The sequence below is a fragment of the Pseudomonas grimontii genome (assembly GCF_007858185.1).
GTDB classification, from domain to species: domain Bacteria; phylum Pseudomonadota; class Gammaproteobacteria; order Pseudomonadales; family Pseudomonadaceae; genus Aquipseudomonas; species Aquipseudomonas grimontii.
The window spans coordinates 1-55,851 of sequence record NZ_VFES01000016.1; the positions used below are offsets into that span (position 1 = coordinate 1).

Annotated in this window: 56 protein-coding genes and 1 pseudogene (1 of these 57 only partly in view); 25 read left to right on the forward strand and 32 right to left on the reverse strand. The window is 61.9% G+C overall.

The features are described 5' to 3' along the window. Window positions 1-125: 125 nt before the first annotated feature. Together FIV39_RS22830 and FIV39_RS22835 are read left to right on the forward strand one after the other, a co-directional pair. Window positions 126-659: pseudogene (locus FIV39_RS22830) on the forward strand (histone deacetylase family protein); the annotation flags it as partial. 171 nt (window positions 660-830) lie between these two features. Beyond that, on the forward strand, window positions 831-2,057 hold the full coding sequence (locus tag FIV39_RS22835) for a TIGR03862 family flavoprotein (RefSeq protein ID WP_090401969.1): 1,227 nt from the start codon (window positions 831-833) through the stop codon (window positions 2,055-2,057). Between the two features lie 122 nt (window positions 2,058-2,179). On the opposite strand, the gene FIV39_RS22840 is transcribed toward FIV39_RS22835, so the two are convergent. Both FIV39_RS22840 and yedA read right to left on the reverse strand, forming a co-directional pair. Continuing rightward, on the reverse strand, window positions 2,180-3,511 hold the full coding sequence (locus FIV39_RS22840; protein WP_090401968.1) for a DEAD/DEAH box helicase: 1,332 nt from the start codon (window positions 3,509-3,511) through the stop codon (window positions 2,180-2,182). 48 nt (window positions 3,512-3,559) lie between these two features. Continuing rightward, window positions 3,560-4,456 carry a drug/metabolite exporter YedA gene (yedA, locus tag FIV39_RS22845; protein ID WP_090401966.1) on the reverse strand — a complete coding sequence of 299 codons (897 nt, stop codon included), beginning with the start codon at window positions 4,454-4,456 and terminating at the stop codon, window positions 3,560-3,562. 161 nt (window positions 4,457-4,617) lie between these two features. On the opposite strand from yedA, the gene FIV39_RS22850 reads away from it, so the two are divergent. Beyond that, the gene (locus FIV39_RS22850; protein ID WP_090401964.1) at window positions 4,618-5,079 is read left to right on the forward strand and encodes an Lrp/AsnC family transcriptional regulator; all 462 of its coding nucleotides are present in this window, start codon (window positions 4,618-4,620) and stop codon (window positions 5,077-5,079) included. An 86-nt stretch (window positions 5,080-5,165) separates the two neighbouring features. Here FIV39_RS22850 and FIV39_RS33100 read toward each other — a convergent pair whose 3' ends face one another. The 4 genes from FIV39_RS33100 to FIV39_RS22870 all read right to left on the reverse strand — a co-directional run bounded on the left by FIV39_RS33100 (window position 5,166) and on the right by FIV39_RS22870 (window position 7,632). Beyond that, a complete protein-coding gene (locus FIV39_RS33100; RefSeq protein ID WP_167361104.1) occupies window positions 5,166-5,324 on the reverse strand; it encodes a hypothetical protein in 159 nt (52 codons plus the stop codon). Between the two features lie 313 nt (window positions 5,325-5,637). Next, window positions 5,638-6,249 (reverse strand): 3'-5' exonuclease, encoded by a 612-nt coding sequence (locus tag FIV39_RS22860; protein ID WP_090401963.1) that lies wholly within the window; start codon window positions 6,247-6,249, stop codon window positions 5,638-5,640. 46 nt (window positions 6,250-6,295) lie between these two features. Continuing rightward, entirely contained in the window at window positions 6,296-6,772 is a 477-nt protein-coding gene (locus FIV39_RS22865; protein WP_090401961.1) for an NYN domain-containing protein, read from the reverse strand. A gap of 116 nt (window positions 6,773-6,888) precedes the next feature. Beyond that, window positions 6,889-7,632 carry a DUF2076 domain-containing protein gene (locus tag FIV39_RS22870; protein WP_090401959.1) on the reverse strand — a complete coding sequence of 248 codons (744 nt, stop codon included), beginning with the start codon at window positions 7,630-7,632 and terminating at the stop codon, window positions 6,889-6,891. Between the two features lie 180 nt (window positions 7,633-7,812). Between FIV39_RS22870 and FIV39_RS22875 the strand changes: the two genes are divergently transcribed. Together FIV39_RS22875 and FIV39_RS22880 are read left to right on the forward strand one after the other, a co-directional pair. Beyond that, complete coding sequence (locus FIV39_RS22875; RefSeq protein ID WP_090409866.1) at window positions 7,813-8,472, forward strand: YciC family protein; 660 nt, start codon at window positions 7,813-7,815, stop codon at window positions 8,470-8,472. Between the two features lie 40 nt (window positions 8,473-8,512). Further along, the gene (locus tag FIV39_RS22880) at window positions 8,513-9,601 is read left to right on the forward strand and encodes an endonuclease/exonuclease/phosphatase family protein (RefSeq protein WP_090401957.1); all 1,089 of its coding nucleotides are present in this window, start codon (window positions 8,513-8,515) and stop codon (window positions 9,599-9,601) included. A gap of 40 nt (window positions 9,602-9,641) precedes the next feature. Here the strand turns inward: FIV39_RS22880 and hrpB are convergent, their stop codons facing one another. Next, window positions 9,642-12,152, reverse strand: a complete 2,511-nt coding sequence (hrpB, locus tag FIV39_RS22885; protein WP_090401955.1) for an ATP-dependent helicase HrpB — start codon at window positions 12,150-12,152, stop codon at window positions 9,642-9,644. Between the two features lie 110 nt (window positions 12,153-12,262). Here hrpB and FIV39_RS22890 point away from each other — a divergent pair, with 110 nt between their 5' ends. Then, window positions 12,263-12,682, forward strand: coding sequence for a polyribonucleotide nucleotidyltransferase (locus FIV39_RS22890; protein ID WP_090401953.1), 420 nt, complete (start codon window positions 12,263-12,265; stop codon window positions 12,680-12,682). A 9-nt stretch (window positions 12,683-12,691) separates the two neighbouring features. Next, a complete protein-coding gene (locus FIV39_RS22895; RefSeq protein ID WP_090401951.1) occupies window positions 12,692-13,597 on the forward strand; it encodes a cation diffusion facilitator family transporter in 906 nt (301 codons plus the stop codon). A 43-nt stretch (window positions 13,598-13,640) separates the two neighbouring features. Here the strand turns inward: FIV39_RS22895 and FIV39_RS22900 are convergent, their stop codons facing one another. Continuing rightward, complete coding sequence (locus tag FIV39_RS22900; RefSeq protein ID WP_090401949.1) at window positions 13,641-14,558, reverse strand: DUF6515 family protein; 918 nt, start codon at window positions 14,556-14,558, stop codon at window positions 13,641-13,643. A 431-nt stretch (window positions 14,559-14,989) separates the two neighbouring features. Between FIV39_RS22900 and FIV39_RS22905 the strand changes: the two genes are divergently transcribed. Next, the gene (locus FIV39_RS22905) at window positions 14,990-15,469 is read left to right on the forward strand and encodes an Lrp/AsnC family transcriptional regulator (protein WP_003194418.1); all 480 of its coding nucleotides are present in this window, start codon (window positions 14,990-14,992) and stop codon (window positions 15,467-15,469) included. Window positions 15,470-15,665: 196 nt separating this feature from the next. Continuing rightward, the gene (locus FIV39_RS22910; protein WP_025999909.1) at window positions 15,666-15,875 is read left to right on the forward strand and encodes a DUF2788 domain-containing protein; all 210 of its coding nucleotides are present in this window, start codon (window positions 15,666-15,668) and stop codon (window positions 15,873-15,875) included. Here the strand turns inward: FIV39_RS22910 and FIV39_RS22915 are convergent. The 5 genes from FIV39_RS22915 to FIV39_RS33105 form a co-directional block, all read right to left on the reverse strand. Beyond that, a complete protein-coding gene (locus FIV39_RS22915) occupies window positions 15,870-16,505 on the reverse strand; it encodes a pseudouridine synthase (protein ID WP_090401947.1) in 636 nt (211 codons plus the stop codon). The two genes, FIV39_RS22910 and FIV39_RS22915, sit on opposite strands and share 6 nt — an antisense overlap. A 71-nt stretch (window positions 16,506-16,576) precedes the next feature. After that, window positions 16,577-18,049, reverse strand: a complete 1,473-nt coding sequence (amn, locus tag FIV39_RS22920; protein WP_167361103.1) for an AMP nucleosidase — start codon at window positions 18,047-18,049, stop codon at window positions 16,577-16,579. A gap of 195 nt (window positions 18,050-18,244) precedes the next feature. Beyond that, a complete protein-coding gene (locus FIV39_RS22925) occupies window positions 18,245-19,900 on the reverse strand; it encodes an acyl-CoA dehydrogenase family protein (protein WP_090401943.1) in 1,656 nt (551 codons plus the stop codon). A gap of 100 nt (window positions 19,901-20,000) precedes the next feature. Continuing rightward, entirely contained in the window at window positions 20,001-22,391 is a 2,391-nt protein-coding gene (locus FIV39_RS22930) for a hybrid sensor histidine kinase/response regulator (protein ID WP_090401941.1), read from the reverse strand. Next, window positions 22,333-22,668, reverse strand: coding sequence for a hypothetical protein (locus FIV39_RS33105; protein ID WP_143513856.1), 336 nt, complete (start codon window positions 22,666-22,668; stop codon window positions 22,333-22,335). The genes FIV39_RS22930 and FIV39_RS33105 overlap by 59 nt, the downstream gene beginning before the upstream one ends. Here FIV39_RS33105 and FIV39_RS22935 point away from each other — a divergent pair. The 4 genes from FIV39_RS22935 to FIV39_RS22950 all read left to right on the forward strand — a co-directional run bounded on the left by FIV39_RS22935 (window position 22,667) and on the right by FIV39_RS22950 (window position 26,202). Then, on the forward strand, window positions 22,667-23,464 hold the full coding sequence (locus tag FIV39_RS22935) for a hydroxymethylpyrimidine/phosphomethylpyrimidine kinase (protein WP_090401939.1): 798 nt from the start codon (window positions 22,667-22,669) through the stop codon (window positions 23,462-23,464). The genes FIV39_RS33105 and FIV39_RS22935 overlap by 2 nt on opposite strands. Before the next feature lie 32 nt (window positions 23,465-23,496). Then, entirely contained in the window at window positions 23,497-24,126 is a 630-nt protein-coding gene (gene thiE / locus FIV39_RS22940) for a thiamine phosphate synthase (protein ID WP_090401937.1), read from the forward strand. An 11-nt stretch (window positions 24,127-24,137) separates the two neighbouring features. Next, complete coding sequence (gene hemL, locus FIV39_RS22945) at window positions 24,138-25,421, forward strand: glutamate-1-semialdehyde 2,1-aminomutase (RefSeq protein ID WP_090401934.1); 1,284 nt, start codon at window positions 24,138-24,140, stop codon at window positions 25,419-25,421. Between the two features lie 226 nt (window positions 25,422-25,647). Next, entirely contained in the window at window positions 25,648-26,202 is a 555-nt protein-coding gene (locus FIV39_RS22950) for a tetratricopeptide repeat protein (protein ID WP_090401932.1), read from the forward strand. Window positions 26,203-26,210: 8 nt separating this feature from the next. Here FIV39_RS22950 and FIV39_RS22955 read toward each other — a convergent pair whose 3' ends face one another. Continuing rightward, a complete protein-coding gene (locus FIV39_RS22955; protein WP_003215457.1) occupies window positions 26,211-26,537 on the reverse strand; it encodes a DUF1820 family protein in 327 nt (108 codons plus the stop codon). Between the two features lie 131 nt (window positions 26,538-26,668). Here FIV39_RS22955 and miaB point away from each other — a divergent pair, with 131 nt between their 5' ends. The 5 genes from miaB to lnt all read left to right on the forward strand — a co-directional run bounded on the left by miaB (window position 26,669) and on the right by lnt (window position 32,060). Continuing rightward, window positions 26,669-27,997 carry a tRNA (N6-isopentenyl adenosine(37)-C2)-methylthiotransferase MiaB gene (gene miaB / locus FIV39_RS22960; protein ID WP_027605252.1) on the forward strand — a complete coding sequence of 443 codons (1,329 nt, stop codon included), beginning with the start codon at window positions 26,669-26,671 and terminating at the stop codon, window positions 27,995-27,997. A gap of 193 nt (window positions 27,998-28,190) precedes the next feature. Next, window positions 28,191-29,195: a PhoH family protein gene (locus FIV39_RS22965; RefSeq protein WP_053138073.1), complete on the forward strand. Its 1,005-nt coding sequence runs from the start codon at window positions 28,191-28,193 to the stop codon at window positions 29,193-29,195. Then, window positions 29,188-29,646 carry an rRNA maturation RNase YbeY gene (ybeY, locus tag FIV39_RS22970; RefSeq protein ID WP_053138075.1) on the forward strand — a complete coding sequence of 153 codons (459 nt, stop codon included), beginning with the start codon at window positions 29,188-29,190 and terminating at the stop codon, window positions 29,644-29,646. Before FIV39_RS22965 ends, ybeY begins: the two co-directional genes overlap by 8 nt. A 42-nt stretch (window positions 29,647-29,688) precedes the next feature. Then, complete coding sequence (locus FIV39_RS22975) at window positions 29,689-30,528, forward strand: HlyC/CorC family transporter (protein ID WP_005791724.1); 840 nt, start codon at window positions 29,689-29,691, stop codon at window positions 30,526-30,528. 8 nt (window positions 30,529-30,536) lie between these two features. Beyond that, on the forward strand, window positions 30,537-32,060 hold the full coding sequence (gene lnt, locus FIV39_RS22980) for an apolipoprotein N-acyltransferase (RefSeq protein ID WP_090401930.1): 1,524 nt from the start codon (window positions 30,537-30,539) through the stop codon (window positions 32,058-32,060). Between the two features lie 74 nt (window positions 32,061-32,134). Here the strand turns inward: lnt and FIV39_RS22985 are convergent, their stop codons facing one another. Both FIV39_RS22985 and FIV39_RS22990 read right to left on the reverse strand, forming a co-directional pair. Beyond that, complete coding sequence (locus FIV39_RS22985) at window positions 32,135-32,896, reverse strand: YdcF family protein (protein WP_090401928.1); 762 nt, start codon at window positions 32,894-32,896, stop codon at window positions 32,135-32,137. 97 nt (window positions 32,897-32,993) lie between these two features. Next, on the reverse strand, window positions 32,994-33,311 hold the full coding sequence (locus FIV39_RS22990; protein WP_090401926.1) for a hypothetical protein: 318 nt from the start codon (window positions 33,309-33,311) through the stop codon (window positions 32,994-32,996). Between the two features lie 261 nt (window positions 33,312-33,572). Here FIV39_RS22990 and leuS point away from each other — a divergent pair, with 261 nt between their 5' ends. The 5 genes from leuS to FIV39_RS23015 all read left to right on the forward strand — a co-directional run bounded on the left by leuS (window position 33,573) and on the right by FIV39_RS23015 (window position 39,629). Beyond that, window positions 33,573-36,179: a leucine--tRNA ligase gene (gene leuS, locus FIV39_RS22995; RefSeq protein WP_090401924.1), complete on the forward strand. Its 2,607-nt coding sequence runs from the start codon at window positions 33,573-33,575 to the stop codon at window positions 36,177-36,179. 88 nt (window positions 36,180-36,267) lie between these two features. After that, window positions 36,268-36,873 carry an LPS-assembly lipoprotein LptE gene (locus FIV39_RS23000; RefSeq protein WP_090401922.1) on the forward strand — a complete coding sequence of 202 codons (606 nt, stop codon included), beginning with the start codon at window positions 36,268-36,270 and terminating at the stop codon, window positions 36,871-36,873. Between the two features lie 39 nt (window positions 36,874-36,912). Beyond that, complete coding sequence (holA, locus tag FIV39_RS23005; protein WP_090401920.1) at window positions 36,913-37,950, forward strand: DNA polymerase III subunit delta; 1,038 nt, start codon at window positions 36,913-36,915, stop codon at window positions 37,948-37,950. A 127-nt stretch (window positions 37,951-38,077) separates the two neighbouring features. Next, on the forward strand, window positions 38,078-38,242 hold the full coding sequence (gene arfA / locus FIV39_RS23010; protein ID WP_003176285.1) for an alternative ribosome rescue factor ArfA: 165 nt from the start codon (window positions 38,078-38,080) through the stop codon (window positions 38,240-38,242). 61 nt (window positions 38,243-38,303) lie between these two features. Then, window positions 38,304-39,629 carry a lytic murein transglycosylase gene (locus tag FIV39_RS23015; protein ID WP_090401918.1) on the forward strand — a complete coding sequence of 442 codons (1,326 nt, stop codon included), beginning with the start codon at window positions 38,304-38,306 and terminating at the stop codon, window positions 39,627-39,629. A 115-nt stretch (window positions 39,630-39,744) separates the two neighbouring features. On the opposite strand, the gene FIV39_RS23020 is transcribed toward FIV39_RS23015, so the two are convergent. The 13 genes from FIV39_RS23020 to FIV39_RS23080 all read right to left on the reverse strand — a co-directional run bounded on the left by FIV39_RS23020 (window position 39,745) and on the right by FIV39_RS23080 (window position 52,216). After that, window positions 39,745-40,665, reverse strand: a complete 921-nt coding sequence (locus tag FIV39_RS23020) for a S66 peptidase family protein (RefSeq protein ID WP_090401917.1) — start codon at window positions 40,663-40,665, stop codon at window positions 39,745-39,747. A 162-nt stretch (window positions 40,666-40,827) separates the two neighbouring features. After that, window positions 40,828-41,847, reverse strand: coding sequence for a lipoyl synthase (lipA, locus tag FIV39_RS23025; protein WP_090401916.1), 1,020 nt, complete (start codon window positions 41,845-41,847; stop codon window positions 40,828-40,830). A gap of 2 nt (window positions 41,848-41,849) precedes the next feature. Next, entirely contained in the window at window positions 41,850-42,497 is a 648-nt protein-coding gene (lipB, locus tag FIV39_RS23030) for a lipoyl(octanoyl) transferase LipB (RefSeq protein ID WP_090401915.1), read from the reverse strand. Then, on the reverse strand, window positions 42,497-42,772 hold the full coding sequence (locus FIV39_RS23035; RefSeq protein WP_090401914.1) for a DUF493 domain-containing protein: 276 nt from the start codon (window positions 42,770-42,772) through the stop codon (window positions 42,497-42,499). The genes lipB and FIV39_RS23035 overlap by 1 nt, the downstream gene beginning before the upstream one ends. A gap of 84 nt (window positions 42,773-42,856) precedes the next feature. Then, window positions 42,857-44,014, reverse strand: a complete 1,158-nt coding sequence (locus tag FIV39_RS23040) for a D-alanyl-D-alanine carboxypeptidase family protein (protein ID WP_053138096.1) — start codon at window positions 44,012-44,014, stop codon at window positions 42,857-42,859. A 176-nt stretch (window positions 44,015-44,190) separates the two neighbouring features. After that, window positions 44,191-45,189, reverse strand: coding sequence for a septal ring lytic transglycosylase RlpA family protein (locus FIV39_RS23045; protein ID WP_090401913.1), 999 nt, complete (start codon window positions 45,187-45,189; stop codon window positions 44,191-44,193). Continuing rightward, window positions 45,189-46,199 (reverse strand): lytic murein transglycosylase B, encoded by a 1,011-nt coding sequence (gene mltB, locus FIV39_RS23050; protein ID WP_090401912.1) that lies wholly within the window; start codon window positions 46,197-46,199, stop codon window positions 45,189-45,191. Before mltB ends, FIV39_RS23045 begins: the two co-directional genes overlap by 1 nt. Window positions 46,200-46,216: 17 nt before the next feature. Beyond that, on the reverse strand, window positions 46,217-47,320 hold the full coding sequence (gene rodA / locus FIV39_RS23055; RefSeq protein ID WP_050442794.1) for a rod shape-determining protein RodA: 1,104 nt from the start codon (window positions 47,318-47,320) through the stop codon (window positions 46,217-46,219). 31 nt (window positions 47,321-47,351) lie between these two features. Further along, complete coding sequence (gene mrdA / locus FIV39_RS23060; RefSeq protein ID WP_090401911.1) at window positions 47,352-49,250, reverse strand: penicillin-binding protein 2; 1,899 nt, start codon at window positions 49,248-49,250, stop codon at window positions 47,352-47,354. 15 nt (window positions 49,251-49,265) lie between these two features. Beyond that, window positions 49,266-49,733, reverse strand: coding sequence for a 23S rRNA (pseudouridine(1915)-N(3))-methyltransferase RlmH (gene rlmH, locus FIV39_RS23065; protein WP_003176297.1), 468 nt, complete (start codon window positions 49,731-49,733; stop codon window positions 49,266-49,268). 9 nt (window positions 49,734-49,742) lie between these two features. Further along, a complete protein-coding gene (gene rsfS / locus FIV39_RS23070; RefSeq protein WP_003176298.1) occupies window positions 49,743-50,237 on the reverse strand; it encodes a ribosome silencing factor in 495 nt (164 codons plus the stop codon). A gap of 69 nt (window positions 50,238-50,306) precedes the next feature. After that, the gene (gene nadD / locus FIV39_RS23075) at window positions 50,307-50,951 is read right to left on the reverse strand and encodes a nicotinate-nucleotide adenylyltransferase (protein WP_065910068.1); all 645 of its coding nucleotides are present in this window, start codon (window positions 50,949-50,951) and stop codon (window positions 50,307-50,309) included. Then, window positions 50,951-52,216, reverse strand: a complete 1,266-nt coding sequence (locus FIV39_RS23080; protein WP_090401910.1) for a glutamate-5-semialdehyde dehydrogenase — start codon at window positions 52,214-52,216, stop codon at window positions 50,951-50,953. Before FIV39_RS23080 ends, nadD begins: the two co-directional genes overlap by 1 nt. Before the next feature lie 175 nt (window positions 52,217-52,391). Here FIV39_RS23080 and FIV39_RS23085 point away from each other — a divergent pair, with 175 nt between their 5' ends. After that, a complete protein-coding gene (locus FIV39_RS23085) occupies window positions 52,392-53,075 on the forward strand; it encodes a DNA-3-methyladenine glycosylase (RefSeq protein WP_090401909.1) in 684 nt (227 codons plus the stop codon). Between the two features lie 25 nt (window positions 53,076-53,100). Further along, window positions 53,101-54,417 (forward strand): bifunctional DedA family/phosphatase PAP2 family protein, encoded by a 1,317-nt coding sequence (locus FIV39_RS23090; protein WP_090401908.1) that lies wholly within the window; start codon window positions 53,101-53,103, stop codon window positions 54,415-54,417. Here the strand turns inward: FIV39_RS23090 and FIV39_RS23095 are convergent. The 3 genes in view from FIV39_RS23095 to FIV39_RS23105 are tightly spaced (at most 21 nt apart) and all read right to left on the reverse strand, a layout consistent with a single transcriptional unit that may run on beyond the window. Then, window positions 54,414-55,004 (reverse strand): LON peptidase substrate-binding domain-containing protein, encoded by a 591-nt coding sequence (locus FIV39_RS23095; protein ID WP_090401907.1) that lies wholly within the window; start codon window positions 55,002-55,004, stop codon window positions 54,414-54,416. The genes FIV39_RS23090 and FIV39_RS23095 overlap by 4 nt on opposite strands. 21 nt (window positions 55,005-55,025) lie before the next feature. Next, complete coding sequence (locus tag FIV39_RS23100) at window positions 55,026-55,742, reverse strand: LrgB family protein (protein WP_090401906.1); 717 nt, start codon at window positions 55,740-55,742, stop codon at window positions 55,026-55,028. Continuing rightward, window positions 55,739-55,851: the 3' portion of a CidA/LrgA family protein gene (locus tag FIV39_RS23105; RefSeq protein ID WP_090401905.1), read on the reverse strand. 241 nt of this gene lie beyond the right edge of the window; 113 of the gene's 354 nt are visible here — the last part of the coding sequence; its start codon lies beyond the right edge, outside the window; its stop codon occupies window positions 55,739-55,741. The genes FIV39_RS23100 and FIV39_RS23105 overlap by 4 nt, the downstream gene beginning before the upstream one ends.

Sequence of the window (55,851 nt, forward strand, 5' to 3'; positions counted from 1 at the left end):
ACACTCCTAAGGTAAACTATAATAAACCCTAGACTACAATCCTACTTTTCGCAAAAAAGTACGCTAATCCTCTGTTTTTATTATATTTCCCTCCTAAATATTTACGTTTTAATAGAAGTCGGCGCTATTGCATCTTCAATGACCTGGCGGTGATCAGCCAATACCTGCTGGCCAGCGGCCGGGTCAACCGCGTGCTGATATTCGACTGCGACGTGCACCAGGGCGACGGCACCGCGCGCATTCTCCACGACACACCGGATGCGATCACCGTGTCCCTGCACTGCGAAAAGAACTTCCCCGCCCGCAAGGCCCAGAGCGATTGGGACATCCCGCTGCCCATGGGCATGGGCGATGCCGACTACCTCACCGTGGTGGATGACGCGCTCAACTACCTGCTGCCGCTCTACCAACCGGACCTGGTGCTGTACGACGCCGGCGTCGATGTGCACAAGGATGACGCCCTCGGTTACCTCAAGCTGACAGACGCAGGCGTCGCCGCCCGCGATGAAAGCGTAATGCGCCATTGCCTGGGCCGCGACATCCCGGTGATGGGCGTGATTGGCGGCGGCTACAGCAAGGATCGCCCGGCCCTGGCCCGCCGCCACGGCATCCTGCACCACAGCGCGCAGCGGGTGTGGACGTCATCAGGGTGTCATTGAACTGTGGGCGTTACCCACAATGCCTGTGGAACGGCCTGTGGATAACTTGAGCGTAAGCGTCTGAGAGCCTGTATCCGTATACCCTGTAGGAAGCTGTACGTTTTTTGATCAGGCAGCGCCGCGCTCCTCGGGTAGAATGCTCGGCTTATTTCCGCGATCGTAGCCCTGCCCATGCCCGACATCTCCTCACGACACGTCACCATCATCGGCGGCGGCCCAGCCGGGCTGATGGCCGCCGAAGTCTTGAGCCTGGCCGGAGTGCATGTCGATCTGTACGACGGCATGCCGTCGGTGGGACGCAAATTCCTGCTGGCCGGCGTGGGCGGCATGAACATCACCCACTCAGAAGCGTACCCGGCGTTCGTGTCGCGCTACGCCGAGCGCGCACCGAACATCGCACCGTTGCTGCGGGCGTTTGGTGCCGAGGCGTTGTGCGAGTGGATTCATGGCCTGGGTATCCAGACCTTTATCGGCACCTCCGGCCGCGTGTTTCCTACGGATATGAAAGCCGCCCCACTGCTGCGCGCCTGGCTCAAGCGCCTGCGTGACCAAGGCGTGGTTATCCACACCCGGCACCGTTGGTTGGGCTGGAATGCCGACGGCGACCTACTTATCCACAGCCCGGAAGGCGAGAAAACCGTCCGCAGCGATGCAGTCCTCCTGGCTCTGGGCGGCGGCAGCTGGTCGCGGCTGGGTTCCGACGGCGCGTGGCTCAAGCTGCTGGAGGATAAAGGCGTGCCTTACGTGGCACTGCAACCCAGCAACTGCGGCTTCGAGGTGTCGGCCTGGAGTGAATTGATGGTCAGCAAATTCGCCGGCGCGCCGCTGAAAAACGTCGCCATCGGCCTGGGGGATGACAAGCCGCGACTCGGCGAATGCGTGATCACCGCCACCGGCATTGAGGGCAGCCTGATCTACGCGCTGTCGGCGCCGATTCGTGAGGCGATCAACCGTAATGGCTCAGCCACGGTGCATATCGATTTGCTGCCCAGCAAGCCGTTGGACAAGGTTCAGGCGGCGTTGGCCAAGTCACGCGGTTCACGCTCGATGAGCAAGCATTTGCACAGTCAATTGGGTTTGGATGGGGTCAAGGCGGCGCTGCTGCGCGAGTTGGCACCTGCTGAGCATTTCAACGACCCGGCGCAATTGGCAGTGGATATCAAGGCGCTGCCGTTGACGTTGGTGAAGACACGGCCGATGGATGAAGCCATCAGCACCGCAGGCGGCGTGCCGTTTGAGGCGCTGGATGAGCGCTTGATGCTCAAGCAATTGCCTGGAGTGTTTTGTGCGGGGGAGATGCTCGACTGGGAAGCGCCGACCGGGGGGTATTTGCTGACGGGGTGTTTTGCCAGTGGCAGAGCGGCTGGGCGGGGGATGTTGGAGTGGCTCAACCGCTGAGATCTGCGGTGAATTCAAAGCCGCCATCGGGGGCAAGCCCCCTCCCACATTTTGAATGTATTCACAAATCAAACTGTGGGAGGGGGCTTGCCCCCGATGAGGCCATCAGCCACCCCGCAAAATCACTTCTTCTTACGCGGCCCAGTATTGAACACCGGCACCTTACGCACCGGCTTGATCGAAGGCTCCGACGGCGCCACGTCACCACTGTCCACCCACTTGCCGAGGTTGCGCTTACCACCACCTGACGCCTTAGGCTTCTTCGGTTTTTTTGGCTTCTTCACCACTTGACCGCTGGCATCGGTATCCGGCACGCGGTGTTCCGGCTCGAAGTCCTGTTCCATCTGGCGGGTCAAGGTCTGGCGGGTCAGCATCTCAATGGCTGAGAGCATGTTGACTTCATCGGCGCACACCAGGGAAATCGCCTCACCGGTGTTGCCCGCGCGACCGGTACGGCCGATGCGGTGGATGTAGTCCTCGGCCACGATCGGCAGGTCGAAGTTGACCACCAGCGGCAAGTCTTCAATGTCCAGGCCGCGGGCGGCGACGTCGGTGGCGACCAGGATCTGCACTTCGCTCGATTTGAAACGGTCCAGCGCCCGCTGGCGCGTGGCTTGCGGCTTGTCGCCATGGATGCCGTCGGCGTTGATGCCCAGGCCCTGCAACTTATCCACCAGCGCATCCACACCATTACGGGTCTTGGCGAACACCAGCACTTGCTTCCAGCGGCCTTTGCGCATCAGGTGCACAAACAGCTCCGCCTTGCGCTTCTTGTCCACCGGCACCACCCATTGCTTCACGGTGTTGGCGGCGACGTTGCGCGGGCTGACTTCGATGGTCAGCGGGTCGTTGAGCATCTGCCCGGCCAGCAGGCGGATGTCATCGGAGAAGGTCGCGGAGAACAGCAAGGTCTGACGCTTTTTCGGCAGCATGCGGTAGATGTTCGCCAGTTCTTCGGAGAAGCCCAGGTCGAGCATGCGGTCGGCCTCATCCAGCACCAGGGTTTGCAGCTGGTTGAGTTTCAGCGCGTTCTGGCGGAACAGGTCGATCAGGCGGCCCGGCGTAGCGACCAGTATGTCGACGCCCTTGCGCAGCTTCATCATCTGCGGGTTGATGCTGACGCCGCCGTACACCGCGTAGGTGGTGAGCGGCAGGTTTTGGGCGTATTCGGCAACGCTGGCGTGAACCTGCTCGGCCAGCTCGCGAGTCGGGCACAGGATCAGCGCGCGCGCCGAGTTGGCGGCGACTTTAGGCCCTTCCACGGTCAGCAGTTGCAGCAGCGGCACGGCGAAACCGGCGGTCTTGCCGGTGCCGGTCTGGGCCGCGGCCATCAGGTCGCGACCGGCCAGCACCGCCGGAATGGCTTGCGCCTGCACCGGCGTCGGGGTCTGGTAGCCAAGCGTCTCAAGGGCGCGCAGCAAGGGTTCGATCAGGCCAAGTGTGGCGAAAGTCATGTGTTTACCGTAGGAAAAATTCAGCGCAAGGGCGTAATGCGCGGCAGTTTACCTTATTTCCGGCTTGGGCTTTCGCCACTGGGGCAGACTGATCAACAGCACGGCGCTGATAATCACCAGCATCGCCAAGGCCTCTTCCAAACCGATGGTCTCGCCGATGAACACAATCCCCAGCAACACTGCGACGGCCGGGTTGACGTAGGCATAGCTGGTCGCGGCCGCCGGGCGCACATGCTTGAGCAGGTACATATAGGCGTTGAAGGCGATGATCGAGCCGAACACGGTCAGGTAGGCCAACGCCAGCCAACCCTCCAATGGCGGCATGGCCTGCAGGTGCTCACCGGAAAGCGCGCTGCCGATCAACAATGTCACGCCCGCCACCAGCATCTCCGCTGCGCTGGCCATCGCGCCCTGGGGCAGCGACAACTGCCGACTCCACACTGACCCGAATGCCCACGATGCGGCCGCGAACAACAACAAGGCAGCACCCACCGGGCTTGATTGCAGGGTGCTGCCCATATTGAGCATGGCGATGCCGACAATTCCCAGGATCACCCCGGCCCATTCCAACCGCGTGTTGCGCGCCCCCCAGAAATACCCGCACAGCAAGGTGAACAGCGGCACGGTCGCCACCGCCAGGGCAGCCACGCCGGACGACACGCCCGCGTGTTCGGCCAACGTGACGCCGCCATTACCGAAGGTGAGCAGCAAAATGCCGATCATCCCGGCGGCCTTCCATTGTGGCCACGTCGGCGCCGGCACCCCGCGCCATCTGAGGTAGCCATACATCAGCGCACCCGCCGTGCAGAACCGAATCCCCGCCAGTAACAACGGCGGCCAGTATTCAACGCCGATGCGGATCACCAGGTAGGTAGACCCCCAGATGACATACAGCGCAAAAAAGGCGGCGATCAACGGTAAAGGAAAGCGACGTGGGCCAGGCATTGGGCAGCTCGAAGGCAGATATAAGAGATGCTTATTCTAAAAAGGCAGGTCTTTAAACATAAGTTACAAAACCTGTTTAAACCGCCCATACACTTTTCAAAGCATGGTTATGAAGGCTATAAACTATATTTTCGAAAGCCACCTGGCGCTGGAGCCTTTTCATGGACAAATACGACCGCATGCTCCTCAGCGCCCTGCTCGAAGACGGCCGCGCCTCCTACGCGCAACTGGCCCGCACGGTAAACCTCTCCGCCCCCGCCGTGGCCGAACGCGTGGCCAAGCTGGAAGCCAGTGGGGTGATCACCGGGTACCAGGCCAAGGTGGATATGTCGAAAGTGGGTTTGCCGATTCAGTGCGTGATTGAACTGCGGCTGACCAACCATGGCAGCCAGAAGGTGTATGACGCACTGGCCGAAATCCCCGAACTGACTGAATGCCACCGGGTGACGGGCGATCCGTGCGTGATCATGCAGGCGGCGGTGGGCTCGATGCCGGAGTTGGAGAGTTTGATCAATCGGCTGGCGAAGTTCGGGTTCAGCAAGACCTCGATTATTTTGTCGAGCGCGATAGAGCGGCGGGTGCCGTTGGGGCAGTTGGAAACCAATGGCAGAAATGGTGGCTGATCTACCGCCATCGGGAGCAAGCCCCCTCCCACAGTTTGATTTGTGAATACATTCAAAATGTGGGAGGGGGCTTGCTCCCGATGGCGTCAGTGGCCGCACTGCAAATTCGAGCGTTCAACAATCAAATCGACTATCTGCTTGAAGTCATGGATGAAGTCCGTTTGCTCCGTAATCTGGCTTCGGTCGATGAAACCGATGATATCGACGAATAGCTGAATCACCTTTTCGCTGATCTCAGTTCTCATTTAGTCAGCGTCCTTTTCTTCGCCCCGGAATAACTGAACAGATACCAGAGGGCGGTTTTTAATCGCCAGCAAATGCGGCGGATTTGCTGAGCTGCGCGGTGGGCACTGCGCACTCGTCGGGTGAGGCGATGGATGTGCAGCAGCGGGCGGTGAATCGGGCGTTGGAGTCTGTGCAGCCTCGATGAACGACAGATAACCAATGTGGGAGGGGGCTTGCTCCCGATAGCTGAGTGTCAGTCACCAGATGTACTGGCTGACACACTGCAATCGGGAGCAAGCCCCCTCCCACATTTTTTTGAACGGCGTTGTTCTGTCAGAACCCGCGATGCTTCTTCAGATGCTCATTGATCTTCGCCGCCGGCACTTTCTGCAGGGTGCACAGCAGGTCGTGGGACAGTTCGCGCAAGCCATGGGTACGCCGCAGTTCCTGGGCCAGGTGTGCCGTGAGGTTGGCGGCCATTTCCGCATCCGCCAGCGCTCGGTGAGCCTGGCCGGTGTGGGGCAGTTTCGCGTAGGCGTTGAGGGTGCCGAGCTTGTGGTTGGGCGCAGTCGGCATCAGGCGGCGGGCCAACAGCAGGGAGCAGGCGAATTTTTGCAGGCGGGTGCGGCGGATCAGGCCGAGTTCGAAGTCCCAGAACTTCTGGTCGAACGCGGCGTTGTGCGCCATCAGCGGCGTGGTGCCGACGAATTCGTTGACTTCGTTCATCACCCGCTCGGCCGGCGGGGCGCTGCGCAGCATGGCGTTGCTGATGCCGGTGAGTTGTTCGATAAAGCCCGGCACGCGCACGCCTGCGTTCATCAGGCTCTGGTAGCGGTCCACGATCTGGCCACGCTCGAGGATAACCACCGCGATTTCCGTGGCCCGGCAATGGCTGCTCGGGGTGATGCCGGTGGTTTCAAAGTCGATGACCGCTATACGTTCCAAACCTGTTCCAACTCCGTCTAACCATTTATGTATTGAGCCGCAGCGCTTATTTAAGCAACAGCGCGCCTTCGATTGGCACGTAGCGGCTGGCGGCACGTATCAGTGAGTTGGCCGTCAGCCCCGGTACGCCGTAGGCCACGGCTTCGACGCCGTGCTTGTGGATGATGCGGTCGAGCAGCATGTCGAAGTCGCCGTCACCCGAGGCCAGCACAATTTCGTCGACGTGGTCGGCGGCGTCCATGATGTCGATGGTGATGCCCACGTCCCAGTCGCCCTTGGCCGAACCGTCGCTGCGCTGGATATACGGCTTGAGTTTTACCGTAAAGCCCAGGTTGCGCAGGATCTGCTGGAACTGCTGCTGCTTGCTGTCACCGCGGTCGATGGCATACGCATAGGCCTCGACGATCTGCCCACGCGAGCCGATATCAGCCCACAGGGCGGCGTAGTTGAAATGGCAGCCATAGGCCTGGCGGACGGTGTAGTAGAGGTTTTGTACATCGGCGAACACTGCAATTTTCTTCACCGCACTTCCTCATGACAGCCAGGCGCCGGGCCCGGAAAGGGTGCCAGTATGCCAGCCGCGAGAACGTTACCGGGAAAAATCAGACCGGGGCGGCTCAGCGCCCCGGACCGGGAGGGTCAGACGAAGGAATCGTCGTCGCCGAAGGAGGAAGAATCGTCGGAATAGTCGCTATCGGCAAAGCTGTCCGAGGCATTGTCGTTGCCCCAGCTGTCATTGCCGGCGAACTTCTGGTCGTCGTTGCCCCAGTTGCCGTTGTCACTGGCGGGCGCCGGCTCTTCACGGATGATTTCTTCCACGACCTGCGGCTGTTGCGAGTTGTGGTTGAACAGGCTGCTGATACCTTCGGCCAGCAACACACCGCCGGCCACGCCCGCGGCGGTTTTCATCGCGCCACCGAGGAACCCGCTGCCAATGGGGGCGGCGGCCGGTTGTTGTGGCTGTTGATAGTTCTGTTGCGGCGCTGGCTGGCCAAAGGACGGCCGCGCCGGTTCACGCCAGCCACCGCCCGACGAGGCCGGAGCACTCTGGGCCGGTTGCGGGTCACGGGAACCGCCACCAAAGATGCTCGACAGGAAACCACCGCTGCTTGCCGGGGCCGGGGGCGCGGACTTGGCCCGCTGCAACTCATCCTGCAATTGCTGGATCTGCTGCGCCTGTTGCTTGTTCTGCGCGTCGAGACTCTTGAGCGCGTGTTCCTGCACCAGGATCGACTGGGTCATGTAGTACCCGGCGGCCGGTTGGCGAGTCATGTGCTCCTTGATCCGTGCTTCTGCTTGCGCATCGCGCGGGGCTGAGTCCGTTTCGGCTTGCTGCAACCGTGAAAACAGTCCATCGATCAGGGTTTGCTCTTCGCTGTTCATGGCGACCTCGTTAGATTGCCGGTAGAAATCGTGGTCCTGCCTGTGATCAGGCCAGGTGCGTCCTAGTTATGGGGGTGTTACCAGTTGTTTCAATGGTCTTTACTCAAGGTTTACGTTTGCTTACCGCTGGCCATGATCGGTTAAAGTGTTGCCCTTGCTTTTAGGCCTGCGATGAACCTGATGAATCCGTTAGACGTATTGCGCGACTCCTTCCGTTTTACCCGAGGCAACCTGGGTGCCATCGTCCAGCTGTGCCTGCCGCTGGTGATCCTCGAAGCCCTGCTGCAACAGGTGCTCGACCATGTGCTCGGCCCGGATGCCTTCCCCGGCTACAGCGTAGTGGTGGGGTTGCTGGTGTACCCGCTGTACACCGGCGCGTTGATCCTGTTCCTTGACGCCCGCACCCGTGGCGAGTCGCCGCGCACCAAGGACATCTGGGCCATGGCCCTGACCCTGTGGCCACGCTTCGCGCTGCTGACCGCCATGAGCACCCTTCTGATTTTGCTGGGCCTGTCGCTGTATTTTCTGCCGGGCCTGTGGCTGATGGTGGTGTTGGCCTTCGCCGAGTACCTGTTGGTGCTGCGCGGCATGCCGGCGCTGGAGGCGATGAAGGAAAGTTTGCGCCTGACCCGTGGGCATTTCTGGCGAATCCTGGTGTGCCTGTTGTGTGTGATGACGCCCCTGTGGCTGCTCAAAGGCGCCAGTGTGGCGGCATATCCCAATCCCGCGCCGCTGCTGGGGCTGCTGATGGACAGCGCCCACAGCTTCCTGCAACTGTTCACTAGCGTGGTGCTGTTCCGTTTATTCATGCTGATCGGTGGCGATGCCGACGCACGGTGATATGCTCCACGCCACTCCTGAAACGCCATAAGCCGAGCCGATGACCCGTTTATTGCGCATCACCCTGCTGGGCCTGCTGATCGTTGCGGGCCTGCTGACGGCCCTGATCTACAGCCTGACCTGGCGCCCCGCCGCCAAGGAAACCCTGCCCGTCAGCTGCGTCGCGCCCCGTGCGCCGACCCTGTTGCCGGGGCAGGCGCTCAAGGTCATGACCTGGAACGTGCAATACCTGGCCGGCAAGAACTACGTGTTCTGGTACGACACCGCCGACGGCAGCGGCCCGGACGAACGCCCCACCGTTGAAGACATGGCCGTCAGCCTCGACGAAGTGGCGCGGGTGATTCGTGACGAACAACCCGACATCCTGCTCTTGCAGGAACTCGACGAAAACGCCAAGCCTTCCCACTATCAGGACCAGCTAGCGCTTTTGCAGGAACGCCTGGTCGACCTCTACCCATGCAGCGCCCAAGCCTTCGACTGGAAAGCCGACTTCGTGCCCGACCGGCATATCTTCGGCAGCGTCGGCCGCAAGCTGGCGACCCTGAGCCGCTACCAGATCGAACACGCCGAACGCCTGCAATTGCCGGCACCCGAGGCCAATATCATCAGCCGCCAGTTCCAACCCAAACCGGCCATGCTGTTGACCTACCTGCCGCTGAGCGACGGCGGCCAACTGGCGGTGCTCAATACCCGCCTGGACGGTGACGCGCCTGGGCGCAGCGCGGTGCAGGAACAGGTACAAACCACGGTGAAGTTGCTGGACAAGTTCGAAGGCCGTGGCACGCCCTGGCTGATCGGCGGCGATTTCAACCTGCTGCCCCTGGGGCAATTCCTGCGTTTGGATGCGGGTAAGCGCGGGCAGTATTCGCCGGACAGTGAGCTGCATTTATTGTGGGACAAGTACCCGATGATCCCGAGCAACAGCCAATCCAGCGGGATTGATCGTGAGAAATGGCTGACGCATTTTCCCAATGACCCGAGCATCGATGGCCCGGATCGTACGCTGGATTACCTGTTCTACAGCCCGCGAATCAAGCGAGTGGAGGCCAAGGTGAGGCAGGAGGATACGTTGCGTATTTCCAACCATATGCCGGTGATCGCCCGGTTCCTGCTGCCTGCCGCGCAATAACCCACACAACAAGCCCCCTCCCACATTGGGATCCTTAGCGTTACGACTTTCGGGGTTTGATCCGCGCGGTAGGCTCGGCTATCAGCGGATCATCCGGCCAGTAATGCTTGGGATACCTGCCCTTCAGATCCTTCTTCACCTCGGCATAGGTACTGCGCCAGAAGTTCGCCAGGTCCTGCGTCACCTGCACCGGCCGTCGCGCTGGCGACAGCAGGTGCAACTTCACCACCTGGCGCCCGCCGGCAATGCGCGGGGTGTCGGCCAGGCCGAACAGTTCCTGCAAACGCACCGCCAGGATCGGCGGTTGTTCGCTGTAGTCCAAACGCACCGATGAACCAGATGGCACTTTCACATGCTGTGGCGCCAGCTCGTCCAGGCGCTGGGGCAGCGGCCAGGGCAACAGGTTGTGCAGGTAGCTGGAAATATCCAGGTTGGCGAAATGACTCAGGCGCGAGACGTTGCCCAGGTAGGGCATCAGCCAATGCTCCAGGCCGGCGAGCAAGGCGCTGTCGCTGACGTCAGGCCATTCGTTGGTTTTGCCGGCGTCCAACTGGCGCAGCAGCAGGACGCGGGATTGCCATTGGCGCAGTTCCGGGGTCCAGGGTAATAGCTCCAGGCCTTTGCGCCGCACCAGGTTGACCAGCGCCTGGCTGCGCGCGGATTCGTCGAGACCGGAGAGCGGTTCGCGGCTGAGCACCAGCTCACCGACTTTGCGCTGGCGTTCGGCACGCAGCACGCCTTCGCGCTCGTCCCAGTCCAGTTGATCGACGTTGCGCACTTGTTCGGCGAGGACCGTGTCGAACAGCGTCGGGTCAAAATCTGCCGCGAGGTAGATGCGTTCTTCGCGCTGGCCCTGGCGACTGCCGAGGTCGGCGATCACCAACCAAGGCTGCTTCATCAAACTGTCGGCCTCGGCGAACAGCGCGGCGCGGCCGTTGGCCAAGCGGTATTCGGCACCACCGGGGCGACGTTGCTGGGCGACACGGTCCGGGTAGGCCAGCGCCAGCAAGGCACCGAGCCAGCGCGGGTGGTCGGGGTCGGCCACCGGCTGAGTCGCCTTGCCCCTTAAATAGCCACGGTATTGCCGTGCCAGTTGCTTGGCGCGCTGCACGCCACCTTGAGTACCGCGCGCGCGCTCTTCGCCGGACATCAGCGCCAGGCGGCTGTGCAAATCGGCGCCGCCGCCGCGCAAAATATCGCGCTCGCCCAACAGTGCCGCGACATCACAGGCCGTGGCCGCCAGCCCCAGGTCCTGCCCGCGCAGCAGCAAATGGGCGATGCGTGGATGGGCCGGCAACTCGGCCATCTTCTGGCCATGAGCGGTGAGCTTTTCTTCATTCAGAGCCCCGAGGCGCACCAGCAAATCCTGGGCCTGGGCATACGCGGCGGTCGGTGGCACGTCGAGCCAAACCAGCTGCGTGGGCGTGACGCCCCATCGCGCCAGCTGCAGGGCCAAACCTGCAAGATCAGCCGCAAGGATTTCAGCACTGCCATACGCGGCCAGGCCTTCATGCTGGTCTTCGGACCACAACCGATAACACACCCCCGGTTCCAATCGCCCGGCCCGGCCCGCGCGCTGGGTGGCGCTGGCGCGGGAGATGCGCTGGGTGTCGAGACGGGTCATGCCGCTGCCGGGGTCGAAGCGCGGCACGCGCGCCAACCCGGCATCGATCACCACGCGTACGCCGTTGATGGTCAGGCTGGTCTCGGCAATGTTGGTGGCGAGTACCACTTTGCGTTTACCGGCAGGGGCAGGATCGATGGCCGCGCGCTGGGCGTTGAGGTCCAGTTCGCCATGCAGCGGGCACAGCAACACATCGCTGCGATCGCCCAGGGCGTCGGCCAGTTGCTGGTTGACCCGGCGAATTTCCGCCTGGCCCGGTAGGAACACCAGCACGCTGCCGGTTTCATCGTGCAGGGCTTCGAGGATGGTGTGCACCACGCGCGGCTCGATGAATTCACCGGGCTGGTACGGTCGGCCCCAGCGCATCTGCACCGGGAACATGCGCCCCTGGCTGCGCAGGATCGGCGCGTCGTCCAGCAGGCTGGCCAGGCGCTCGCCTTCGAGGGTAGCGGACATCAGCAGGATTTTCAGCGGTTGCTCGTCGCGAAACACATCGCGGCCGTTCAGGCTCAGGGCCAGCGCCAGGTCGGCGTCGAGGCTGCGCTCGTGGAATTCGTCGAAGATCAGCAAGCCCACACCGTCCAGTGCCGGGTCGTCCTGCAGACGGCGGGTGAGGATGCCTTCGGTGACCACTTCGATACGCGTAGTGGGCCCGACCTTGCTGTCGAGGCGGATGCGATAGCCGACGGTTTCACCGACCTTTTCGCCCAGTTCGCTGGCCAACCGTTCCGCGGCGGCGCGAGCGGCCAAACGCCGGGGTTCGAGCATCAGGATGGTCTGCCCGGCCAGCCAAGGCTCATTCAACAAGGCCAAGGGTACGCGGGTGGTTTTACCGGCGCCGGGCGGCGCTTCCAGCACGGCTTCATGGCGATTCGCCAAGGCGTCACGCAGGGCGGGTAAAACATCATCGATTGGCAACGAATTCATACTGGCTCCAAAGCAGAGCGGCGAGTATAACGGCGAACTGCCGGATGCCGATGATGGTCTCAATGGCAGTGCTATATAGTCCCCTCTCAACCGTGTTCAGGAGAGTCTCCATGCGTATCGCTTCCCGTGTCATCGGCGGTGTCCTCGCCGTCACCCTGCTGAGCCAACTGACGGCCTGCGGTTCGATTTTCTACCCGGACCGCCGTGGCCAGATCGACGGCAAGATCGACCCGACCATTGCCGTGCTCGATGCCGTGGGCCTGTTGTTCTACGTGATCCCTGGCTTGATCGCATTCGGCGTCGACTTCGCCACGGGCGCGATCTACTTCGAACCCGGCAAGACCGCCCAGGTCGACCCGGAAAAACTCCACGAAGCCATCGGCGCCGACGGTAAGGTCGACAACGCCAAGCTGCAAAGCATCATCCAGAAGGAAACCGGCCGCACCCTGCCGCTGGACGACCCGCGCATGATCCAGTTTAAGGGCAGCGTGCAACAACTTGCGTCCCTGGGCCTGCAACCCGCCGCCTAAGGAACGTTTATGACCAGCAGTCCCGAACACGCCCGGCTGTTACGCCTGGCCACCCGCGCCTCGGTGGGTGTGGCCTGTGCGCTGATCGTTACAAAGGCCATCGCCTGGTGGCTCAGCGGCTCGGTGAGCATGCTCGCCGGACTGACCGACTCCCTGCTCGATGGCGTGACCTCGCTGCTGAACCTGCTGGCGGTGCATTACGCCCTGCGCCCGGCCGATGACGATCATCGTTATGGTCACGGCAAGGCAGAGTCGCTGGCGGGCATGGCCCAGGCGTTGTTTATTGGCGGCAGTGCGGTATTGATCGCCTTGCAGGCCTACGAGCGTTTGCAGCATCCGGAACCGGTCGGCGCGCCATGGCTGAGCATTGGGGTGATCGTGTTTTCCCTGGTGCTGACCGTGGCACTGCTGATGCTGCAACACCGGGTTGTGCGCGAAACCGGCTCCAGCGCCGTGCGGGCGGATTCGCTGCACTATCGCTCTGACCTGCTGCTCAACGGCAGCATCCTGGTGGCGTTGGTGCTGGCGGGCATGGGCTTTCATCAGGTCGACGCCTGGTTCGGCCTGGGCATCGCCGCCTACATTTTGTGGAGCGCGATCCAGATCGCCAAGGAAAGCTTTGCGGTGTTGATGGACGAGGAACTGCCGCCGGACGTCAGCCAGCACATGCTGGAACTGGCCCGAGGCGTACCGGGGGTGCTGGGAGCCCATGACTTGCGCACGCGCATCTCCGGCAACCATTGGTTTGTGCAGTTGCACCTGGAGTTGCCGGGGGAGTTGACGCTGTCAGTGGCCCACGGCATCAGCGACCAGGCCGCCGATGCCATTCACGCAGCCTACCCGCGCGCCGAAGTGCTGGTGCATGCGGATCCTGCGGATCAGGTACACGCTGCAAGCTATAAGCCGCAAGCCTGAAGCTAAAAACTTGAAGCTTGAAGCTTGAAGCTTGCAGCTGCCTCTATTGCACCTGATACCCGCGACTGCTCAGGCAGTTGCCCTGGGCCTGGCGGTAGGTTTGCACCACCGCCGGGTCAGGGGCGTAGGTGACCGCCTGCGGGTCGAAGCCGCTTTGTTGCACCGCCCAGCGATAACAGTCGTAACCATCCTGCTGGACTTGCGCCGGTGACTGCCCGTTGGTGGGATAGGCCACCACGTCATAACCATTGCCTTGCGGTGCTGGCTGCGGCGCTGGCACTTGCGTCGGCGGTTGCACCACCACGTATTGCTGGGTGCTTTGTTCGTAGGCGTAGTAGGCGCCGGCGGCCAGGAACAACAGCGAGCCACCGACCCACACTTCGCGCGCGTAGTCCGGCAAGTAATGCACACGGATGCCATACGGCGGCGCCACGACCACATAGCGCGGGCCTTGAGGGCGGTACCAGTAGCCGCCGGAGAAGAAGTAATCCTGGCCACGGTACGGCACGCGGTAATTGCGGTCGGGGAAGCGGTCGACGGTATAACCGGGACGATATTGCGGGCCGGGGCCCCAGCCATTGCCATGCCCATCGGGGCGGCCAGGCCAGCGGTTATCGCCGGGATGGCCGTTGTTATAGCCGCCGCCGTTGTTGCCCGGACGCGAGCCGGGGCCGCCGGCCTCCCAATTCCGGTTGTCGTCGTTGCGTCGAGGAATGTCACGGTAGTAACCCTGACGCGGCTCCTGGGTCTGGCGCACGGTATCGGGGCGACCCTGGATCGGCAGGTTATTCGCAGGCTGCGGTGCTGGGCGCGGCTGTTCGTTACCTTGACCTTGCCGACCGCCCTCCGGCCCTCTTTCATGCTGGCCGCCCCCTTCAGGGCGCGGGTCTTCGGCCATCACTTGCGTGCCGACGGTGACCATCAGCAAACCTACACCTGCCATACGCCAGATGCGCTTCATGCTATTCCTCACTGCGGATAAGGGCCTAGAACGTCCAGCCTCATAGATGAGACTGGAAAAGCCTCGCCCGGTTCTGAGACAGGTTATCAGTCACGAGAACAATTTTCTTAAGGCAAAAGAAAAGGGGTGACCCGTCGGCCACCCCTTGAGAACTTCGTCCGTGCTCAACGCTTTTGACGTTGGCTCACCTCACGCCGTCTTGTGGACAGTGTGCAGCCTGGAGGCCGGCTCAACCCTGCTGGGGTGGCGGCCGCAGCAAGCCTGATTGGGCGAGCTGCTGTGGACTGTTGTCCAGGCGGTGATTCTGTTGATAAAGATACAGGCCCGCGCCCGACAGATGATTGCGAAGATTGCGTCAATAAACAGTGCTTGCGCAATTTTTAACCCTTCATGGATAATTCACCGCAATAGTTACGACAAAGGCCAACCCGATGAGCAAGCTTGACCGATACGACTTGAGTATTTTGGCGGAATTGCAGCGCGACGCGAGGATCTCCAACCAGGAGTTGGCCGAGCGTATCGGCCTGTCGCCTTCGCCCTGCTCACGCCGGGTCAAGCAGCTGGAAGACGACGGCTACATCGCGCGCCAAGTCGCCCTGCTCGACCGCAAGATGCTCGGCCTGAGCCTCACGGCCTATGTGCTGATCGGCATGGACCGCCACACTCCCGAGCGCTTCGAGAACTTCGAAGCGGCCATCCGCACCCTGCCCCAGGTACTGGAGTGCAGTTTGGTGACGGGGATGGATGCGGACTATCAGTTGAAAGTGGTGGTGCCGGACATGGACCACTATCAAAAACTGCTGCTGGGCCACCTCACTCGCATTGAAGGCGTGACCAGCGTGCGGTCGAGCTTTGTGCTGAACCAGGTGCTCAACAGCACCGAATTGCCGCTGACCCACCTGCGTACTTAAGATCGGTGAAGGTCAACTGTGGGAGGGGGCTTGCTCCCGATGACGGTGCGTCAGCCACAGATTAGCTGACTGACACACCGCCATCGGGAGCAAGCCCCCTCCCACAATTGGAACGCACTTCGATCCAGGTCAATGTTGCGCCTGTGGCACTGCCGTATACTTGCCGCCTGCCCCGTTGGAAGAGCCCATGAACAACATCGACCCCGCCCTGTTCGAAGAATGGATGATGACCGGCCTGGTCACTATCCTGATCATTTTCATGGGCTTTATCGTCTGGGACCTGGCGAAGAAATCCAAGGCCGGGCGCTTTGGCTCGTTCATCCTGTTTTTCGTGCTGGGCCTGGGCGTGGCCGCGTTCATCATCAAGAGCGTGGTGATCGGCCTGATCGAGTCCGGCGCCTTATAAACGCGCCGGGACTTCCTTCCATTGGCCTTGGTCCAGGCCGTCGATTGTCCAATCGCCGATACGCACCCGCACCAGACGCAAGGTCGGCAGGCCCACGGCGGCGGTCATGCGTCGTACCTGGCGGTTACGCCCCTCTCGAATCACCAGCTCAAGCCAGTAAGTCGGTAGGTTTTTGCGAAAGCGCACCGGCGGGTTGCGCGGCCACAACTCAGGCTCGTCCAAACGCCGGGCCTCGGCGGGCAGGGTTTTGCCGTCGTTGAGTTCTACCCCCTCGCGCAGGCGTTGCAGCAACTCTTCGGTGGGTTCGCCCTCCACCTGCACCCAGTAGGTTTTCGCCAGCTTGTGCTTGGGATCGGCGATACGCGCTTGCAACTGGCCATCGTTGGTCAGCAGCAACAGGCCTTCGCTGTCACGGTCCAGGCGGCCTGCCGGGTAGATGCCGGGGATGTCGATAAAATCCTTGAGCGTCGCGCGCCCGCCTTCGTCGCTGAACTGGGTCAGCACATCGAAGGGTTTATTGAACAGGATCAACTTCGGCTCGGCCGGTGGCGCCTTGGCAACACGGCGCGCGGCAGAATACGGAGGTTTCACGCCAGGGCGGCGCGGATCGGGACGGCTGGGACGGGACATGGCAAAGGAACATCTAACGGTCAGGACCGACAATGCTAGTGGCCTGACCGCTAAATAACCATCCCAACCGCTTAGCGGAACGGCGGCTCGTCGAAGCTGCGCAGTTTGCGCGAGTGCAGCGAATTGAGTTCGGTGCGCAACAAGTCCACCGCCTCGATGCCGATCTTCAAATGCTGGCTGACCGCACGTTCATAGAACGCGTTGGCCGAGCCCGGCAGCTTGATCTCACTGTGCAGCGGCTTGTCCGACACGCACAGCAATGTGCCGTACGGTACGCGCAAGCGGTAGCCTTGGGCGGCGATGGTGCCGCTTTCCATGTCCACCGCCACGGCGCGGGAGAGGTTGATCAACGGTCGTTCCTGGGCCCAACGCAGCTCCCAGTTGCGGTCGTCGTAGGTCAGCACGGTGCCGGTACGCAGGCGTTTTTTCAGCTCTTCGCCTTTCTCACCGGTGACATTCGCCGCCGCCTGCTGCAAGGCCATCTGCACTTCGGCCAGGGCCGGGATCGGAATGTTCGGCGGTACCACCCGATCGAGAATCCCGTCGCGGCGCATATAGGCGTGGGCCAGTACGTAGTCGCCGATAGTCTGGGATTGGCGCAGGCCGCCACAGTGGCCAATCATCAGCCAGCAGTGTGGACGCAGCACCGCCAGGTGATCGGTGATGTTCTTGGCGTTGGACGGGCCGACACCGATGTTCACCAAGGTCACGCCGTGGCCATCGCTGGCCTGCAGGTGATAGGCCGGCATCTGGTAGCGGTGCCACACCACGCCCGCGGCAATCGCCGAGGCTTCGCCGTGGTCCATGCTCTTGTCGATGATGACGTTGCCCGGCAGCACCATGCGGATAAAACGCGGGTCGCTGCGCAGTTGTTCCAGGCCATGCAGGATGAACTGGTCGACATAGCGGTGGTAGTTGGTCAGTAGGATCCACGGCTGCACATGGCGCCAGTCGCTGCCGGTGTAATGCACCAGCCGGCGCAGGGAAAAGTCCACGCGCGCCGCATCGAACAGCGCCAGCGGCAGCGGGTCGGTGTTTTCCCAGTCGTAGAGGCCGTCGGCGATGCCATCGGTGGCGGCCGACAGGTCGGTGCTGGGGAACACGCGCGCCAAGGTCGCGGCGGTCACACCGGAGCCGGCCAGTTCGTCGCCCTGCTCCACCACGTAGGGGTACGGAATGTTCTGCTGGCTGACGCCCACTTCCACGGTCACGGTGAAGTCGTGCATCAGCGGCACCAGTTGTTCCAGCAAATACTTACGGAACGCCGCAGGATGAGTAACGGTAACGCTGTAGGTCCCCGGTAGCTGGACCTTGGCATACGCCCGGGTAGTCTGTGGGACTTCGCCGTGGCAGTGGTAAGTCAGGCGCAGTTCCGGGTAGCGAAACAGCGCACGTTGTGCGGCGTCGGGTTCGACGCGGTCCTTGAGGTATTGCTTGAGGGCTTGATTGAGCGCGCCGGTGGCACGCTCATGCAGGGCCGCCAGCCGATCCACGGCCTCTTCGGCGGTTTGAACGACAACAAAAGCTTCGGTCACGGTAAGCATCCTGTGTTCTGACTTGCAGGCCTTTATCTTGCCTGTATCCCTGTCAGACGCAAACCTTGAATTGGAGTGCCCTCTCAAGATTGCTGCAATCCCTGTGGGAGGGGGCTTGCTCCCGATAGCGGTGGGTCAGTTTATAGATAGGCTGACTGACACTCAGCCATCGGGAGCAAGCCCCCTCCCACATTTGGACCGTGTTTATTCAGATACAGTGGGGCTTGAGCGCGCGACGATGGCTTCGACATCAACGCCTCGCGGCAAGGTGCCATATGCCCGGCCAGACGACTGGCCCAAACGGCTGGCGATAAAGCCATCGCTGACCGCCGCATGACCGGCCTCCAGCAACAACTTGGCCTGTAGCGCCACAGCAATATCCTCGGTCAACTGCCGCGCGCGGTACTGGATGTCCTGGGTGTCCATGAACGCCGACTTCAGTTGCTCGATGTGCCGCGCCAGCTGCTTGTCGCCATGCCCATCACCGAGTTCGACAAACAACGCCTCCAGCACGCCGGGCTCTTTGGACAGTGCGCGCAGCACGTCCAGGCATTGCACGTTGCCGGAACCTTCCCACGTCGAATTCACCGGTGCCTCACGGTACAAACGCGGCAGAATGCTGTCCTCCACGTAGCCCGCACCGCCCATGCATTCGGCGGCTTCGTTGATCATCGCCGGGGCGCGCTTGCAGATCCAATACTTGCCCACCGCCGTCACCAGCCGAGCGAACTTGGCTTCCCGCTCATCGCCCAGGTTGTCCAGGGCGCAGCCCATGCGCATGCTCAAGGCCAGCGAGGCTTCGCTTTCCAGGGCCAGGTCGGCCAGCACGTTTTGCATCAGCGGTTGCTCGCTGAGTACGCGACCACCCACCAGACGATGGGCGCAATGATGGCTGGCCTGGGTCAACGCCTGGCGCATCAAGGCGCTGGAGCCCACCATGCAATCGAAACGGGTCATGGCGACCATCTCGATGATGGTCGGCACGCCACGCCCCTCTTCACCGATCATCCAGGCCAGGGCCCCGCGAAACTCCACTTCACTGGAGGCGTTGGAGCAGTTGCCCAGTTTGTTTTTCAGCCGCTGGATGTAGAACTCGTTGCGGGTGTCATCCGGGCGGTGCCGGGGCAGCAGGAAACAGGTCAGGCCTTTGTCGGTCTGGGCCAGAGTCAGGAAGGCATCGCACATCGGCGCAGAGCAGAACCACTTGTGGCCCACCAGTTCATAGGCTTGCCCAGGCCCGCCCGCGCCCACCGGATAGGCGCGGGTGGTGTTGGCGCGCACGTCGGTGCCGCCCTGTTTCTCGGTCATCGCCATGCCGATGGTTGCACCGGTCTTGTGGGCAATGCCGACATTGCGCGGGTCGTATTGGGTGCTGAGGATTTTCGGCAGCCAGGTCTTCGCCAGGTCGGGTTGCAGGCGCAGGGCCGGGACGCAGGCGAAGGTCATGGTGAGCGGGCAGCCGGTGCCGGCCTCAGCCTGGCTGTGCAGGTAGGTCATGGCAGCACGCGCCACATGGGCGCCGGATTGTGGATGGGCCCACGGCAGCGACGGCAGGCCATGCTCGACCGCAGTGCGCATCAGCTCGTGGTAGGCCGGGTGAAACTCCACCAGATCGATGCGATGGCCATACCGGTCATGGCTGCTGAACACCGGTTTGTTCTGGTTGGCCAGGAACCCGGCCTCCATCAGCGGCCCGCCGGCCAACACCCCGTACGCATCGATGCGCGCCTGCGCCCAGCCGGCGCCAAAGCGCCGCGACCACTCTTGCAGCGGCACGTCGATGCGGTACAGGTTGGTGCCGTCCAAGGAGGGCGGCTGGTTGGTGACGTCGTGGGTTTCGGCGAACTGATGCAGGTTCATGACGGGCCTCCTGGAAAAAAGGCCCTGTCGAATGCACACCTACCCATAAAGGCGCAGATCGATTGAGGCCGGTTTTTTCAGTTAAGCACCGTCATCCGGGTTAAAAAAGTGGCATACGCGCCGAATGCCCGGCGCGTTCGCCGTCTAACGCGTTTAACAAGTGGCGCTCCAGTACCGCCTGTAACGCCTCGAAGCGCACCGGCTTGGCCAGGCGCTCGGTGATGCCGACGCCATGGCAGCGCTCGCGCTCGGAGGTATTCAGCGAGGTACTCAAGGCGATCACCGGCAATTCACTGCCGCCAGGCAGCGCACGAATCTGACAACACAACGAGAAACCGCCTTCAGGTATGTCCAACAAGACGGCGTCGAAGTTTTGCCCCTGCAAGGCCGCCAACGCAGCCGGACCACCGTCCACGGTTTTCACTCGGTAACCCAGCTTGAGCAACATGCCACGCACCACCAACTGGCCGACGCTGTTGTCATCCACCAGCAATACCGCGCAGTCCTGGGGCGCGCGCTGCCGATCGGGCGCCGGTTTTGCCTCGGGCGGCACCGGGCTGACTTTCACGTCCAGCTGGAAGCGGCTGCCCTTGTGCGGCTCGGAATGATGGGTAAGGCGCCCGCCCAACAACTCGATCAATTGCCGGCAGATGGCCAAGCCGATACCCAGGCCGCCGTATTCGCGGGTCATGGAGCCATCGAGCTGGAAAAAGCGCTGGTACAAGGTGGCCTCGTCGAGGAAGGCGAAACCAATACCGGTGTCGGTAACAATGAAGCTCAGGCGCACACCACCGTCACTGTGAGGCACACCTACCACGCGCAGGCGCACGGAGCCTTCGCGGGTGAACTTGAAAGCGTTGTCCAGCAAGCAATCCAGGCACTGGACCAGTTTGTCGACGTCGCCCACCACACGGTCCGGCAGCTCATCGGCCACATCAATGGAAAATGCCAGGCCTTTGCCTTGGGCGCTGGCGTTGAATTGCTGGCGCAAGGTGTCGAGCACGCCGCGCAGGCTGAACACCCGAGGCTGGGCACTCAGGCGCCCGGCCTGCAATTCGGTGAGCGTGAGGATGCCATTGACCATGCGCATCATGTCCCGTGCCGAACCGGCGGCAGTTTGCTGGTACTGCGCCAGGTCATCGTCCAACGGCACCGTTTGCATCAGCTCAAGGGAGCCGATCACACCGTTCATGGGCGTGCGCAGTTCGTGGGTCAGCGTCGCGAGGAATTCATCCTTGAGACGGTTGCTGCGGGCCAGTTGCTGGTTGAGCACTTCGAGCTTCTGACTGGCATCGAACAGGATCTGCGCCTGTTGCTCACGCATGCCATTGATGCGGTCGGCGAGGGCCAGGGATAACAGCGCCACTTCAATCGCCGAGCCGATCTGGCTGGCGTACATGGTGAGGAACACATTGGGCAGGTAGCCCAGCACCATCAGCGTGTTCACCACCCCGCCCAGCAGGAACGCCGACCAGGCGATGATGAAATACCGCGCCACCCGCTGGCCGCAGTACCAGGCCTTGATGGCGGCGACGAAGATGGTCACGGTGAATACCAGCGCTAGGCCGGTGGCCAGGCGCAAGGCCAGGGCGTAGCTGGTCAGCAGCGCCAGCGCCATCACTACGCCGCCGCACACCGCCAGTGTCAGCAAGACCCGGTTGAGCCAGCGGCTGTGCTGCGCGGTATGCAGGAAGCTACGGGCGAACAGGCTGCCGAACAGCGCCGCCGAACCGATCAGCAACGGCACCGCCGCATTCGCCCACCACGGGTTGTTGGGCCAGAAGTACTGCACCGCCACGCCATTGACCGAGAGTTGGTACAGGCCAAACGAGGCGATATAGAGGATGTAATACAGGTAGCTGGTGTCGCGCACGCTCAGGTAGATGAACAGGTTGTAGACCAGCATCCCCAGCAATACGCCGTAGATCACCCCAAGCACAGACAGGCGCAACGGTTGTTGCTCCAGGTAAGCGGTGCCGGACCAGAGCGTCAGCGGCGCCTGGATCGAGCCCTCACTTTGCAGGCGCAGGTAGAGTGTTTGCTGCTGGTCAGGCACAAAATTGAGCTTGAACAGGTAGTTGCTCTGGCTGACTTCACGGCTGGAAAAAGGCAGCGCACTGCCGGTGCGGATGGCCAGCCGATAGTTGCCGGTGCCATCGTTCTGGTACAGGTCCAGATGATTCAGCGGTGGGTAAGCCAACTCCAGGAACCAGGTACGCGGTGCGCGGGGGTCTTTGGCCATGTAATGCAGGTCGACCTTGAGCCAGAACACCGACCGCGAATAGCCGGCATTGAGGGTGGCTTTGTCATGGTGCTTGAATTGCGCAGCGTAGGCGGGGGAGCTTACTTCGGCGATGGTGAGGGCATCGGTTGGGTCTTCGAGCACTTGCATGGCTCGGCCCAGCGGCAGGCTTCGGGTGTCCTGGTTGAACTCAATGGCGCTGGCGAGCATCGGCAGCCCGCACAACAATAGAATCAGAAAATAGCGCATAGAGCCCCAGCGTGGCCTGTCCGGTTATGTCAAAAGCCCCCCATTCCTTTTGAGAAGACGTACACCGGCGGTACAGTAAGTTGTTTGGATCCACTTTAGCATAGCCGCTAAAGGCCATTGGACACCATTGAAATAATTTTTTGAAAGGCTCTAGAACAAGGCTTTCAGCGCGTTTCAGCGGCCGACGAAACGCCAAAAAAGCGGTGCTTTCAGGCCAAAATTCAACCATCGCCCGACGGCCCCGCCAAAAGCGTTTGGTGGTAAGCTCGCGCACCATGAATATCTACAGCTCTCGCCCCGTTGTCCTCTGTCTCTCCGGCCATGATCCCAGTGGTGGCGCCGGCTTGCAGGCAGATATCGAAGCCCTGCTCGCCCAGGGGTGCCATGCGGCTCCAGCCGTCACCGCCCTGACCGTGCAGAACACCGTCAATGTCAGCGATTTTCGCGTGCTCGACCGTGAGTGGGTACTGGCCCAGGCCAATGCAGTGCTCGGCGACTCCGAAGTGGCGGCGGTCAAGCTGGGCATGCTCGGCTCCACCGCGATGGTCGACACCGTGGTCGAACTGCTGCAGGCGCACCCGCACCTGCCGGTAGTGTGCGACCCGGTGCTGCGCGCCGGCGGCGGTGGCAGCCTGGGCAAGGACGAAGTCGGCTACGCCATGCGCGAGCGGTTGTTGCCGTTGTCGCTGATCGCCACGCCGAACCTGCCTGAAGCCCGCATCCTCGCCGAACTGCCCGAGGGCACCGCCGACGAATGCGCCGAGAAGCTGTTGCCGTTTATCAAGCACCTGTTGATCACCGGCGGCCATGGCGATGAGCACGAAGTGCACAACCGTCTCTACAGCCGTGATGGCACGCGCCAGACCTTTACCTGCCAGCGCCTGCCCGGCAGCTATCACGGTTCGGGCTGCACCCTGGCCAGCGCCCTGGCCGGACGGATCGCCCAAGGCGAAGGGCTGGTAAGTGCGGTGCAGTCGGCACTTAACTACACTTGGCGCACCCTGCGTGACGCCGAACAACTCGGCCGGGGCCAGTTTGTACCGCGCCGGCTGCCGCTGGATTTCTGCTCGTAACTTTCTGCTCTTAAAAGCAAGAGGCCTGCCCGATGAAACTACGTGGCCTTTACGCCATTACCGACAGCCAACTGTTGGCCGGCAAGTTCCTCGCCTACGTCGAAGCGGCATTGGACGGTGGCGTGACCCTGCTGCAATACCGCGACAAAAGCAGCGACGAAGCCCGGCGCCTGCGCGAAGCGGAAAAACTGCGGGAGCTGTGCTCGCGCTACAAGACCCAGCTTATTATCAATGATGACTTTGACTTGGCCGCGCGCCTGGGCGTCGGCGTGCACCTGGGCCAGACCGACGGCCCCCTGACGCCGGCTCGTGCGCTGCTCGGCTCCAAGGCAATCATCGGCGCCACCTGCCACGGCCAGATCGAACTGGCCGAACAGGCGGCGAAGGAAGGCGCCAGTTATGTCGCCTTCGGCCGCTTCTTCAATTCCAACACCAAGCCGGGCGCTCCGGCCGCCAGCGTTGAAATGCTCGCCGAGGCCCGCAAGCGCCTGCACGTGCCGATCTGCGTGATCGGCGGCATCACCCTGGAGAACGCCGAACCGCTGGTAGCCCATGGTGCCGACCTGCTGGCCGTGGTCCACGGCCTGTTCGGTGCCGACAGCACCCAGGAAGTCACGCGTCGCGCCCGCGCCTTCAACGACCTTCTTAAAATTTCAGTTTAGAGAGCCCGATCATGTCTCGTTCAGAAACCCTGTTTGCCGATGCCCAGAAACACATCCCCGGCGGTGTGAACTCCCCCGTGCGTGCGTTCAAGAGCGTGGGTGGCACGCCGTTGTTCTTCAAGCATGCCGAAGGCGCCTACGTCACCGACGAAGACGACAAGCGCTACGTGGATTACGTCGGCTCCTGGGGGCCGATGATCCTCGGCCACAGCCACCCGGACGTGCTGGACGCAGTGCGCAAGCAGCTGGAACACGGGCTGTCCTACGGCGCGCCGACCGCCATGGAAACCGAGATGGCCGACCTGGTATGCAGCATCGTGCCGTCGATGGAGATGGTGCGCATGGTCAGTTCCGGCACCGAAGCCACCATGAGCGCGATTCGCCTGGCCCGTGGTTTCACCGGCCGCGACAGCATCATCAAGTTCGAAGGCTGCTACCACGGCCACTCCGACAGCCTGCTGGTCAAAGCCGGTTCCGGCGCGCTGACCCAAGGCGTACCCAGCTCGGCCGGTGTACCGGCAGCGTTCGCCAAACACACCCTGACCCTGCCGTTCAATGACATCGGCGCCGTCGAGCAGATGCTCAGCGAAGTCGGCCAGGACGTGGCCTGCATCATCGTCGAGCCGGTGGCCGGCAACATGAACTGCGTGCCGCCCGCCCCAGGCTTTCTGGAAGGCCTGCGCGAACAATGCGACAAGCACGGCGTGGTGCTGATTTTCGACGAAGTGATGACCGGCTTCCGCGTTGCCCTCGGCGGAGCCCAGGCGCACTACGGCGTCACGCCGGACCTGAGCACCTTCGGCAAGATCATCGGTGGCGGCATGCCGGTAGGCTGCTTCGGTGGCAAGCGCGAAATCATGCAGCACATCGCGCCGCTGGGCCCGGTGTACCAGGCCGGCACACTCTCGGGTAACCCGCTGGCCATGGCGGCGGGCCTGACTACCCTGCGCCTGATCAGCCGCCCGGGCTTCCACGCCGAGCTGACCGATTACACCAGCCGCCTGCTGGACGGCCTGCAGCAGCGCGCCGATGCCGCCGGTATCCCGTTCGTGACCACGCAAGCGGGCGGCATGTTTGGCCTGTACTTCAGCGGCGCCGATGACATCGTCACCTTTGATGATGTGATGGGCAGCGATGCCGACCTGTTCAAGCGCTTCTTCCACCTGATGCTGGAGGGCGGCGTGTACCTGGCGCCGAGCGCCTTTGAAGCGGGCTTCACCTCGATCGCCCATGGCGATGCCGAGCTGAAACTGACCCTGGATGCCGCCGAACGCGCCTTCGCCGCACTGAAATAAACCGGTGCAAAAACCTGACGTCGCTGTGGGCGGCGTCAGATTTGCTACTTTGCTTACAGAGATTTCCTTATTTTTCCGAGAATTTACCTGCAATCCGGCAGATAACTTGCCCAAGCAGCAGAAAAACGAGTAAAGACTTTGTAAGCAGAGGCCTGCTTATTTCATAATGCGCGCTTATTGGATCCCGTGAGGATCCGCGCGCCCCGTCAGAGGTAAGTCGATTCCCATGAAACGCACCGGCCGCACCCTGGTACTGGGCTGCCTGTTGCTCCTTCAGCCGCTGCTGGCATATGCCCAGGCAGGCGGCAACTCGTTGTTAATCCCAGCGATGGGTCGTTGCACCCTCAATACCCAGCCAGACAGCCAGGCCGAATCCCTGAGCGCGTGTCAGAAACAGGCCGACGGTGGGGATGCGCAGGCGCAATACGAGTTGGGCGAGTACTACCACGACAGCAAGAACCCCGCCCGCGACCTCAACAAAGCCTTGAGCTACTTCGAGAAAGCCTCGTTGCAGGGCCACGCGCAGGCGCAATTCCAGCTGGGCACCATGTTCTTCAAAGGCGAAGGCGTGCCGGCCAATAACGTCCAGGCCTATATCGTCCTGAAAATGGCCGCGGTCAACGGCGCCGAAGACGCGCTGGACACCGCCGACGAAGTCGCCGAGCACATGCAACGCGATGAATTGGAAGTGGCCACCCAGGTACTGGGGCAGATTTTTCGCAACTACCTGCTGGAACTGCAGAGTGCCGATGGGCGCTCGCCCTTCTCACCCCTGCCCTGACACCCAGCCTATTTCTCAGGCATCGGCATCGGAAACGGCATGACATTGCTCATGCCTCGGGCTTCGCTGATCTTCGGCGTGCCCAGGCGCTCGACTTCATCGATGCGCACGATCGAATGCATCGGCACAAAACTGCGCACCACGCCTTCGAACTGGGCCTTGAGTTTTTCCTCGCCCGGATCGACGACCAGCTGCGTGCGCTCGCCAAAGACGAACTCTTCCACTTCCAGGAAGCCCCACAGATCACTTTGATAGATCTGCTTGGCGTACATTTCGAACACCTGGCCCTGGTTGAGGAAAATCACCTTATAGATTGGAGCTTCACGTTTGGTCATGGTGGGTGAGGAACACATGGGGGATATAAAAGAGGGCGCGAACTATAGCATGGCACCCGATGCACAGTGCTAGGAACCGATGGGCATGACCCCTATAATGCGCGGTTCTTTACCACCAGTTGACGATTCCCATGGCCAAGAAGCTTTATATCGAAACCCACGGTTGCCAGATGAACGAGTACGACAGCTCGCGCATGGTCGACCTGCTGGGTGAACACCAGGCCCTGGAAGTCACCGCCCGCGCCGAAGATGCCGACGTGATCCTGCTCAATACCTGCTCGATCCGCGAGCGGGCCCAGGACCGTGTGTACTCGCAGCTGGGCCGCTGGCGCGAATTGAAACTGGCCAACCCGGACATGGTGATCGCCGTCGGCGGTTGCGTGGCCAGCCAGGAAGGCGCCGCGATCCGCGACCGCGCGCCGTATGTCGACGTGGTCTTCGGCCCACAGACCCTGCACCGCCTGCCGGAAATGATCGACGCCGCGCGCATCACCAAGCTGCCCCAGGTCGACGTCTCGTTCCCGGAAATCGAAAAATTCGACCACCTGCCCGAGCCGCGCATCGACGGGCCGAGCGCCTACGTATCGGTGATGGAAGGCTGCAGCAAGTACTGCACCTTTTGTGTGGTGCCCTACACCCGGGGCGAAGAAGTCAGCCGGCCGTTTGACGACGTGCTCGCGGAAATTATCCACCTCGCCGAAAACGGCGTGCGCGAAGTGACCCTGCTGGGCCAGAACGTCAACGGCTATCGCGGCCTGACCCACGACGGGCGCCTGGCTGACCTGGCGGAGCTGATCCGCGTGGTCGCTGCGGTGGATGGCATCGAGCGCATTCGCTACACCACCTCGCACCCGCTGGAGTTCTCCGACAGCCTGATCCAGGCCCATGCCGACGTGCCGGAACTGGTCAAACACCTGCATTTGCCGGTGCAATCGGGCTCGGACCGCATCCTCTCGGCGATGAAACGCAACCACACCGCTCTGGAATACAAATCCAAACTGCGCAAATTGCGCGCAGCGGTGCCGGGCATCTGCATCAGTTCAGACTTTATTGTCGGCTTCCCCGGCGAAACCGAGAAAGACTTCCAGCAGACCATGAAGCTGATCGAAGACGTCGGTTTCGACTTTTCCTACTCGTTCGTCTACAGCCAGCGCCCAGGCACCCCGGCGGCGGACCTGCTGGACGAAACCCCGGAAGCGCTGAAAAAAGAGCGTTTGAACGCGCTGCAACATCGCCTTAACCAGCAGGGTTTCGAGATCAGCCGACAAATGGTCGGTTCGATCCAGCGCATCCTAGTCACTGACTACTCGAAAAAAGACCCTGGCGAATTGCAGGGCCGCACCGAGAACAACCGGATCGTCAACTTCCGTTGCGACAATCCAACCCTGATCGGCCAATTTGCCGATGTGCACATCGATGCGGCGCAACCGCACTCGTTGCGCGGGTCTCTGGTGCAATAAATGTGGGAGGGGGCTTGCCCCCGATGGCGGCGAATCAGACCACTCCTTTATTACTGACACACCGCTATCGGGGGCAAGCCCCCTCCCACATAGGAACCGTGCAACATTCCAATGACGTAAGTGCTTTCGTACCCGCGTCACTGGCGTTATCCTCTCTTTCACTTAAACAGCCAAAGGGCGGCTAAAAGCAACCTTGAACGCACCCATAGCAGAACCCCATCGTTTTCTCCTCGAGCCCTTTGAGGCTCGCCGTTTCGCCAACCTGTGCGGACAGTTCGACGAGCACCTGCGCCTGATCGAACAGCGCCTGAGCATCGAGATCCGCAATCGCGGCAATCAGTTCGAGCTCATTGGCGAACCCCAACACACCACGTCTGCAGAAAACCTGCTGCGCCGTCTCTACCGTGAAACCAAGGGTAGTGAGCTGTCGCCGGAAACGGTGCACCTGTACCTGCAGGAATCTGCCGTGGAAGACCTGGCCAACAACCCGGTGGCCGAAGCCAGCGTGGCCCTGCGCACCAAAAAAGGCATGATTCGCCCTCGCGGCTTGAATCAGCAGCGCTACGTCAAGGAAATCCTCGGTAACGACATCAACTTCGGCATCGGCCCCGCCGGTACCGGCAAGACCTACCTGGCCGTGGCCTGTGCGGTCGACGCCCTCGAGCGCGAGCAAGTACGCCGTATCCTGCTGGTGCGCCCAGCGGTCGAGGCCGGTGAAAAACTCGGCTTCCTACCCGGCGACCTGGCCCAGAAGATCGACCCGTACCTGCGGCCGCTCTACGACGCGCTTTACGAGATGCTCGGCTTTGAATACGTGGCCAAGCTGATCGAGCGCCAGGTGATCGAGATCGCCCCGCTGGCCTACATGCGCGGCCGCACCTTGAACAACAGCTTCATCATCCTCGACGAAAGCCAGAACACCACCGTCGAGCAGATGAAGATGTTCCTCACCCGTATCGGTTTCGGCTCCACCGCCGTGATCACCGGTGACGTCACCCAGGTCGACCTGCCCAAAGGCACCAAGTCCGGCCTGGCCCAGGTGATCGAGGTGCTCAAGGATGTGCCGGGTATCAGCTTCACGCACTTCATGCCCAAGGACGTGGTCCGCCACCCGCTGGTGCAGCGCATAGTCGAAGCCTACGAGCGCTTCGACCACCGCGATGACGCACCGGCCAAGGACGTTCGCCGCGATGCTTGAGCTTGACCTGCAGCTGGCCACCGAAGCGCCCGCCCCCAGCGAAGAACAGTTCCGTCAATGGTGCGCCCTGGCCCTGCGCCAGCGCACCGCCGACTCGGAGCTGACCATTCGCCTGGTGGACGAGCCCGAGGGCCGCGAGCTGAATCACACCTGGCGCCAGAAGGATTACGCGACCAACGTGCTGTCGTTTCCCGCTGACGTACCCGATGAGCTGCTGGACATCCCCTTGCTGGGCGACCTGGTGATCTGCGTCGAGGTGGTCGAGCGTGAAGCGAAGGAACAAGGCAAGGAACTTGAGGCTCACTGGGCCCATCTAGTCATCCACGGCTGCTTGCATCTCTTGGGTTACGACCATATAGACGATGAAGAAGCCGAGGAAATGGAAGCACTGGAACGAACGTTGCTTGCAGAATTGGGTCACCCAGATCCATATGCAGACGACGAAAACTGATCAACACTCAACTGTCACATCAAAGGATTTAGAGTAATCGCTATGAGCGAAGACCGATCGAGCAACGGGCAAAAGTCATGGCTGGGTAAACTGACCCAGGCTTTTGCCCACGAGCCGAAAAACCGCCAGGAGCTGCTGGAGCTGCTGCGCGAGGCCCACCAGAACAAGTTGCTGGACAGCGAAGCGCTGGCCATCGTCGAAGGCGCCATCCAGGTGGCTGACCTGCAAGTACGGGACATCATGGTCCCGCGTTCGCAGATGATCAGCATCAAGGCGACCCAGACTCCACGGGAATTCCTCCCGGCCGTGATCGACTCGGCGCACTCGCGTTACCCGGTGATCGGCGAAAGCCATGACGACGTCATGGGTGTCCTGCTGGCCAAGGACCTGCTGCCGCTGATCCTCAAGGAGAACGGTGACAGCTTCAACATCAAGGACCTGCTGCGTCCGGCCACCTTCGTGCCCGAATCCAAGCGCCTGAATGTGCTGTTGCGCGAATTTCGCGCCAACCACAATCACATGGCCATTGTGATCGACGAATACGGCGGTGTAGCAGGCCTGGTGACCATCGAAGACGTGCTGGAACAGATCGTCGGCGACATCGAAGATGAGCACGACGTCGAAGAAGACAGCTACATCAAGCCTCTGCCCAGCGGAGACTTCCTGGTCAAGGCGCTGACGCCGATCGAGAACTTCAACGAGTTCTTCGACAGCGAATTCTCCGACGACGAGTTCGACACCGTCGGCGGCCTGGTGATGAGTGCGTTCGGGCATCTGCCCAAGCGTAACGAAACCACCGAGATCGGCGCGTATCGCTTCCGCATCCTGAATGCCGACAGCCGCCGCATCCACTTGATTCGCCTGACACCTATTGCCCGCTAAGGATTGATATGCGCCGTCTGACCCGCCCCGGCTGGCCCGGTAATTTGCTGGCCGTGGTGGCCGGCGCCATCACCACCCTGGCGCTGGCGCCGTTCGACCTGTGGCCATTTGCACTGGTCGCGGTCGGGTTGTTCTATATCGGGCTGCGGGAACTGACGCCGCGGCAGGCCTTGGGCCGTGGCTGGTGCTTCGGCTTCGGCCTGTTTGGCGCGGGCACCAGCTGGATCTACTACAGCATCCACCACTTCGGCGGCGCCTCGGTGCTGCTGGCTGGCTTTTTGATGCTGTTGTTTACCGCCGCCATTGCCTGGTTTTTCGCCCTGCCCGCGTGGTTATGGGCGCGCTGGCTGCGTCGCAATGAAGCGCCGTTGGCGGATGCGCTCACGTTTGCCGCATTGTGGGTTGGCCAGGAAGCCTTTCGCGGCTGGTTCCTCACCGGTTTCCCGTGGTTGTACTCCGGTTACAGCCAGCTCGACGGCCCACTCACCGGCCTGGCGCCAGTGGGCGGGATGTGGCTGATCTCCTTTGCCCTGGCACTGACGGCGGCCCTGTTGTGCAACCTGCCGCGCCTGTTGGCCGGCAAGCGCAATGCGTTTATCGGCGCCGGCCTGGTGTTGCTGGTAGCGCCCTGGGCCATCGGCCTGGCACTCAAGCATCATGCCTGGACCAGCCCCTCCGGCGCGCCGCTGAGCGTGGCCGCGATCCAGGGCAACGTCGAACAAAGCATGAAGTGGGACCCCGAGCAGCTGAATGCGCAGCTCGCGCTGTACCGCGATATGAGCTTCAGCTCCAAACCGGTCGACCTGTTGGTGTGGCCGGAAACGGCCGTGCCGGTGCTCAAGGAGTCCGTCGAAGGCTACCTGGGGATGATGGGCAAGTTTGCGGCAGACCGTCACACCGCGCTGATTACCGGCGTGCCGATTCGCCAGGAAGTGCATCACCAGAAGCGCTACTTCAACGGCATCACGGTGGTGGGTGAAGGTGACGGTACGTACCTCAAGCAGAAGCTGGTGCCGTTTGGCGAGTACGTGCCGCTGCAGGATATGTTGCGCGGCCTGATCGCCTTCTTCGACCTGCCCATGTCGGACTTCGCCCGTGGCCCTGCCGACCAGCCGATGCTGCAAGCCAAGGGCTATCAGATCGCGCCGTTCATTTGCTACGAAGTGGTGTACCCGGAGTTCGCAGCCGGCCTTTCCGCCCAGAGCGACCTGCTGCTGACCATCAGCAATGACACCTGGTTCGGCCGCTCCATCGGCCCGTTACAGCACCTGCAAATGGCGCAGATGCGTGCGTTGGAGGCTGGCCGCTGGATGATCCGCGCCACCAATAATGGCGTAACCGGGTTGATCAACCCGTTTGGGCAGATCACCGTGCAAATACCGCAGTTCGAACGCGGCATTCTCTACGGCGAAGTGGTGCCGATGCACAACTTGACGCCGTACCTGCAATGGCGCTCGTGGCCGCTGATCATCGTGTGCCTGGGGTTGTTTGGTTGGGCGCTGCTGGCAGGCCGGATGGCCAAAACCGTCTAACAGAATCAAACCGAACCCAATGTGGGAGGGGCAAGCCCCCTCCCACATTTTGATCTGCATGTTAATCAGCAGTGTCAGCGATAAAACAACCGATACCCCACCAGCCCCACCGCCTCGTTGATCAATTGCCCGCTTTGCCACACCGACTTGAACTCCGGCATCCAGCCGCCCAGCGGCCGGGCGTTGTCCACGCCCAGGAACCCCACCGGCGCCGGCACCACGGTGAAGCCGGCCTTTTCAAAACTCCACACCGAACGCGGCATGTGCCAGGCCTGGGTCACGACCACCACACGCTTGATGCCCTCGGGCAATAGAATCTCGGCACTCATCTGCGCGTTTTCCCAGGTGGTGCGGCTGCGCTCTTCCTTCCAGCGCACAGCAACGCCGAAGTCATCCTGCATCGACACCGCCATCAATTGCGCCTCGCTGGGCGGCGTGCCGTAATGCAGGCCACCGGTCGTCAACACCGGCAGCCCGGAGGCCTTGGCCAGTCGCGCGGCATACCGCTGGCGCTCCAGGCCGATGCCGGTCGGCTGATCAGCACCCCATGCCGGGTCGCCGCGCTCGCGGCCCGAGCCCAGCACCACAATGGCGTCGGCGCGCTGGGCCAGGGTCGACCAGTCTTCATGCGCCAACGGCGGCTCGGTCTCCAGGGTCCGCGCGCCCCACTCCACCGTCACCGGCAGGCTGATAAACCACATGCCACCAAACCCCAGGGCAAAGCAGCAACCGGCCAACCGTGGGCGACTGCGACGAAACCACCAGGCAAGGGCCAGCAGCAGCAAAAGAATGCCGGGCGGCAGGAGCAGTTGTTTGATGAAATAACGAATAGGCATCGGGCATCTCCAAAGATGCCCGAAGCCTAAGGTGTAACGGGGTTTAGCGACAATCTTTACAGTGACATGGCGCGACGGTGTGGCTCAGGGGAATGAACTACTTGAAGCGGGCGGACCGGAGTCTTTCCGGGCCACGACCGGCTGACAAGTCCTTGAGCCACACCACCTTGGCTGAGTGCGTAGGCTCTTTGGCTGGCGGGGTTGCCACCCAAGGGGGCGCACTGCGCTTATTACGTTCCAGGTAAGCTTTGATCAGTTCCAGCTCCGCACGGCTCAAACCGCGCAGTTCCAACTCTACAGGCCGCTCATCACGCAATCGGCCCGCGGTCCTCGCTGCATCCAATGCACGACCCAATCGGTCGATCAGTCCTTCGTAGACGTCCGGTTTCGATGCGATTCGCTGCGATTCAACCATCCCCTCACCTCATTGAAGAAAGACTTGCTCCCCAATAAACAGCGTAGTCCCCGTGGCTGCGCCTGCCCGGCGCCGCGACAGACGGCCCTTGCCGCGCAATCAGGGTTTCCCTCGATAGAGTGGGGTCATGTATGCTACGGCGCTTCCTGTAACTCCACTTCCCGCAGGGTTTGGGCACGGACGCGCCGCTTTTTGGTGTCGAACCACCTGAACGTTGCACCGAAGAGGATTAGGCCACCCCTATTCAGTTCAAAAGTAGCCATGCACGAACAATATCAGCCCCGTGAAATAGAAAATGCCGCCCAAACCTTCTGGGACGAGCAAAAGTCCTTTGAAGTCAGTGAACAGCCAGGCAAGGAGACTTTCTATTGCCTGTCGATGTTCCCTTACCCCAGCGGCAAGCTACACATGGGGCATGTGCGCAACTACACCATCGGCGACGTGATTTCCCGCTACCAGCGCATGCAAGGCAAGAACGTCCTGCAACCGATGGGTTGGGACGCCTTCGGTATGCCGGCGGAAAACGCCGCGATGAAAAACAACGTGGCCCCCGCCAAGTGGACCTACGAAAACATCGCCTACATGAAGACCCAGCTGCGCAGCCTGGGCCTGGCGGTGGACTGGTCCCGCGAAGTCACCACCTGCAAGCCGGATTACTACCGCTGGGAACAATGGCTGTTCACGCGCCTGTTCGAAAAAGGTGTGATCTACAAAAAAAGCGGCACCGTGAACTGGGACCCGGTCGACCAGACCGTACTGGCCAACGAACAGGTGATCGACGGTCGCGGCTGGCGCTCCGGCGCGCTGATCGAAAAGCGCAAAATCCCGATGTACTACTTCAAGATCACCGCCTACGCGGATGAACTCTTGTCGAGCCTCGATGATTTGCCGGGCTGGCCTGAACAGGTCAAGACCATGCAGCGCAACTGGATCGGCAAATCCAAGGGCATGGAAGTGCAGTTCCCCTACAACGTCGACTCCATCGGCGAAGCGGGCGCACTCAAAGTCTTCACCACCCGTCCGGACACCCTGATGGGCGCGACCTACGTCGCCGTGGCCGCCGAGCACCCGCTGGCCACCCAGGCCGCACAGAACAACCCTGAGCTTGCAGCGTTCATCGCCGAATGCAAAGGCGGCAGCGTGGCCGAAGCCGACGTCGCCACCCAGGAGAAAAAAGGCCTGCCGACCGGCCTGTTCGTCGAGCACCCGCTGACCGGCGAGAAGTTGCCGGTATGGGTCGCCAACTACGTGTTGATGCACTACGGTGATGGCGCAGTAATGGCTGTGCCAGCCCACGACGAGCGCGATTTCGAATTCGCCACCAAGTACAACCTGCCGATCAAGTCGGTGGTGCGCACCAGTTCGGGCGACACCAACCCGGCCCCGTGGCAAGACGCCTACGGCGAGCACGGCACGCTGATCAACTCCGGCGAGTTCGACGGCCTGGACTTCGCCGGCGCCTTCGACGCCATCGAAGTCGCACTGATCAAGAAGAACCTCGGTGCCTCGCGCACCCAGTTCCGCCTGCGCGACTGGGGCATCAGCCGCCAGCGCTACTGGGGCTGCCCGATCCCGATCATCCACTGCGAAACCTGCGGTGACGTTCCGGTGCCGGAAGATCAACTGCCGGTCGTCCTGCCGGAAGACGTGGTGCCGGACGGCGCCGGTTCGCCATTGGCACGCATGCCTGAGTTCTATGAGTGCAGCTGCCCGAAATGCGGCCAGCCTGCCAAGCGCGAAACCGACACCATGGACACCTTCGTCGAGTCCTCGTGGTACTACGCTCGCTACGCGTCGCCGCACTATGAAGGCGGCCTGGTGGAAAAGTCCGCGGCCGACCACTGGTTGCCGGTGGATCAGTACATCGGCGGTATCGAACACGCCATTCTTCACCTGCTGTACGCGCGCTTCTTCCACAAGCTGATGCGCGACGAAGGCCTGGTGAGCTCCAACGAGCCGTTCAAGAACCTGCTGACCCAGGGCATGGTGATCGCCGAGACCTACTATCGTCGCGAAGCCAATGGCGCCTACACCTGGTTCAACCCGGCGGACGTCGAGCTTGAGCGCGACAGCAAAGCCAAGGTCATCAGCGCCAAGCTGATCGCCGACGGCCTGCCGGTGGAAATCGGCGGCACCGAGAAGATGGCCAAGTCGAAGAACAACGGCGTCGACCCTCAGTCGATGATCGATCAGTTCGGCGCCGATACCTGCCGCCTGTTCATGATGTTCGCCTCGCCGCCTGACATGAGCGCCGAATGGTCCGACTCCGGCGTCGAAGGTTCGCACCGCTTCCTCAAGCGCGTCTGGCGCCTGGCGCACGCCCATGTCAGCCAGGGCCTGCCGGCCAAGCTGGACGTGGCGTCGTTGAGCGACGAGCAGAAACTCATTCGCCGCAGCACCCACCTGGCCATCAAGCAAGCCAGCCAGGACGTGGGCCAGAACCACAAGTTCAACACCGCCATCGCCCAGGTGATGACGCTGATGAACGTGCTGGAAAAAGCCCCGCAGGCGACCGAACAGGATCGCGCGCTGGTGCACGAAGGCCTGGAAACGGTCACCCTGCTGCTGGCTCCGATCACCCCGCACATCAGCCATGACCTGTGGAGCCGCCTGGGCCACAGCGACGCGGTCATTGATGCGCGCTGGCCGGTGCAGGATGACAGCGCCCTGGTACAGGACACGTTGCAACTGGTGATCCAGGTCAACGGTAAACTGCGCGGCCAGATCGACATGCCGGCCAGTGCCAGCCGTGAAGAAGTCGAAGCGGCCGCACGCGTCAACGAGAACGTGCTGCGCTTTACCGAAGGCCTGACGATCCGCAAAGTGATCGTGGTGCCTGGAAAACTGGTCAATATCGTCGCTAGCTAATCGGATCGGGCGCAGGGCTTGAGCCCTGCGCCGAACAAAGCCTTCAGGGCCTCGATAAGGCCCACATGGTTTCAAGGGGAGCAACAAAATGATCAAACGCAATCTGCTGGTTATGGGCCTTGCCGTACTGCTGAGCGCTTGCGGCTTCCAGCTGCGCGGCACCGGCACCAATGACCTGACGATCAAGGAACTGGACCTCAGCGCTCGCGACGCCTACAGCGAGACAGTAACCCAGCTGCGCCAGGTCCTGGAAAACAGCGGCGTGCACGTCTACACCGGTGCGACCTACAAGCTGTTCCTGGCTAACGAGAAAGAAACCCAGCGTAACCTGAGCTACGCCAGCGCCGGGCGCGCGTCCGATGTCGAACTGAGCACGGTGCTCAGCTTTGAAATCCAGGGCCGCGATCACCTGCCATTGATGAATGACGACATTCAGGTGCAGAAGATTGTCAGCCACGATGGTAACAACCTGGTGGGTTCGGACTCCGAAATCATCCAGGTGCGCAAGGAGATGCGTCGCGAGCTGGTGCAACGCATGGTCCTGCGCCTGTCGCTGCTCACCCCACAACAGCTGGAAACCTTGCAGCAACGCGCTGACGACAAGGCCAAGGCCGATGCCGACGCGCTGAAAGCCGCGAAAGAGTACGAAGACAACACGCCGAAACAATCGCCTGTTGAAGTACCTGTCGAGTAAGCCAGACGGGGCGCCCCAGGCGCCCCGTTCGCCCTGCCTATGAAACTCGCCCCCGCCCAACTCGCCAAACACCTGCAAGGTGGCCTCGCGCCTGTCTACATTGTCAGCGGCGATGACCCGCTGCTGTGCCAGGAAGCCGCCGACGCCATTCGCGCCGCCGCGCGCCAGCAAGGCTTCGATGAGCGCCAGGTGTTCAGCGCCGACGCCAGTTTCGACTGGGGCACGTTGCTGCAAGCCGGTGCAAGCATGTCGCTGTTCGCCGAAAAACGCCTGCTGGAGCTGCGCCTGCCGTCGGGCAAGCCCGGCGATAAGGGCGCGGCTGCACTGATGGAATACTGCTCGCGGCCCGCCGAAGACACGGTGTTGCTGATCAGCTTGCCCAAGCTCGACGGCAGCGCGCAGAAGACCAAGTGGGGCAAGGCCCTGGTGGATGGGGCGCAGACCCAGTTCATCCAGATCTGGCCAGTGGACAGCAATCAGTTGCCGCAATGGATTCGCCAGCGCCTGTCCCAGGCGGGGCTGTCCGCGACACAGGATGCAGTGGAGCTGATCGCAGCGCGGGTCGAAGGCAACTTGCTTGCCGCCGCCCAGGAGATCGAAAAGCTCAAGCTGATGGCCGAAGACGGGCAGATCACCGTCGAGACCGTCCAAGGCGCAGTAGCAGACAGTGCACGTTTTGACGTGTTCGGGCTGGTGGATGCGATCCTCAACGGTGAGCCCGCCCATGCCCTGCGCATGCTCGAAGGCCTGCGCGGCGAAGGTGTGGAGCCGCCGGTGATTCTCTGGGCCCTGGCTCGTGAGCTACGAGTATTGGCCAATATTGCCCTGCAATACAGCCAAGGCACGCCGCTGGACAAATGCTTCAGCCAGGCTCGGCCACCGGTGTGGGACAAGCGCAAACCCCTGATGAGCAAAGCCCTGCAACGGCACTCGGCGCAACGCTGGGCACAGCTGTTGCTGGAGGCACAGCGCATTGATGCACAGATCAAGGGCCAGGCGGCGGGCTCGCCGTGGATGAGCCTCAGCCGTTTGTCGCTGTTGATGTCCGGACAGCGCCTTACATTACCTGCCGAATAACTCCTCCCTTAAAAACGCTGCAAAGCCCCTCCCACATTTTTGATTACGTTTACAATTCATGGGCTTTACAGCGGCCTAACTTCGGCAGATTATTTGCGCCGCATCCCCCCTATCAAGAGCATCGACCATGAGCAAAAAGCCATCCAAGCATGGCCCCAACAAGGCCAAATCCATCATCGCCCAGCCACTGTTCCGCAGCCGTCAGGAACGCGCCGGCAAGGGCAAAGGCAGCTACCGCCGCGAAGCCTTCCAGTCTAATAGCTGGGAGGCTTCTTACTTTCTGGCTGCCTGAAGGCAAGCGCCCCTCTGGCATGATAAGGTCTGTGCCTGATTTGTAATTCCTGGACCTGTGCATGCCCTCTTGTCTTTCCCGTCGTTGGCACCTTCGCCAATTGATCGCTGCCTCCAGCCTCATTCTGCTTGTCGCCTGCGCGGAAAAACCCACCGCCGCCGACGCCCAACCTCTGCCGAAGCTCCAGACCGCACCGGTGGCAGCACCTGCCGTCGTGGCCCCTCTGGCCGTGGACAATCTCGACATCCAACCGACCCAGACCTTTGCTGAATGGCAGGCTGGCTTTCGCGCGCAAGCCCTGCAGGCGGGCATCACTGCCGCTGTTTTCGACACTGCATTCGCCAATGTCACCCCCGACATGGCGGTGATCCGCGCCGACCGCAGCCAGCCGGAGTTTTCCCGCCCTGTGTGGGAATACCTCGACGGCGCCCTGTCGCCCGTGCGCGTACGCAATGGCCAGGCGCTGCTGGTCAAGTACGCCGACATCCTGCAAAACATCGAGCAGCGTTATGGCGTCGACCGCCAGGCGCTGGTCTCGGTGTGGGGCATGGAGAGTAACTTCGGCCAGTTCCAGGGCAACAACTCGGTGATCCGTTCCCTGGCGACCCTGGCCTATGAAGGCCGACGCCCGGCCTTTGCCCAGGCGCAATTGCTGGCGGCGTTGCAGATCATCCAGCACGGCGACATCGCCGCCGACCAGATGAAGGGCTCCTGGGCCGGGGCCATGGGCCAGACCCAGTTCATTCCGACCACTTACAACACCCACGCGGTGGACTTCGATGGCGACGGTCGCCGCGATATCTGGAACAGCCCCGCCGACGCCCTTGCGTCCACTGCGCACTACCTGCAAAGCTCCGGCTGGCAGAAAGGCCAACCGTGGGGCCTTGAAGTGCAGCAATTGCCGGCGAACTTCGATTACGCCCTGGCCGACGGCGGCGTGCGCAAGAGTATTGCCGACTGGCTGAAACTGGGCATTCAGTTGCCACCGGGCGCGAGCATGCCGCCGAACGTCGACCAACTTTCAGCCGCCCTGCTACTGCCGGCAGGCTACCGTGGCCCGGCGTTCCTGGTGCTGGATAACTTCCGCGCGATCCTCAAGTACAACAACTCGTCGTCCTATGCACTGGCGGTGGGCCTGCTGTCGGAGCGCTTTGGCGGCGGTGGTGTGATTCGTGGCGACTGGCCAAAGGATGAACTGCCGCTGAGCCGTTCCCAGCGCATTGACCTGCAGACGGCGTTGAGCGCCAACGGTTATGACGCGGGCAACCCGGATGGAATTATCGGCGCCAACACGCGCAAGGCGATTCGGGCGGCGCAGCAGGCACTGGGCTGGCCGGCAGATGGGTATCCGACGGTGAAGTTGCTGGAGTCGCTGCAAAACCGATAGATCCGCGCATGGCGACTATCGAAATCGGGGGCAAGCCCCCTCCCACATTTGACCGTACGCGGCCCCTGTGGGAGGGGGCTTGCTCCCGATTTCGATTTAGCCGGCAAAATCAGACTCAGGCTTTGAATACCACATCCTGCTCCAACACCAGCCGCTGCTCCCCCGCATCCAGCCGCACCAACGCGCCCATCGGCAGCGTCAGGTTCGGATCGCAGTGCCCGCTGCGCCAACCGGCCAGCACCGGTACGCACAGCGGCTCGAACGTCTGCTTCAGCAGGCGCTCCAGCGCAACGTTATCCACACCCGCCACATCTCCTACCAGCACACCGGCAACCTGGGCCAACTTGCCCGCCAGACGCAGGTGGGTCAGCAGGCGGTCAATGCGGTAGATCGGCTCGTTGACGTCTTCGATAAACAGGATGATGCCTTCAGCGTCGATTTCGTAAGGCGTGCCCATGACCGCCGCAATCATCGACAGGTTACCTCCCATCAAGCGCCCACAGGCAATGCCAGGCTCGATCGTGGTCAGCGGGTAGGCAACCGGGTGCGTCAGCACGCTGCCGGCGCCCAGTTGGCCGCGCAGAAGGCCGAACAATGACGACTCGGTAGGTGGTTGCTTGTCGCCGAGCAGGTCGGCATTGAGCATCGGGCCGTGGAAGGTCACGAAGCCGGCGTAGCGGTTGATCGCCAGATGCAGGGCGGTGATGTCGCTGTAACCCACGAAGGGCTTGGGATTGGCCCGCAGCAGGTCGAAGTCCAGCGCGTCGAGCAGCCGTGGTGTGCCGTAACCACCGCGCAGACAGAAGATAGCGTCAATTTCCGGATCCGCGAAGGCGGCGTGCAGGTCACGCAGGCGCACTGCATCGCTGCCGGCAAGGTAGCCGTCGCGCTCATAGACGCCAGGGGAAATTCGCAGATCGTAGCCGCGCGTGCGCATCCATTGGCCAGCCTTTTCAACGTCCAGTACGGCGGGGCCGGCGGGAGCGATCAGGGCAATGGTGCCTTCAGAACGAAGGGCTGGAACGGCTGCCGTCATACACAACTCTCCCTAACTAACGCAGAACGAAATGTGGGAGGGGGCTTGCCCCCGATGCGGTGGGTCAGCAGCAGATAAGCTGACTGGTCCGCCGCTATCGGGGGCAAGCCCCCTCCCACATAAGCCCCCCAAACTGGATCTGCGGCGTTGCGCAAACCCCGATCAGGAAACCAGGCTAGCCTTGACCAGCTTGGCCTGCTCGTCGGCGTGATACGAAGAGCGTACCAACGGGCCGGAGGCGACGTTCTTGAAGCCCATCTTGTAACCTTCCTCGGCGAACCAGGCGAAGGTGTCCGGGTGCACAAAACGCTGTACTGGCAAGTGGCTGCGCGACGGTTGCAGGTACTGGCCCAGGGTCAGCATGTCGATGTCGTGTTCGCGCATGCGCTTCATGACTTCGATGACTTCTTCGTCGGTCTCGCCCAGGCCCAGCATCAAGCCGGATTTGGTCGGGATGTGCGGCATCATCTGCTTGAATTTCTGCAGCAGGGTCAGCGACCACTGGTAGTCCGAACCTGGACGCGCGGCCTTGTACAGGCGTGGCACGGTTTCCAGGTTGTGGTTGAACACATCCGGCGGCTCGGCAGCGGTGATTTCCAGCGCGACGTCCATACGGCCACGGTAGTCCGGCACCAGGGTCTCGAGCATCACGTTCGGCGACAGTTTGCGGATTTCGCGGATGCAGTCGGCAAAGTGCTGGGCACCGCCGTCACGCAGGTCGTCGCGGTCTACCGAGGTGATGACAACGTATTTGAGTTTCAGGTCGGCGATGGCGATGGCCAGGCTTTCCGGCTCATTGACGTCCAGTGGCTTCGGCCGGCCATGGCCGACGTCGCAGAACGGGCAACGACGGGTGCAGATGTCGCCCATGATCATGAAGGTGGCGGTGCCGCCGGAGAAGCATTCACCCAGGTTCGGGCAGGACGCTTCTTCGCACACGCTGTGCAGCTTGTGTTTGCGCAGCAAGGCCTTGATACGGTCGACTTCCGGCGAAACCGGGATGCGCACGCGAATCCAGTCGGGCTTTTTCGGCAACTCGGTGGTCGGGATGATCTTGACCGGGATGCGTGCAACCTTCTCGGCGCCGCGCAGCTTGACGCCGGCTTCCACCTTGGCACGCGGGGCCGGACGCTCGGTGATGTCCAGCGTCGGGATCATGGTTTGCACTGCATCAGTAGTCATAATCAGTCGATTCCGCCCGTGAGGGTCGTCTGCTCAGCATAGTCGAGGTGTTTGACGAGCTGCACACGCAGCCGGGCACTTACCTCGGCAAATTTAATCGGTGTGGCGTGGTCGCTCAGTTGGGTCATCGCCAGCCCGGCATAGCCGCACGGGTTGATCCGCCGAAACGGTGCCAGGTCCATGTCCACATTCAAGGCAAGGCCATGAAATGAACAACCGTGGCGAATCCGTAAACCGAGGGACGCGATTTTCGCGCCGTCCACATACACACCGGGTGCATCGGGCTTGGCCGCGGCGCTCACGCCGTAACTGGCCAACAGCTCGATCAGGCAAGCCTCCATGCGGCTCACCAGGTCGCGCACGCCAAAACCCAGCTTGCGCACGTCCAGCAGCAGGTACGCCACCAGTTGACCGGGGCCATGGTAAGTCACTTGACCACCTCGGTCGACCTGCACCACCGGAATATCCCCCGGTAGCAGCAGATGCTCGGCCTTGCCGGCCTGCCCCTGGGTGAATACCGGCGGGTGTTCCACCAGCCAGATTTCATCCGGGGCCGAGCTGCCGCGTTCGTTGGTGAAGCGTTGCATAGCATGCCAGACAGGCTCGTAGTCCATCCGGCCGAGCTCGCGAAAGCCCAGGACCTGTGACATCACAACACCATGTGCACGAAGCCGGTGGCCCGCAGTTCGCTGTTGATGTCGTAGAGCTGGTCTTGACCCGTCGCAACAATGTGCAACTGGATCGTGGTGTATTTACCGTTGGTACTGGAACGCTCGTCCACACGGTTGTCATTGACCGTCGCGTGTTTACGCACGATATCAATGATCTTGTCTTTGTTGCCCACACCGGTGTCGCTGATCACCTTGACGGGGTAATCCGTCACGGGGAATTCGATCTTTGGCGCCTTTACTTCTTTATCGGTCATGGCAGAACGGCCTCGTAAGCGGTAAGCCGTGGCGACGGCAAAGCCCCGCGTCGGATCAACGCGGGGCTTTGCAGGTGCACACAATCAGTTGAACAAGCCGTAGAAGAATAGACGGATGCTATCCCACACGCGGCGGAAGATACCACCTTCGTCGACGGCGTCCAGCGCGATCAGGTCGGCGCTGTGCACCACCTTGTCGTCCAGCTTGACTTCGACTTTACCGATCACGTCGCCCTTGGCGATTGGCGCAACCAATTGCGGGTTCATGGTCATGCTGGCAGCGAGCTTTTTCAGCTGGCCTTTAGGCATGGTCAGGGTCAGGTCTTCAGCCAGGCCGGCCTTGACTTGCGAGGTCGCGCCTTTCCATACCGGCGCGGTCGCCAGTTCAGCACCCTTCTGGTAGAAGGTCTGGGTTTCGAAGAAGCGGAAACCGTAGGTCAGCAGTTTTTGCGTTTCGGCCGCACGGGCCTGCTCGCTGTTGGTGCCGAAGACGACGGCGATCAGGCGCTGGCCATCACGTACCGCGGACGACACCATGCAGTAGCCGGCTTCGTCGGTGTGGCCGGTTTTCAGGCCATCGACGGTCTTGTCGCGCCACAGCAACAGGTTGCGGTTAGGCTGCTTGATGTTGTTCCAGAAGAATTCCTTCTGGGAGTAGATCGCGTAGTGCACCGGGTCGACACGAATGATCGCGCGCGCCAGGATCGCCATGTCGTGAGCCGACGAATAGTGCTCAGGGTTTGGCAAACCCGTCGGGTTCATGAAGTGGCTGTTGGTCATGCCCAGGTCGGCCACGGTTTTGTTCATCATGTCGGCGAATGCGTCTTCGCTGCCGGCGATGTGCTCGGCCAGGGCGACGCTGGCGTCGTTACCGGACTGGATGATGATGCCGTGCAGCAGGTCGCTCACGGTGACTTGCGAGCCCACCTTGATGAACATCCGCGAACCGCCGGTACGCCAGGCGTTTTCGCTGACGGTCACCGGGTCGTTTTCGCCGATCTGGCCGCGACGGATTTCCAGGGTCGCGATGTAGGCGGTCATCAGCTTGGTCAGACTGGCCGGTGGCAGGCGCTGGTCACCATTGCTCTCGACCAGCACGTTGCCACTGGCGGCGTCCATGAGGACCCAGGACTTGGCGGCCAGTTGCGGTGAAGCCGGTACCATTTCCACCGCCCAGGCGGCCGGGGTGATGATCAGCGAGATAAGCAGGCACGTGCGTTTGGCTAAGGTGGTGATGTTCATCCGTCTCTCGAAATTGCTTATGGAAACTTGCCCTCGCGGGCAAAACTTATTCAGACAGCCCGCTACCAGACTGTCGCGTGTTCGGTTGCCCGCTCACCCCTTGCCCCTGGGTTTTATTGTTCAACGAGCCAACAACCAGGGTTCAGGCCCGCATGCGAGCCTCAACCATCAATTTATTATTCGGCAGTGACCACGCTGGGTTGCCCCAGGTTAGCCAGACGCACACTGTTCTGCACTTGCGCAACCTCGCTCGGCGAGCCGATCGGGCCCATACGCACACGGTGCAGGGTTTGCTGGTTACGCACGATGGAGCTGATGAACACCGGCGCGCTGACCATGCTGCTGAGCTTGGACCTTAACAGTTCTGCCGCATCCGGGTTGGCGAAAGCGCCCACTTGCAGGTATTGCCCGCCCGCGACGGAAGCGCCTGGTGCCGCATGAGGCACGACCACCGTATCCGGGGCGTGCTGCTGCGGTGGCGGTGTCCATTGTTCGATCTTGCCGGTGGATGCCGTCACCTGCGGCTGCGCACTCTGCGGCTCGTTGAGCATCAACGGCGCGGGCTTGCCACGCTGGGCCCAGTACTGCGCCGGATCGATGCCTTCGACCTTGACCCGTGCGGTACCGGTTTCGGCATAGCCGAGTTTTTTCGCGGCGGCGTAGGACAAGTCGATGATGCGATCCGAATAGAACGGCCCACGGTCGTTGACCCGCAGGATCACCGTGCGGTTGTTATCCAGGTTGGTCACGCGAACATAGCTGGGCAGCGGCAGGGTCTTGTGGGCAGCACTCATGCCGTACAGGTCGTAGACCTCGCCGTTGGCGGTGTTCTGACCATGGAACTTGGTGCCATACCAGGACGCCGTGCCCGATTGCACGTAGTTCTTGGAGTCCTGCAACGGGAAGTAGGACTTGCCCAGCACCGTATAAGGGTTGGCCTTGTACGGGCCGGTGTGCAGGGTCGGCGTGGCATCAGGGATCTTCGACACGTCGACATCCCACCACGGCGCGCCGTCTTTGTGCGCGCGGTTGATGTCCAGTCCTGGCTGGGAACGCACAACGGTGCCGCCGGATTTCTGTACCGGGCCACGGCTGGTGGAACAACTGACGACCAGCAGGGACAACGCGGCGAACGCCACCAGCTTGAGCGGTTGATTGAACGGCGATGCCCGCATTACTTGTTGCCCCGTGCTTGGACCAGCATGTCTGACAGCTGATGCACGGCCATGGCGTACATCACACTGCGGTTATAACGCGTGATTGCGTAGAAATTCTTCAGGCCCATCCAGTATTCAGGGCCATTTTCGCCTTCGAGGCGGAACGCCGTCACCGGCATATCGTCGCGTGGCGCATTCTGACTCGACCAGCCCAGCGCCCGCAACTCCCCGACAGTCTTGACCGGCTCGATGCCCTGGGTCAGGCCTTCATCGGCACGCTCCCCCGTGACATCCGCGCGGATCACTACCGGCTCGCCACCGACCCAGCCATGGCGCTTGAAGTAGCTGGCCACGCTGCCGATGGCATCGTCCGGGTTGCTCCAGATATTGATGTGGCCGTCGCCGTCGAAATCCACTGCGTAGGCGCGAAAGCTGCTCGGCATGAACTGCGGCAAGCCCATCGCACCGGCGTAGGAACCCTTGAGGGTCAGCGGATCGACCTGCTCTTCGCGGGCCAACAGCAGGAACTCTCGCAGTTCCTTGCGGAAGAAGTCGGCGCGCGGCGGGTAATCGAAGCCCAGGGTCGACAACGCGTCGATCACCCGGTAGCTGCCGGTATTGCGCCCGTAGAAGGTTTCAATGCCGATAATCGCGACAATCACCTGGGCCGGCACGCCGTACTCCTGCTCGGCGCGGGCCAGCACGGCCTCGTGCTGGCGCCAGAAGTCCACACCTCGGGCTACGCGGGCGTCGGTGAGGAACATCGGGCGATATTCCTTCCACTGCTTCACGCGCTCGGCGGGGCGAGAGATGGCGTCGAGGATCGCCTGCTTTTTCTGGGCTTCGCGGAACACGCCCATCAGCTGTTCACCGGCAAAACCGTAGTCGCGGGTCATTTCACCGACGAATTCGGCGACCTGGGGTGAGCCATCGTAGTCACCGGCCTGCGCCTCGTGCGTTGCCCCCAGCAGCCCAATCAGGCCCATCCAGGACGCATGCCGAGTCGCCCAGCCGCGCATTACTTGCATTGACATCTTCACCTTATTCAAACCTGTGCGATCCACTTGCGATGCGTATGAATCGACATCAAAACCCCAAACGCTGACAGCAATGTCACCAGCGAAGTTCCGCCGTAGCTAATGAACGGCAACGGCACCCCAACCACCGGAAGCAGGCCACTGACCATACCGATGTTGACGAAAACGTAAACAAAAAAAGTCATGGTCAGGCTGCCGGCGAGCAATTTGCCGAACAGCGTCTGCGCCTGTGCAGTAATGACCAGGCCACGCCCGATCAGCAGAAGATAGATCAGCAACAGTGCGCAGATGCCCACCAGGCCGAACTCTTCGCCCATCACCGCAATAATGAAGTCAGTGTGGCTCTCGGGCAAAAAGTCCAAGTGCGACTGGGTGCCCAGCAGCCAGCCCTTGCCAAATACACCGCCGGAACCGATGGCCGCCTTCGACTGGATAATGTTCCAGCCGGTGCCGAGCGGGTCGCTTTCCGGGTCGAGGAAGGTCAGGATCCGCTGCTTCTGGTAGTCGTGCATAAAGAAGAACCACATCGCCACGGCCACCGGTACCGCCGCCGCCAGTACGCTGAGGATCCAGCGCCAGCGCAACCCGCCCATGAACAGCACGAACGCACCGCCGGCCAGGATCAGCAGCGACGTGCCGAGGTCAGGCTGGCGCACGATCAGAATGAACGGCACCCCGATCAGGATCAGACTGATGCCCACGTGCTTGAGCTGCGGCGGCAAGGTACGCTTGGACAAGTACCAGGCGATAGTCGCCGGCATCAGGATCTTCATGAATTCCGACGGTTGGAAGCGAATCACCCCCGGAATGTTGATCCAGCGGGTCGCGCCCATGGCGTTGTGGCCCATGACGTCCACCACCACTAGCAGCAACACCCCGGCCACATAACCGAGCGGCACCCAGCGCGCCATGAAACGCGGCTCCAGTTGGGCGATCACGACCATGGATAACAGGCCCAGGCCAAACGAAGAAGCCTGCTTGATCAGCAAGTCCCAGTTCTTGCCGCTGGCCGAATACAGCACGAACAGGCTGCCGGCCGCCAGGGTCAGCAGCAGGATCAGCAACGGGCCGTCAATGTGCATGCGCTGCAGCAACGTCGCACGGCGACGCATCACATCCTCGCTGGAGAGGATGCGGTCAAAATTACTCTTCACTGGCCGTAACCTCGGGGGTTGAAGGGGGGCCGCCATATTCGGGCTTGAGCCTGCCGTCGTCGGCCAGCAACCAGGCGTCCATCACCTGGCGCACTACCGGCGCTGCCACACCGGAGCCGGACTCGCCGTTCTCGACCATCACCGCCACCACGATTTTCGGGTCGTCGGCCGGGGCAAAGCCGACAAACAAGGCGTGGTCACGGTGACGTTCCTGGACCTTGGAGCGGTCGTATTTCTCGCCTTGCTTGATCGCGACCACCTGGGCGGTACCACTTTTGCCGGCGATACGGTATTGCGCACCGATCGCCGCCTTGCGCGCGGTACCGCGTGCGCCGTGCATCACCTGCTGCATGCCGTGGTTGACCTTGGTCCAGTCGGACGGGTCGCGCAGCACGATGTCGGGGATCGGGTTTTCATCCAAAGGCTTTTCGCCTTCGATCGTCCGGGCCAGGTGCGGGCGGTTCCAGATGCCTTTGTTGGCCACCAGCGCCGTGGCCTGGGCCAGTTGCAAAGGCGTGGCCTGCATATAGCCCTGGCCGATGCCGAGGATCAGGGTTTCGCCTGGGAACCACGCCTGACGGCGGGTCGCACGCTTCCACTCCCGCGATGGCATCAAGCCAGGGGATTCTTCGAACATATCCAGGGAGACTTTCTGACCGAGGCCGAACTTGCCCATGTAGGCGGACAAGCGGTCGATCCCCAGCTTGTGGGCCAGGTCATAAAAATAGGTGTCGTTGGAACGCATGATCGCGGTATCCAGGTCGACATAACCGTCACCGGTACGGTTCCAGTTGCGGTATTTGTGATCGTAGTTGGGCAGCATGTAGTAGCCCGGGTCGAATACCCGGCTGGACGCCGTGACCACGCCCGCGTCCAGGCCGGCAATCGCCACCGCCGGCTTGATGGTCGAGCCAGGCGGGTACAAGCCGCGCAACACACGGTTGAACAGCGGCCGGTCGATGGAGTCACGCAACTCGGCGTAGGCCTTGAAGCTGATCCCGGTCACGAACAGGTTGGGGTCGAAACTCGGCTGGCTGACCATCGCCAGGACTTCGCCGGTCTTCGGGTCCAGCGCCACCACCGCGCCACGCCGACCACCCAGGGCCATCTCGGCGGCTTCCTGCAGCTTGATGTCCAGGCTCAGGACAATGTCCTTGCCCGGCACCGGGTCGGTACGCTTGAGCACCCGCAGCACGCGGCCGCGAGCATTGGTCTCGACCTCTTCGTAACCCACCTGGCCATGCAACTCGGGTTCGTAGAAACGCTCGATGCCGGTCTTGCCGATATGGTGGGTGCCGCTGTAATTGACGGGATCGAGGCTTTTCAGCTCTTTCTCGTTGATCCGTCCCATATAGCCGACGGAGTGGGCGAAGTGCGGCCCTTGCGGGTAATGGCGCACCAACTGCGCCACCACTTCCACACCCGGCAGGCGGAACTGGTTCACCGCGATCCGCGCGATCTGCTCTTCGGTCAGCTCGAACAGGATCGGCACCGGCTCGAATGGCCGACGCCCCTGCTTCATGCGTTTCTCGAAGATCACCCGGTCTTCCGGGGTCAACTGCAGCACCTCGACGATCACATCGAGGACCTGTTGCCAGTCGCCGGAACGCTCGCGGGTCATGCTCAGGCTGAAGCTGGGCCGGTTATCCGCCACCACCACGCCATTGCGGTCGAAGATCAGCCCACGGGTCGGCGGAATCGGCTGCACATGCACGCGGTTGTTTTCCGACAGCGTGGAATGGTAGTCGTACTGGATCACCTGCAGGAAATACAGGCGCGCAATCAGCACGCCGATCAACGCCACCACCATGATCGCGCCAAACACCACCCGCGCGCGTACAAGACGTGCGTCTTTCTCGTGGTCCTTGATGCGGATCGGCTGGGTCATCGGGAGGGGCGCAGATTATTTGTGGTAAGGGTGCCCGGACAGAACTGTCCAGGCGCGATACAGCTGTTCACCGATCAGGATCCTAACCAACGGGTGCGGCAGCGTCAGCGCCGACAGCGACCAGCGCTGGTCCGCCCGCGCGCAGACTTCAGGCGCCAGCCCTTCGGGGCCGCCGACCATGAAGTTGACGGTGCGCGAGTCCAGGCGCCAGCGATCCAGTTCCACCGCCAACTGTTCGGTGCTCCAGGGTTTGCCATGCACTTCGAGGGTGACGATGCGCTCGTTGGGGCCGACCTTGGCCAACATGGCTTCGCCTTCCTGACGGATAAAGCGCGCCACGTCGGCATTCTTGCCCCGGGTGTTGAGCGGTATTTCCACCAGTTCCAGCGACAGCTCGGCGGGCAGACGCTTGGCATACTCGTGCCAACCTTCTTCCACCCACTTGGGCATGCGTGAACCGACAGCAATCAGACGCAGGCGCACAGCCGTTCCTTATTCCTGGTCTTTGTTGAGCTTGTCGAAGTGCGCGTGGCCCACTTCCGGGCTGTGGTGCTTGCCATCGGCGGCACGGCTCTGCTCGGCGCCTTTCCACAGACGCTCGAGGTCGTAGAACTGACGGGCGTTGGAAGTCATCATGTGAACGATCACGTCGTCCATGTCCAGCAGCACCCAGTCGCTGTCGCCCTTGCCTTCTTCACCCAGCGGCTTCACGCCTTGGGCTTTGACGGCTTCGCGAACCTTGTCCAGCATCGCGCCGATCTGGCGGTTGGAGGTACCGGTGGCGATGATCATGAAGTCGGTGATGCTCTGCTTGTCGCGCACGTCCAGGACCTGGATGTCCTGGGCCTTCACGTCTTCCAGGGCAGCAACGGCGACTTTTACCAGCTCTTCGCCAGCCAGTTCCGGGCCAACGTGGGCTTCAACCGGCAGCGGGGCGCTTTTGAACGTGCCTTTGCGTTTTACTTTGCTTACGTCTTTGTTCGTCATAAAAAACTCGTTTTGCTCGTATGTTCGGGCGCTCGCTGCACGACTGTTCGTGCGTTCAAGCGCGCCTTTTCAGTTCGACGCACGGTAAAGCCCGTGCGCATCGATGTAGGCCAGGACCGCGTCAGGCACCAGGAAACGTACCGACTTCCCGCTGGCCAGCAGTTGACGGATCTGGGTGGCAGACACCGCAAGCGGGGTCTGCCAGACGAATGCAATATTCCCGTTCGGCCCGGTCAGGGCCAAGGGGTCACTTACCGACCGCGCGGCCAGCAGGTTGCGCAAGGCATCCGGCGGTTCGCTGTCGGCATCCGGGCGTTGCAAAACCAGGATGTGGCAGTGCTGGAGGAGTTCCTCCCAGCGATGCCAAGAGGGCAGGCCGCAAAATGCGTCCCAGCCCAAAAGCAGAAACAACTGGTCATCCGCGGCCAACTCGGCGCGCATCAACTCCAGGGTGTCGACAGTGTAGGACGGTTTATCGCGCTTGAGCTCACGATCGTCCACCACCAGCGGCGGTATGCCCTCTACGGCCAGGCGTACCATTTCCAGGCGCTGCTGCGGCGACACCTGCGGGGTATCGCGATGGGGCGGCCGGAAATTAGGGATCAGGCGCAGCTCATCCAACGCCAAGGCATCCGCGACTTCCAGGGCACTGCGCAAATGGCCGATGTGCACGGGGTCGAAGGTACCGCCGAGCAGCCCGATGCGTTTAGCCATCAAGTGCGCACATGACCGTCGCCGAACACCACGTACTTCTCGCTGGTCAGGCCTTCCAGGCCAACCGGGCCGCGTGCGTGAAGCTTGTCGGTGGAGATGCCGATCTCCGCCCCCAGGCCATACTCGAAGCCGTCGGCAAAGCGCGTCGAGGCGTTGATCATCACCGAGGCGGAATCGACTTCGGTGAGAAAACGCCGGGCATCGCTGAAATGCTCGGAAACAATGGCGTCGGTGTGCTTGGAGCCGTATTTGTTGATGTGCTCGATGGCCTCGTCAAGGTCGTCGACGATGCGGATCGACAGGATCGGCGCCGTGTACTCGGTGTACCAATCCTCTTCGGTGGCTTCGATCACGTCCGCGCCCAACAGCGCACGGGTGCGCTCGCAACCGCGCAGTTCCACGCCCTTGTCACGGTAGATGGCAGCCAACGGCGGCAGCACGCGCTCGGCAATGCCGACGTGCACCAGCAGGGTTTCCATGGTGTTGCACGGCGCGTAGCGGTGGGTCTTGGCGTTGTCGGCGATGCGGATCGCCTTGTCGATGTCGGCAGCGATGTCGATGTACACGTGGCAGACGCCGTCCAGGTGCTTGATCACCGGCACCTTGGCATCGCGGCTGACACGCTCGATCAGGCTCTTGCCACCGCGCGGCACGATCACGTCGACGAATTCCGGCATTGTGATCAGCGCGCCGACAGCGGCACGGTCGGTGGTTTCCACCACTTGCACCACTTCGGCCGGTAACTCGGCCACGGCCAGGCCCTGCTGGATGCAGGCGGCAATGGCGCGGTTGGAATTGATCGCCTCGGAACCGCCACGCAGGATGGTGGCATTACCCGACTTGAGGCACAGGCTCGCGGCGTCGATGGTCACGTTCGGGCGCGACTCATAGATGATGCCGATCACACCCAGGGGCACGCGCATCTTGCCGACCTGGATACCGGACGGCAGGTAACGCATATCGCGGATTTCACCGATGGGGTCAGGCAGCTTGGCCACCTGACGCAAACCTTCGATCATGTCGTCGATACGTGCCGGGGTCAGCGCCAGGCGGTCCAGCAAGGCGGGCTCCAGGCCATTGGCGCGGCCGTTGGCCAGGTCCAGTTCGTTGGCGGCGGCAAGCTCGGAGCGCGAAGCGTCCAGAGCATCGGCGGCGGCCAGCAGGGCACGGTTCTTCTGCGCGGTGCTCGCACGGGCGATCAACCGCGAGGCCTGACGGGCAGCGCGACCCAGGCGGGTCATGTAGTCAAGAACGGACTCAGTCATGGTCAGGGAGTCTTGGCAAAGAGGAAAGCGGCAGATTATAGCTGTGACGCCGCCCGACTGACAGCGGTGAGGGGCGTATGGTCGAAATGAACTGTAAAAACTTGGGGTTCAGCCGTAATTAAGGTGGGAGTTGTTATTATTCCGTCACATTTAGCCGTATTAACCCCAGACCGCCATGCCCAGCTCTTCGCCCCAACTCCCCGCCAGCGCCCTGCCCGACAGCTTCTTCGACCGCGATGCGCAAATACTCGCGCGGGATTTGCTCGGAAAAGTCATACGCCATCGTGTCGGCGATCTCTGGCTTTCAGCGCGAATTATTGAAACCGAAGCCTATTACGTGGCCGAAAAAGGCAGCCACGCCTCACTCGGCTACACAGAAAAGCGTAAGGCTTTGTTTCTGGACGGTGGGCATATCTATATGTACTACGCCCGTGGCGGGGATTCGCTGAACTTCAGCGCGCAGGGACCGGGCAATGCCGTGCTGATCAAATCGGCCTATCCCTGGGTCGATGAAACCTCCGGGCCCGCCAGCCTGGCGCAGATGCTGTTGAACAGCCCGAACGCCAATGGCAGCCCGCGCCCCACGCAAAAGCTGTGTGCCGGCCAGACATTGCTGTGCAAGGCGCTGGGCCTGAAAGTGCCGATGTGGGATGCCAAGCGCTTTGATCAGGAATTGCTCTATGTGGAAGACGTCGGCCAGACACCGACACACATCATCCAGACCACTCGCCTGGGCATCCCCAGCGGCCGTGACGAGCACTTGATGTATCGCTTCGTCGACGCTGGCTATGCGCCCTACTGCACACGGAACCCGCTGCGACGGGGCCAGGTCGAAGGCCGCGACTACTTTTTGATTTGAATCTGTGGCGATGGAGTGAAGATTTATGGGCCAGTGGCTCGATAGCATTACCGGCTGGCTGACCCTCAACCCGCAATGGCTGGCGGCGGCGGTGTTTATCGTCGCGTGCGTGGAATGCCTGGCCATCGCCGGGCTGATCGTGCCAGGCACCGTGATGCTGTTTGCGATTGCGGCGCTGGCGGGCAGCGGCGCGTTGTCCCTGAGTGAGACCCTGCTGATGGGGTTCCTCGGTGGCTTGCTGGGCGATGCCGTGTCCTACTTCCTCGGCCGGCATTTCCATCAGAACATCCGCCGCCTGCCCGGCCTGCGCCACCACCCGGAATGGATGAACGGCGCCGAAACCTACTTCCACAAATACGGCATCGCCAGCCTGCTGGTAGGACGTTTCATCGGGCCATTGCGACCGATGCTGCCGATGGTGGCCGGGATGTGCGACATGCCCTTCCCGCGCTTCGCCCTGGTCAGCATGCTGGCGGCAGCCGGCTGGTCAGTCGCCTATCTGCTGCCAGGCTGGGCGACCGGCGCCGCATTCCGCCTGCCATTGCCGGAAGGGTTCTGGCCTGAGGCGGGGGTCGTCACGGCCTGCCTGGCGATCCTGCTGGGGCTGAGCCTGAACACCAGCCTGCGCGGGCATCGTCGCGCGACCTTGTGGATAGGTTGCGCCAGCCTGACCTTGTTAATCGCCCTGTTTATCGGCTATCACTACCTGGACGACTTTGACCAGGGCCTGAGCGCGCTGGTGCAGGAACACCGCAGCCCCTGGCTGGACCACACCATGGTGATGGTCACCCAGCTGGGTGAGTTCAAGAAGATGTTCTTCGCCAGCGCCGTGTTCACCGGGTTGCTGCTCCTGGCGCGGCAATGGCGTCACGCGCTGTTTGTCGGCGCCACGCTGGCCGGGGCGGCCGTGATCAACACCGGCACCAAGCTGTTCTTCGCCCGTGGCCGCCCGGAAATCCTTACCGACCCACTGACCAGTTTCAGCATGCCCAGCGGCCACGCCTCCGGCGCGTTCGCCTTCTTCCTGGCACTGGCGATACTGGCCGGTCGCGGCCAACCCACGCGGTTGCGCCTCACCTGGATGCTGCTGGGCTGTATTCCCGCTGCCTTCATCGCGCTATCACGGGTCTACCTGGGCGCCCACTGGCCCACCGACATCCTGGCGGGCACGCTGCTGGCAATGACGGTGTGTGCGTTCAGCCTGGGCGTCAGCCAATATCGAAGCCCACTGCCGGCCATGCCGCAAAAAACCTGGTGGCTGCTACTGCCGGCACTGCTGGCGGTGCTGAGCTTTATCGCGCTCACGGGCACGCCCCATGCCTTGCTGCGCTACGCCTATTAAGTGAACAACTCGCCCTGCAACTCATCGAGCAGCATCTGGATCGCATCCAACCGCTGTTGCGGGTCATCGAGTTGCAGCAGGTCGATCTTGTCGGCCTCGGTGAACGGCAGCAGATACGCCAACTGATTGCCCAAGGCTTGCTGGCCATCGGCGTGAGTGCCCATGTCCAGCGAGGCGACCATCGGGTGTTCGGCCAGGGCCTGGAGCAAGGCCAGCAGGTCGGCGTCCTCTTCTTCCAGCGCCTGGTCCGGCAGCTCTTCCAGCCATTGCACCTCGGCCACCAGCAACTGGTCCTTCTGCACACCGGCATCACGCACGCGGAAGCGACGCCCGCCTTCGACACGAATCCCCAACAGGCCGTTGTCCTGCTGCTTGAAGTCGCGAATCAACGCTTCGCAGCCGATCAACGCATAGCCATCAGGAGCCATACCGACTTCCTTGCCATCAAGGATGCACACCACGCCGAAGCTTTCGCCCTTTTTCATGCAGCGGCTGACCATATCCAGGTAGCGTGCCTCGAACAGTTGCAGGTCGAGGGTGCAGCCAGGGAACAGCACGGTATTGAGCGGGAACAGCGCCAGACTCATAAAGGTTTCCTTAAACCCGGTTTAAACAATCACCGACACGGCCAGCGGCAGGAATACCGCCGTGGCCACGCCCATCAGACTCATGGCCAGCGCCGCAAAGGCACCGCACTCTTCGCTTTCCTGCAGGGCCACCGAAGTACCGACGGCGTGGGCGGTCATGCCCAAGGCCATGCCGCGCGCCTCGGGACTGTGCACCCCCAGGCGCGACAGCAAGGCCGGGCCGATCATCGCGCCGATCACCCCAGTAATCAGCACAAACACCGCCGCCAGCGCCGCCACGCCACCGATCTGCTCGGCCACCAGCATGGCAATCGGCGAGGTGACCGACTTGGGCGCCATGGTCATCAGCATCCTGTGTTCGGCACCGAACCACCAGCCCAGCAGCACACACAAGCCGGTGGCCAACACGCCGCCTATCACCAGCGTAGTAAAAATCGGCCAGAACAATTGGCGAATGCGGCGCAGGTTGAGATAAAGCGGCACGGCCAGCGCGACCGTGGCCGGGCCCAGCAGGATGCCCATGATCTCGGTGCTCTTGCGGTACTCGGCATAGCTCAGGCCGCAGGTGAGCAATACGCCGATCACCAGCAGCATGGAGACCAGCACCGGTTGCAGGAAAATCCAGCGGGTTTTCTCGAAACCCGCCAGCACCAGTTGATAGGCGCCCAGGGTGATACCGATACCGAACAACGGGTGATGAATGACAGCCGTCCATGCGCCGTGCCAGTCGAAGATCATTGGCTCTTCTCCTTGCGCTTGACCATCCGCTGCATCAGCACGCCGACAAAACCCATGGCAACCACCAGCGACAACACCAGCGCGCCGACGATGGCCCAGAAGTCGGCGG

Coding starts and splice junctions, on each gene's coding strand:
- FIV39_RS23085 (WP_090401909.1), top strand. CDS start 52,392: ATGCCCAGCTCTTCGCCCCAACTCCCCGCCAGCGCCCTGCCCGACAGC.
- miaB (WP_027605252.1), top strand. CDS start 26,669: ATGGCCAAGAAGCTTTATATCGAAACCCACGGTTGCCAGATGAACGAG.
- amn (WP_167361103.1), bottom strand. CDS start 18,049: ATGCTTACCGTGACCGAAGCTTTTGTTGTCGTTCAAACCGCCGAAGAG.
- lnt (WP_090401930.1), top strand. CDS start 30,537: ATGCGCCGTCTGACCCGCCCCGGCTGGCCCGGTAATTTGCTGGCCGTG.
- FIV39_RS22895 (WP_090401951.1), top strand. CDS start 12,692: ATGACCAGCAGTCCCGAACACGCCCGGCTGTTACGCCTGGCCACCCGC.
- lipB (WP_090401915.1), bottom strand. CDS start 42,497: ATGTCACAGGTCCTGGGCTTTCGCGAGCTCGGCCGGATGGACTACGAG.
- FIV39_RS22880 (WP_090401957.1), top strand. CDS start 8,513: ATGACCCGTTTATTGCGCATCACCCTGCTGGGCCTGCTGATCGTTGCG.
- FIV39_RS22955 (WP_003215457.1), bottom strand. CDS start 26,537: ATGACCAAACGTGAAGCTCCAATCTATAAGGTGATTTTCCTCAACCAG.
- FIV39_RS33105 (WP_143513856.1), bottom strand. CDS start 22,668: ATGGTGCGCGAGCTTACCACCAAACGCTTTTGGCGGGGCCGTCGGGCG.
- mrdA (WP_090401911.1), bottom strand. CDS start 49,250: ATGACCCAGCCGATCCGCATCAAGGACCACGAGAAAGACGCACGTCTT.
- FIV39_RS23000 (WP_090401922.1), top strand. CDS start 36,268: ATGATCAAACGCAATCTGCTGGTTATGGGCCTTGCCGTACTGCTGAGC.
- FIV39_RS23020 (WP_090401917.1), bottom strand. CDS start 40,665: ATGACGGCAGCCGTTCCAGCCCTTCGTTCTGAAGGCACCATTGCCCTG.
- hemL (WP_090401934.1), top strand. CDS start 24,138: ATGTCTCGTTCAGAAACCCTGTTTGCCGATGCCCAGAAACACATCCCC.
- FIV39_RS23045 (WP_090401913.1), bottom strand. CDS start 45,189: ATGCGGGCATCGCCGTTCAATCAACCGCTCAAGCTGGTGGCGTTCGCC.
- FIV39_RS22935 (WP_090401939.1), top strand. CDS start 22,667: ATGAATATCTACAGCTCTCGCCCCGTTGTCCTCTGTCTCTCCGGCCAT.
- FIV39_RS22915 (WP_090401947.1), bottom strand. CDS start 16,505: ATGTCCCGTCCCAGCCGTCCCGATCCGCGCCGCCCTGGCGTGAAACCT.
- FIV39_RS22990 (WP_090401926.1), bottom strand. CDS start 33,311: ATGGTTGAATCGCAGCGAATCGCATCGAAACCGGACGTCTACGAAGGA.
- holA (WP_090401920.1), top strand. CDS start 36,913: ATGAAACTCGCCCCCGCCCAACTCGCCAAACACCTGCAAGGTGGCCTC.
- FIV39_RS22900 (WP_090401949.1), bottom strand. CDS start 14,558: ATGAAGCGCATCTGGCGTATGGCAGGTGTAGGTTTGCTGATGGTCACC.
- rodA (WP_050442794.1), bottom strand. CDS start 47,320: ATGCGTCGCCGTGCGACGTTGCTGCAGCGCATGCACATTGACGGCCCG.
- FIV39_RS22870 (WP_090401959.1), bottom strand. CDS start 7,632: ATGAACAGCGAAGAGCAAACCCTGATCGATGGACTGTTTTCACGGTTG.
- FIV39_RS22835 (WP_090401969.1), top strand. CDS start 831: ATGCCCGACATCTCCTCACGACACGTCACCATCATCGGCGGCGGCCCA.
- FIV39_RS22930 (WP_090401941.1), bottom strand. CDS start 22,391: ATGCGCTATTTTCTGATTCTATTGTTGTGCGGGCTGCCGATGCTCGCC.
- FIV39_RS22905 (WP_003194418.1), top strand. CDS start 14,990: ATGAGCAAGCTTGACCGATACGACTTGAGTATTTTGGCGGAATTGCAG.
- FIV39_RS22925 (WP_090401943.1), bottom strand. CDS start 19,900: ATGAACCTGCATCAGTTCGCCGAAACCCACGACGTCACCAACCAGCCG.
- yedA (WP_090401966.1), bottom strand. CDS start 4,456: ATGCCTGGCCCACGTCGCTTTCCTTTACCGTTGATCGCCGCCTTTTTT.
- mltB (WP_090401912.1), bottom strand. CDS start 46,199: ATGCAAGTAATGCGCGGCTGGGCGACTCGGCATGCGTCCTGGATGGGC.
- FIV39_RS22975 (WP_005791724.1), top strand. CDS start 29,689: ATGAGCGAAGACCGATCGAGCAACGGGCAAAAGTCATGGCTGGGTAAA.
- FIV39_RS22850 (WP_090401964.1), top strand. CDS start 4,618: ATGGACAAATACGACCGCATGCTCCTCAGCGCCCTGCTCGAAGACGGC.
- rsfS (WP_003176298.1), bottom strand. CDS start 50,237: ATGACGAACAAAGACGTAAGCAAAGTAAAACGCAAAGGCACGTTCAAA.
- FIV39_RS22875 (WP_090409866.1), top strand. CDS start 7,813: ATGAATCCGTTAGACGTATTGCGCGACTCCTTCCGTTTTACCCGAGGC.
- nadD (WP_065910068.1), bottom strand. CDS start 50,951: ATGGCTAAACGCATCGGGCTGCTCGGCGGTACCTTCGACCCCGTGCAC.
- FIV39_RS22950 (WP_090401932.1), top strand. CDS start 25,648: ATGAAACGCACCGGCCGCACCCTGGTACTGGGCTGCCTGTTGCTCCTT.
- FIV39_RS22890 (WP_090401953.1), top strand. CDS start 12,263: ATGCGTATCGCTTCCCGTGTCATCGGCGGTGTCCTCGCCGTCACCCTG.
- FIV39_RS23095 (WP_090401907.1), bottom strand. CDS start 55,004: ATGAGTCTGGCGCTGTTCCCGCTCAATACCGTGCTGTTCCCTGGCTGC.
- FIV39_RS23035 (WP_090401914.1), bottom strand. CDS start 42,772: ATGACCGATAAAGAAGTAAAGGCGCCAAAGATCGAATTCCCCGTGACG.
- thiE (WP_090401937.1), top strand. CDS start 23,497: ATGAAACTACGTGGCCTTTACGCCATTACCGACAGCCAACTGTTGGCC.
- ybeY (WP_053138075.1), top strand. CDS start 29,188: ATGCTTGAGCTTGACCTGCAGCTGGCCACCGAAGCGCCCGCCCCCAGC.
- arfA (WP_003176285.1), top strand. CDS start 38,078: ATGAGCAAAAAGCCATCCAAGCATGGCCCCAACAAGGCCAAATCCATC.
- FIV39_RS33100 (WP_167361104.1), bottom strand. CDS start 5,324: ATGAGAACTGAGATCAGCGAAAAGGTGATTCAGCTATTCGTCGATATC.
- FIV39_RS22985 (WP_090401928.1), bottom strand. CDS start 32,896: ATGCCTATTCGTTATTTCATCAAACAACTGCTCCTGCCGCCCGGCATT.
- FIV39_RS23015 (WP_090401918.1), top strand. CDS start 38,304: ATGCCCTCTTGTCTTTCCCGTCGTTGGCACCTTCGCCAATTGATCGCT.
- hrpB (WP_090401955.1), bottom strand. CDS start 12,152: ATGAATTCGTTGCCAATCGATGATGTTTTACCCGCCCTGCGTGACGCC.
- FIV39_RS23100 (WP_090401906.1), bottom strand. CDS start 55,742: ATGATCTTCGACTGGCACGGCGCATGGACGGCTGTCATTCATCACCCG.
- FIV39_RS22840 (WP_090401968.1), bottom strand. CDS start 3,511: ATGACTTTCGCCACACTTGGCCTGATCGAACCCTTGCTGCGCGCCCTT.
- FIV39_RS23090 (WP_090401908.1), top strand. CDS start 53,101: ATGGGCCAGTGGCTCGATAGCATTACCGGCTGGCTGACCCTCAACCCG.
- FIV39_RS23040 (WP_053138096.1), bottom strand. CDS start 44,014: ATGAACATCACCACCTTAGCCAAACGCACGTGCCTGCTTATCTCGCTG.
- FIV39_RS23080 (WP_090401910.1), bottom strand. CDS start 52,216: ATGACTGAGTCCGTTCTTGACTACATGACCCGCCTGGGTCGCGCTGCC.
- lipA (WP_090401916.1), bottom strand. CDS start 41,847: ATGACTACTGATGCAGTGCAAACCATGATCCCGACGCTGGACATCACC.
- leuS (WP_090401924.1), top strand. CDS start 33,573: ATGCACGAACAATATCAGCCCCGTGAAATAGAAAATGCCGCCCAAACC.